General features: G+C 39.5%; 47 protein-coding genes and 2 tRNA genes (1 of these 49 cut by a window edge). 34 read left to right on the top strand and 15 right to left on the bottom strand.

Features of this window, described 5'->3' with window-relative positions:
* The first annotated feature begins 240 nt into the window (after positions 1–240).
* Entirely contained in the window at positions 241–1,398 is a 1,158-nt protein-coding gene (gene carA / locus AVFI_RS02450) for a glutamine-hydrolyzing carbamoyl-phosphate synthase small subunit (RefSeq protein WP_017018302.1), read from the top strand.
* Between the two features lie 17 nt (positions 1,399–1,415).
* Positions 1,416–4,646, top strand: coding sequence for a carbamoyl-phosphate synthase large subunit (gene carB, locus AVFI_RS02455; protein WP_012533127.1), 3,231 nt, complete (start codon positions 1,416–1,418; stop codon positions 4,644–4,646).
* Positions 4,647–4,795: 149 nt separating this feature from the next.
* On the opposite strand, the gene dacB is transcribed toward carB, so the two are convergent.
* Both dacB and ompU read right to left on the bottom strand, forming a co-directional pair.
* Complete coding sequence (gene dacB / locus AVFI_RS02460; RefSeq protein WP_054775645.1) at positions 4,796–6,202, bottom strand: serine-type D-Ala-D-Ala carboxypeptidase; 1,407 nt, start codon at positions 6,200–6,202, stop codon at positions 4,796–4,798.
* A 142-nt stretch (positions 6,203–6,344) separates the two neighbouring features.
* Positions 6,345–7,310, bottom strand: coding sequence for a porin OmpU (gene ompU, locus AVFI_RS02465; protein WP_026029223.1), 966 nt, complete (start codon positions 7,308–7,310; stop codon positions 6,345–6,347).
* Between the two features lie 588 nt (positions 7,311–7,898).
* Between ompU and greA the strand changes: the two genes are divergently transcribed.
* Positions 7,899–8,372, top strand: coding sequence for a transcription elongation factor GreA (gene greA / locus AVFI_RS02470; RefSeq protein ID WP_011261251.1), 474 nt, complete (start codon positions 7,899–7,901; stop codon positions 8,370–8,372).
* A 99-nt stretch (positions 8,373–8,471) separates the two neighbouring features.
* Here the strand turns inward: greA and yhbY are convergent, their stop codons facing one another.
* The gene (yhbY, locus tag AVFI_RS02475; protein WP_005417663.1) at positions 8,472–8,768 is read right to left on the bottom strand and encodes a ribosome assembly RNA-binding protein YhbY; all 297 of its coding nucleotides are present in this window, start codon (positions 8,766–8,768) and stop codon (positions 8,472–8,474) included.
* A gap of 118 nt (positions 8,769–8,886) precedes the next feature.
* Here yhbY and rlmE point away from each other — a divergent pair, with 118 nt between their 5' ends.
* The 16 genes from rlmE to AVFI_RS02555 all read left to right on the top strand — a co-directional run bounded on the left by rlmE (position 8,887) and on the right by AVFI_RS02555 (position 26,226).
* Positions 8,887–9,516, top strand: coding sequence for a 23S rRNA (uridine(2552)-2'-O)-methyltransferase RlmE (gene rlmE, locus AVFI_RS02480; RefSeq protein ID WP_011261252.1), 630 nt, complete (start codon positions 8,887–8,889; stop codon positions 9,514–9,516).
* Between the two features lie 85 nt (positions 9,517–9,601).
* Positions 9,602–11,575 carry an ATP-dependent zinc metalloprotease FtsH gene (gene ftsH, locus AVFI_RS02485; RefSeq protein WP_012532957.1) on the top strand — a complete coding sequence of 658 codons (1,974 nt, stop codon included), beginning with the start codon at positions 9,602–9,604 and terminating at the stop codon, positions 11,573–11,575.
* A 68-nt stretch (positions 11,576–11,643) separates the two neighbouring features.
* A complete protein-coding gene (folP, locus tag AVFI_RS02490; protein WP_155662252.1) occupies positions 11,644–12,480 on the top strand; it encodes a dihydropteroate synthase in 837 nt (278 codons plus the stop codon).
* A 48-nt stretch (positions 12,481–12,528) separates the two neighbouring features.
* On the top strand, positions 12,529–13,866 hold the full coding sequence (glmM, locus tag AVFI_RS02495; RefSeq protein WP_054775648.1) for a phosphoglucosamine mutase: 1,338 nt from the start codon (positions 12,529–12,531) through the stop codon (positions 13,864–13,866).
* 151 nt (positions 13,867–14,017) lie between these two features.
* Positions 14,018–14,350: a preprotein translocase subunit SecG gene (secG, locus tag AVFI_RS02500; protein WP_005417674.1), complete on the top strand. Its 333-nt coding sequence runs from the start codon at positions 14,018–14,020 to the stop codon at positions 14,348–14,350.
* Between the two features lie 9 nt (positions 14,351–14,359).
* Positions 14,360–14,444 (top strand) — tRNA-Leu (locus AVFI_RS02505).
* Positions 14,445–14,513: 69 nt separating this feature from the next.
* A tRNA-Met gene (locus AVFI_RS02510) sits at positions 14,514–14,590 on the top strand.
* A 164-nt stretch (positions 14,591–14,754) separates the two neighbouring features.
* The gene (gene rimP, locus AVFI_RS02515; RefSeq protein ID WP_005417676.1) at positions 14,755–15,210 is read left to right on the top strand and encodes a ribosome maturation factor RimP; all 456 of its coding nucleotides are present in this window, start codon (positions 14,755–14,757) and stop codon (positions 15,208–15,210) included.
* A 17-nt stretch (positions 15,211–15,227) separates the two neighbouring features.
* Complete coding sequence (gene nusA, locus AVFI_RS02520) at positions 15,228–16,715, top strand: transcription termination factor NusA (protein ID WP_005417678.1); 1,488 nt, start codon at positions 15,228–15,230, stop codon at positions 16,713–16,715.
* Positions 16,716–16,739: 24 nt separating this feature from the next.
* Positions 16,740–19,421 (top strand): translation initiation factor IF-2, encoded by a 2,682-nt coding sequence (infB, locus tag AVFI_RS02525; RefSeq protein ID WP_012532896.1) that lies wholly within the window; start codon positions 16,740–16,742, stop codon positions 19,419–19,421.
* A gap of 112 nt (positions 19,422–19,533) precedes the next feature.
* Complete coding sequence (gene rbfA, locus AVFI_RS02530) at positions 19,534–19,941, top strand: 30S ribosome-binding factor RbfA (protein ID WP_005417680.1); 408 nt, start codon at positions 19,534–19,536, stop codon at positions 19,939–19,941.
* On the top strand, positions 19,941–20,891 hold the full coding sequence (gene truB, locus AVFI_RS02535) for a tRNA pseudouridine(55) synthase TruB (RefSeq protein WP_005417681.1): 951 nt from the start codon (positions 19,941–19,943) through the stop codon (positions 20,889–20,891). Before rbfA ends, truB begins: the two co-directional genes overlap by 1 nt.
* A 162-nt stretch (positions 20,892–21,053) precedes the next feature.
* The gene (gene rpsO / locus AVFI_RS02540; protein WP_005417682.1) at positions 21,054–21,323 is read left to right on the top strand and encodes a 30S ribosomal protein S15; all 270 of its coding nucleotides are present in this window, start codon (positions 21,054–21,056) and stop codon (positions 21,321–21,323) included.
* A gap of 338 nt (positions 21,324–21,661) precedes the next feature.
* On the top strand, positions 21,662–23,791 hold the full coding sequence (gene pnp, locus AVFI_RS02545; RefSeq protein ID WP_012534174.1) for a polyribonucleotide nucleotidyltransferase: 2,130 nt from the start codon (positions 21,662–21,664) through the stop codon (positions 23,789–23,791).
* 120 nt (positions 23,792–23,911) lie between these two features.
* Positions 23,912–24,895: a lipoprotein NlpI gene (gene nlpI, locus AVFI_RS02550; RefSeq protein ID WP_054775650.1), complete on the top strand. Its 984-nt coding sequence runs from the start codon at positions 23,912–23,914 to the stop codon at positions 24,893–24,895.
* Between the two features lie 102 nt (positions 24,896–24,997).
* Positions 24,998–26,226 (top strand): IS3 family transposase gene (locus AVFI_RS02555; protein ID WP_408580437.1). Its coding sequence is split into 2 segments (ribosomal slippage): positions 24,998–25,361 and positions 25,361–26,226, totalling 1,230 coding nucleotides; the frame shifts between segments, so codons are not numbered across the junction.
* Between the two features lie 57 nt (positions 26,227–26,283).
* On the opposite strand, the gene AVFI_RS02560 is transcribed toward AVFI_RS02555, so the two are convergent.
* The 3 genes from AVFI_RS02560 to AVFI_RS02570 form a co-directional block, all read right to left on the bottom strand.
* Complete coding sequence (locus tag AVFI_RS02560) at positions 26,284–27,162, bottom strand: U32 family peptidase (protein WP_012534154.1); 879 nt, start codon at positions 27,160–27,162, stop codon at positions 26,284–26,286.
* A 9-nt stretch (positions 27,163–27,171) separates the two neighbouring features.
* Positions 27,172–28,173, bottom strand: a complete 1,002-nt coding sequence (gene ubiU, locus AVFI_RS02565) for a ubiquinone anaerobic biosynthesis protein UbiU (RefSeq protein ID WP_005417689.1) — start codon at positions 28,171–28,173, stop codon at positions 27,172–27,174.
* 217 nt (positions 28,174–28,390) lie between these two features.
* The gene (locus AVFI_RS02570; protein ID WP_012533463.1) at positions 28,391–30,418 is read right to left on the bottom strand and encodes a sensor domain-containing protein; all 2,028 of its coding nucleotides are present in this window, start codon (positions 30,416–30,418) and stop codon (positions 28,391–28,393) included.
* A gap of 207 nt (positions 30,419–30,625) precedes the next feature.
* Between AVFI_RS02570 and ubiT the strand changes: the two genes are divergently transcribed.
* Together ubiT and AVFI_RS02580 are read left to right on the top strand one after the other, a co-directional pair.
* Positions 30,626–31,144 carry a ubiquinone anaerobic biosynthesis accessory factor UbiT gene (gene ubiT / locus AVFI_RS02575; RefSeq protein WP_005417693.1) on the top strand — a complete coding sequence of 173 codons (519 nt, stop codon included), beginning with the start codon at positions 30,626–30,628 and terminating at the stop codon, positions 31,142–31,144.
* Positions 31,134–31,637, top strand: coding sequence for a GNAT family N-acetyltransferase (locus tag AVFI_RS02580; RefSeq protein ID WP_054776058.1), 504 nt, complete (start codon positions 31,134–31,136; stop codon positions 31,635–31,637). Before ubiT ends, AVFI_RS02580 begins: the two co-directional genes overlap by 11 nt.
* A 52-nt stretch (positions 31,638–31,689) precedes the next feature.
* On the opposite strand, the gene AVFI_RS02585 is transcribed toward AVFI_RS02580, so the two are convergent.
* Complete coding sequence (locus AVFI_RS02585) at positions 31,690–32,157, bottom strand: hypothetical protein (protein ID WP_155662250.1); 468 nt, start codon at positions 32,155–32,157, stop codon at positions 31,690–31,692.
* Between the two features lie 210 nt (positions 32,158–32,367).
* On the opposite strand from AVFI_RS02585, the gene AVFI_RS02590 reads away from it, so the two are divergent.
* The 10 genes from AVFI_RS02590 to deoD all read left to right on the top strand — a co-directional run bounded on the left by AVFI_RS02590 (position 32,368) and on the right by deoD (position 42,324).
* Positions 32,368–32,769, top strand: a complete 402-nt coding sequence (locus tag AVFI_RS02590) for a DNA polymerase III subunit psi (protein ID WP_005417701.1) — start codon at positions 32,368–32,370, stop codon at positions 32,767–32,769.
* Positions 32,759–33,205, top strand: a complete 447-nt coding sequence (gene rimI, locus AVFI_RS02595; RefSeq protein ID WP_155662248.1) for a ribosomal protein S18-alanine N-acetyltransferase — start codon at positions 32,759–32,761, stop codon at positions 33,203–33,205. The genes AVFI_RS02590 and rimI overlap by 11 nt, the downstream gene beginning before the upstream one ends.
* 96 nt (positions 33,206–33,301) lie before the next feature.
* Positions 33,302–34,882 carry a peptide chain release factor 3 gene (gene prfC, locus AVFI_RS02600; RefSeq protein WP_065596578.1) on the top strand — a complete coding sequence of 527 codons (1,581 nt, stop codon included), beginning with the start codon at positions 33,302–33,304 and terminating at the stop codon, positions 34,880–34,882.
* A gap of 257 nt (positions 34,883–35,139) precedes the next feature.
* Entirely contained in the window at positions 35,140–35,916 is a 777-nt protein-coding gene (locus tag AVFI_RS02610) for a TatD family hydrolase (protein WP_054776059.1), read from the top strand.
* A gap of 198 nt (positions 35,917–36,114) precedes the next feature.
* Positions 36,115–37,347 (top strand): NupC/NupG family nucleoside CNT transporter, encoded by a 1,233-nt coding sequence (locus tag AVFI_RS02615; protein WP_252653953.1) that lies wholly within the window; start codon positions 36,115–36,117, stop codon positions 37,345–37,347.
* Between the two features lie 287 nt (positions 37,348–37,634).
* Positions 37,635–37,805 carry a XapX domain-containing protein gene (locus tag AVFI_RS02620; RefSeq protein ID WP_005417708.1) on the top strand — a complete coding sequence of 57 codons (171 nt, stop codon included), beginning with the start codon at positions 37,635–37,637 and terminating at the stop codon, positions 37,803–37,805.
* Between the two features lie 276 nt (positions 37,806–38,081).
* Positions 38,082–38,858 (top strand): deoxyribose-phosphate aldolase, encoded by a 777-nt coding sequence (gene deoC / locus AVFI_RS02625; protein WP_005417709.1) that lies wholly within the window; start codon positions 38,082–38,084, stop codon positions 38,856–38,858.
* A 115-nt stretch (positions 38,859–38,973) separates the two neighbouring features.
* Positions 38,974–40,305 (top strand): thymidine phosphorylase, encoded by a 1,332-nt coding sequence (gene deoA / locus AVFI_RS02630; protein WP_188863831.1) that lies wholly within the window; start codon positions 38,974–38,976, stop codon positions 40,303–40,305.
* Positions 40,306–40,315: 10 nt separating this feature from the next.
* Entirely contained in the window at positions 40,316–41,536 is a 1,221-nt protein-coding gene (locus AVFI_RS02635; RefSeq protein WP_005417711.1) for a phosphopentomutase, read from the top strand.
* A gap of 71 nt (positions 41,537–41,607) precedes the next feature.
* Positions 41,608–42,324, top strand: a complete 717-nt coding sequence (gene deoD / locus AVFI_RS02640) for a purine-nucleoside phosphorylase (protein WP_005417712.1) — start codon at positions 41,608–41,610, stop codon at positions 42,322–42,324.
* Positions 42,325–42,387: 63 nt separating this feature from the next.
* Here the strand turns inward: deoD and AVFI_RS02645 are convergent, their stop codons facing one another.
* On the bottom strand, positions 42,388–42,984 hold the full coding sequence (locus tag AVFI_RS02645) for a YtjB family periplasmic protein (RefSeq protein WP_005417713.1): 597 nt from the start codon (positions 42,982–42,984) through the stop codon (positions 42,388–42,390).
* A 134-nt stretch (positions 42,985–43,118) separates the two neighbouring features.
* Between AVFI_RS02645 and serB the strand changes: the two genes are divergently transcribed.
* On the top strand, positions 43,119–44,087 hold the full coding sequence (gene serB / locus AVFI_RS02650) for a phosphoserine phosphatase (protein WP_065597943.1): 969 nt from the start codon (positions 43,119–43,121) through the stop codon (positions 44,085–44,087).
* Positions 44,088–44,160: 73 nt separating this feature from the next.
* Here serB and AVFI_RS02655 read toward each other — a convergent pair whose 3' ends face one another.
* Positions 44,161–46,506, bottom strand: coding sequence for a PilZ domain-containing protein (locus tag AVFI_RS02655; protein ID WP_188863832.1), 2,346 nt, complete (start codon positions 46,504–46,506; stop codon positions 44,161–44,163).
* 121 nt (positions 46,507–46,627) lie between these two features.
* Here AVFI_RS02655 and radA point away from each other — a divergent pair, with 121 nt between their 5' ends.
* Together radA and fusA are read left to right on the top strand one after the other, a co-directional pair.
* Positions 46,628–48,010, top strand: coding sequence for a DNA repair protein RadA (gene radA, locus AVFI_RS02660; protein WP_005417762.1), 1,383 nt, complete (start codon positions 46,628–46,630; stop codon positions 48,008–48,010).
* 195 nt (positions 48,011–48,205) lie between these two features.
* Positions 48,206–50,293, top strand: a complete 2,088-nt coding sequence (gene fusA / locus AVFI_RS02665) for an elongation factor G (protein WP_005417763.1) — start codon at positions 48,206–48,208, stop codon at positions 50,291–50,293.
* 66 nt (positions 50,294–50,359) lie between these two features.
* On the opposite strand, the gene AVFI_RS02670 is transcribed toward fusA, so the two are convergent.
* The 6 genes from AVFI_RS02670 to mutS form a co-directional block, all read right to left on the bottom strand.
* On the bottom strand, positions 50,360–50,590 hold the full coding sequence (locus AVFI_RS02670) for a VF530 family protein (RefSeq protein WP_005417766.1): 231 nt from the start codon (positions 50,588–50,590) through the stop codon (positions 50,360–50,362).
* Positions 50,591–50,695: 105 nt separating this feature from the next.
* Complete coding sequence (locus tag AVFI_RS02675; protein ID WP_017019735.1) at positions 50,696–51,973, bottom strand: cytosine deaminase; 1,278 nt, start codon at positions 51,971–51,973, stop codon at positions 50,696–50,698.
* Positions 51,974–51,984: 11 nt separating this feature from the next.
* A complete protein-coding gene (gene codB / locus AVFI_RS02680) occupies positions 51,985–53,226 on the bottom strand; it encodes a cytosine permease (RefSeq protein WP_065604960.1) in 1,242 nt (413 codons plus the stop codon).
* A 440-nt stretch (positions 53,227–53,666) separates the two neighbouring features.
* A complete protein-coding gene (locus tag AVFI_RS02685; protein WP_188863834.1) occupies positions 53,667–55,343 on the bottom strand; it encodes an AMP-binding protein in 1,677 nt (558 codons plus the stop codon).
* A gap of 178 nt (positions 55,344–55,521) precedes the next feature.
* Entirely contained in the window at positions 55,522–56,844 is a 1,323-nt protein-coding gene (locus AVFI_RS02690) for an IS4 family transposase (RefSeq protein ID WP_199414946.1), read from the bottom strand.
* A 137-nt stretch (positions 56,845–56,981) separates the two neighbouring features.
* Positions 56,982–57,671, bottom strand: the 3' portion of a protein-coding gene (gene mutS / locus AVFI_RS02695; RefSeq protein WP_188863938.1) for a DNA mismatch repair protein MutS. 1,875 nt of this gene lie beyond the right edge of the window; only the last 690 of its 2,565 coding nucleotides appear in the window; the start codon falls outside the window, past its right edge — the gene reads right to left on this strand; it ends in the stop codon at positions 56,982–56,984.

Genomic DNA, 57,671 nt, shown 5'->3' on the forward strand with positions numbered 1-57,671 from the left:
AAAAAAGCATCAATTTTAGCTTTAAAAGTATCATTTTTGACCTTGTATATTGATTTTTAGTTTGAGTTGGCCGAAAAAGTTATTTAATAATGTGTTTTTGGTTGACAGTTAATCTATACATCTCTAAAATTTCGCCAATTTGTCAAAAATCGAGCTTGTAGTTTGTTTTTTGGGTTTTAAAAAAATAGTTTTGCATATATATTGATGTGAAATGAATGATTATTATGTTTGGAGGTTGTCTTGAGTAAATCAGCGCTGTTAGTCCTAGAAGATGGGACAGTGTTCCACGGTCAATCGATTGGAGCAGATGGCTCGGCCGTTGGTGAAGTCGTTTTTAATACCTCGATGACGGGGTATCAAGAAATTCTCACTGATCCTTCCTATTCTCAACAAATCGTTACTCTCACTTATCCCCACATTGGCAATACCGGAATCAATTCCGAAGACGAAGAATCTTCTTCAATCCACGCTCAAGGCCTTGTAATTCGCGATCTCCCTCTCTTAGCTTCAAACTTCCGCAGTGAACAAACCCTTTCTGAATATCTTAAGTCTCAAAATATCGTCGGCATTGCTGATATTGATACTCGTAAACTAACTCGAATTCTTCGTGAAAAAGGTGCTCAAAACGGTTGTATCGTAGCGGGCACTAATTTAGATGAAGCATTTGCACTTGCTCAAGCAAAAGAGTTCCCAGGTCTTAAAGGCATGGATTTAGCAAAAGAAGTAACGACTTCTGAAGCTTATCAATGGAAGCAAGGTTCTTGGACATTGACTGGCGGTTTGCCAGAAGAAAAAGCAGACAGTGAATTACCATTCCACGTAGTGGCTTATGACTTTGGTGCTAAACGTAACATCTTACGTATGTTAGTTGACCGTGGTTGTCGTTTAACGGTTGTTCCTGCTCAAACTTCTGCAGAAGAAGTATTAGCAATGAATCCAGATGGCGTATTCCTATCAAATGGCCCCGGTGACCCTGCACCATGTACTTACGCTATTGAAGCAACAAAAGTGTTCTTAGAAAAAGGTTTACCAATCTTTGGTATCTGTCTTGGTCATCAAATTCTTGCTTTAGCATCTGGTGCTCAAACCGTAAAAATGAAGTTTGGTCATCATGGTGCAAACCACCCAGTTAAAGACTTGGATCGTGATGTAGTAATGATCACTGCACAGAACCACGGTTTTGCAGCAGATGAAGAAACGCTACCTGAGAATCTACGTGCGACGCACAAATCACTATTTGATGGCACGCTACAAGGTATCCACCGTACAGATAAACCAGCATTCAGCTTCCAAGGTCACCCTGAAGCAAGCCCAGGTCCACACGATGCAGCGCCATTGTTTGACCATTTCATTGAATTAATTCAGCAGTCTATTGCTGACAAGACAAACAAAGCTTAATTCGGAGTAGTAATAAGATGCCAAAACGTACTGATATTAAAAGCGTTCTAATTCTAGGTGCAGGTCCAATTGTAATCGGCCAAGCATGTGAATTTGACTACTCTGGTGCACAAGCGTGTAAAGCACTTCGTGAAGAAGGCTACCGCGTTATTCTTGTGAACTCTAACCCTGCAACAATCATGACTGACCCAGACATGGCTGATGCAACGTACATTGAACCAATTCATTGGGAAGTGGTTCGTAACATCATCGAAAAAGAGCGTCCAGATGCGGTATTACCAACAATGGGTGGTCAAACTGCATTAAACTGTGCGCTTGATTTAGAAAAACACGGTGTTCTTGCTGAATTCGGTGTTGAGATGATTGGTGCAACAGCTGATGCAATTGATAAGGCGGAAGACCGTTCTCGTTTTGATAAAGCAATGAAATCAATTGGTCTTGAATGTCCTCGTGCTGATACTGCAAAAACAATGGATGAAGCATATCAAGTTTTAGATATGGTTGGTTTCCCATGTATCATTCGTCCGTCATTTACAATGGGTGGTACTGGTGGTGGTATCGCTTATAACAAAGAAGAATTTGAAGAAATCTGTCGTCGTGGTTTGGATCTTTCTCCAACCAATGAACTTCTAATCGATGAATCCCTTATCGGTTGGAAAGAATACGAGATGGAAGTGGTTCGAGATAAGAACGACAACTGTATTATTGTATGTGCGATTGAAAACTTTGATGCGATGGGCATTCACACGGGAGACTCAATCACGGTAGCACCTGCGCAAACACTAACAGACAAAGAATACCAATTAATGCGTAATGCTTCTCTAGCTGTACTGCGTGAGATTGGTGTTGAAACGGGTGGTTCAAACGTTCAATTCGGTATTAACCCGAAAGATGGCCGTATGGTTATCATTGAAATGAACCCTCGTGTATCTCGTTCATCTGCTCTTGCTTCTAAAGCAACAGGTTTCCCAATTGCAAAAATTGCTGCAAAACTGGCAATCGGCTTTACGCTTGACGAGTTAATGAATGACATTACTGGTGGTGCAACGCCTGCGTCATTTGAACCAACAATCGACTACGTTGTTACTAAGATCCCTCGCTTTAACTTCGAAAAATTCGCAGGGGCTAACGATCGCTTAACAACACAGATGAAATCAGTTGGTGAAGTGATGGCTATCGGCCGTAATCAACAAGAATCTCTACAAAAAGCACTTCGTGGTCTAGAAGTAGGTGCGACTGGTTTTGATGAGATGGTTGATTTAGATGCTCCTGATGCATTAACAAAAATTCGTCATGAACTGAAAGATGCAGGTGCTGAGCGTATTTGGTATATCGCAGATGCGTTCCGTGCGGGTATGTCTGTTGATGGTGTGTTTAATCTAACGAATGTTGACCGTTGGTTCCTAGTTCAAATTGAAGATTTAGTAAAAGAAGAAGAAGCGGTTAAAGCGGGTGGTTTTGCTAACTTAACTGCAGATGCACTTCGTAAACTTAAGCGTAAAGGTTTTGCTGATGCGCGTCTTTCTAAACTATTAGGTGTGGGTGAGAGTGAAATTCGCCGTCTGCGTGACCAGCATGATATCCACCCAGTATACAAGCGTGTAGATACGTGTGCTGCTGAATTCTCATCAGATACGGCTTACATGTACTCATCTTATGATGAAGAGTGTGAAGCAAACCCAACAGATAAAGATAAGATCATGATCTTAGGTGGTGGTCCAAACCGTATCGGTCAAGGTATTGAATTTGATTACTGTTGTGTACACGCATCATTAGCATTACGTGAAGATGGCTACGAAACTATCATGGTTAACTGTAACCCTGAGACCGTTTCTACCGATTATGATACGTCTGACCGTCTATACTTCGAACCAGTAACTCTGGAAGATGTACTAGCAATTGCTCGTGTTGAAAAACCAAAAGGTGTTATCGTTCAATACGGTGGTCAAACACCACTTAAACTGGCTCGTGCTCTTGAAGCAGCAGGTGTTCCAATCATTGGTACAAGCCCTGATGCTATCGACCGTGCTGAAGACCGTGAACGCTTCCAAGTTGCAGTAGACCGTCTAGAGCTTCTTCAACCAGAAAATGCAACGGTTACTACAATGGAACAGGCGATTGATAAATCAAAAGAAATCGGCTTCCCACTAGTTGTTCGCCCTTCTTATGTTCTTGGTGGTCGTGCGATGGAAATCGTATATGATGAGCAAGACTTACGTCGTTACTTCAATGAAGCTGTAAGTGTTTCAAATGAATCTCCAGTACTTCTTGATAGCTTCCTTGATGATGCTATAGAAGTGGATGTAGATGCGATTTGTGACGGTGAGCAAGTGGTTATCGGCGGTATCATGGAGCACATCGAACAAGCGGGTGTTCACTCTGGTGACTCAGCATGTTCTCTTCCTGCTTATACGTTAAGCGAAGAAATTCAAGATGTCATGCGTGATCAAGTTCGTAAGCTGGCATTCGAGCTAGGTGTTCGTGGCTTAATGAATACACAGTTTGCTGTTAAAGATAACAAAGTATATCTAATCGAAGTTAACCCACGAGCTGCTCGTACGGTTCCATTTGTATCTAAAGCAACTGGTGCACCATTAGCTAAGATTGCAGCGCGTGTAATGGCGGGTCAATCTCTAGAGTCTCAAGGCTTTACGAAAGAGATTATCCCACCATACTACTCAGTTAAAGAAGTGGTATTACCGTTCAACAAGTTCCCTGGTGTTGACCCATTGTTAGGCCCAGAAATGCGCTCAACGGGTGAAGTTATGGGTGTTGGTGCAACGTTTGCTGAAGCATTTGCTAAAGCTGAACTTGGCTGTAGCAAAGAATACCCAGAAGGTGGTCGTGCATTACTTTCTGTTCGTGAAGGTGATAAGAAACGTGTTGTAGATTTAGCAAAACATCTTGTTAAATTGGGTTACCAACTGGATGCAACTCACGGTACAGCGGTTATTCTTGGCGAAGCGGGTATTAACCCACGTCTAGTAAACAAGGTACACGAAGGCCGTCCTCACATTCTTGACCGTATCAAGAATGGTGAATACACCTACATTGTTAATACTGCAGCAGGTCGTCAAGCGATTGAAGATTCTAAAGTATTACGTCGTGGTGCACTAGCTGAGAAAGTAAACTACACAACAACGCTAAATGCAGCATTTGCTAGTTGTTTAGCGCATGAAGCGGATGACCGTAAAACGGTTAACTCTGTTCAAGAGCTACACGCTAAAGTGGCAGCTAAATACGCTTAATCGCGAAACAGGCTAAGTAACAATATTAGTTAAGTAATAATAAAAATCCCGAAGAATGAGAGTTCTTCGGGATTTTTTGGTTTATATCAAGATAACTAAACAGATTAGATTATTAATGGAATTAGTATTACTACTATTATTAGAAAACGCTACTCTTCTGATAATTCAATTAATTCTTGATAAAAGCTTTTCTCAAAGGTATCTATTGGTCGTTCAACCGGAGTGGCTCCTTCTTTTGCTACAACAGGGTGATAATCTGCAACAAATTGAACGAACAACTGAGGCTCTTTATTTTCTAAACCAACAAATCCTGCCATATTATAGCTACCAAATAGTGAACCACTCTTGGATTTCATGCTGCCTTTAATTGGCTCTTTACGCATGCTATTACGATACTTTAGGGTGCCATCAATACCAGAGGTTGGTAATAGCTCAATTAAACCTAGCTCTTTATCGTATTTATGAATGAATTGAAGAATGCTTTTCATTTGATTAGCGGTCATGCGGTTATTACGTGATAAACCAGAACCATCAACTAATACGGCATTACTTAAATCAATATCCGCTTGTTTGAGTAAGATATCTTTAATTGCCGCGGTGCCATTGGTGAAGCTACCCGGTTGCTGATAGTTTAAATGACCTAACATCTTAGTTAAGTTATCAGCATAATGGTTATCAGACTTTTTGAGCATATGGCCTAACAATTCCATTAATGGTTTTGAGTTATGTTGTGCTAATACATTTAAGTTGGTTAATTCAGCCTTTGGTGCGCCAAAACGAATTTCACCATTAAGTTTAATATTATGTTCAGCAAGGATTTTAGATACGGTTCTTTTTGTGAAATCTCTTGTATCTTGCACCGCAAATTTCAACGGAAGAGGTTTATTGCGCTTAACTAAACAGCCGTTTAGTTCATAATGGTTACCTTGAGTGGTTAACTCTAAGTCGCAGAACGTCGATTTTTGTTCTTCTCTGCTCACACTTTTAGCATAGCTAGAAAAAGAAATAGGCTGATGAATAGGTACAAAGACTCGGGTACTGCCATCCTCATGAGTGGTGATCGAAGCTTGAACACAGTTTTCATCAATACTTAATGCGCTTGATGGTGCGCTATAACAGACGCCTAAAATATCCCAAGGCCAGCCGACAGCTCGCTCATACCCAGTAAAGATACTTCCATCGATCCATAAATCACCTTGGATAGTTTTTAGTTCACTATCATTAAATAATTCAGAAAGTTGTTTTCGTGACAGAGAAGGATCACCAGAGAAAGTCAAAACAACATCTTTATCATCTTTATATAATGTTGTTGTAAACGTGAATTCAGTTCCTAAAGCCAAACGAGCTGCCAATGCAGTGGCAATTTTTAAGGTACTTGCTGGTGGCAATAGTTCATCTTGCTTTTGTTGAAACTCTATCTTATTTGATTGTAGATTTTCGACAGTAATAGCGGCTCTGCTACCAGATGGGAGAGAAGAAAGTGTCTCTTTAATATCAGCAATACTTGAAAAAGAAATGAGACTGAGTGCGATAAGGGAGTAACGGAAAAAAAACATGATGAGCTCAATTTGAAAATAATGAGTTATCTTAACGTCTGTTGATAATGATGTGTAATGAATTAGAAAAAATTCAGAAGGAGTCACAAATAAAAAACGCCCACCGAGGTGAGCGCTTTATTTAAGTAAGAGTTAAGACTGATTAGAAGTCGTAACGCATACCTAGAGCAACTTCGTCTTCTGTCATCGCTTTAGTGATACCTTTTGATGCATCGTCATCAAGAAGGTTCAGGTTGTAAGAGATGTAAGTACGGAAGTTTGCGTTGAAGAAGTAAGTAGCATCAACAGCAAAGTTGTCAGCGTTTTCGTTGTTAGCAACAGTTAGAGCATTTGTATCGTGGTCAGCGTTGTTGTACGTCGCTGTGAATACAGTTTTGCCCATTGTGTAAGCACCAGCTACTTCGAAACCTGTGTAGTCTAGGTCAACAACTTCACCTGTAGTGAATGTACCAGCGAAGTAGAAGTCGCCCATAGTCATCGAACCAGCAACCATTGCTTCGTTGTCTGTACCTTGATCAGCGTAACCAGCACCTAGTTTGAAACCAGAGTCACCGAATGCGTAGATACCAGAAGTAGAGAAGCCGTCGTTGCTTTCTTGGTTAGCTGCTGCATCATCAAAACGGTAGTTTGCTTTGAATGCGAAATCGCCAAATTGACCTTTGTAAGCAATTGCGTTGTCTTCACGGTCAGCTACTGCTAGTTTGTATGCAGCTGAGTTACCGTGGTAAGCCATGATATCAGTGAAGTCAGTGATAACACCTAGAGCACCATCGTTTTTACCGTAAGTTACTTCACCGAAGTTACCGCCGATACCTGCGTATGTGTAACGGTTTTCAAGGTTGCCGTTTGGATTTACTGCATCGTTAGTTGTAAATTCACCTTCCCAGAAACCAACACCGTATAGGCCGTCAGAAATTTGAGTTGTACCTTTAAAGTTTAGACGGATACGAGTGTTATCTGCTGCGTCACCATCTTTCATAGCTAGACGTGCTTCAGCACGGCCACCCATTTCGATAGATTGTGCTTCGTCTTTATAAAGTTCTGCTGCGTTTACTGCACCAGCTGAAGTAATTGCTGCTACTGCTAGAGCTAATACTTTTTTGTTCATCATTATTCTAATTCCTATAAGGGTGGAGGAGATTAATTTCCATTTTAAATGAAACGAACTGTTTATAACTTCTTATGTCTAAGAATTACCATCAGTTACCTTCACTGTTTCAATAAGACTATTTTCATGTGTAAAGGCACAAAAAGGTTAGTAAAACAATCTAAAAAGTGCAATTGAACAGCGTTTTTTATTATTTTTGTGTGATGTTGATCGTTATTTTTCAGTTGGTTACGTAAATAGAAGAAAGTTTGTCTGATTTTTGCGGTAAATGTAAATTTATGTTTTTTTGATTTTTGTTTTGGATCTTTATGTGAGCTTCTTCTCATTTTATTTAAATTTATATGGTTTAAATTGTTGATATTCAATATTTGAGACGGACTTCTTAATTTGCGTACTCGTCATTTTTGAAAACAATTCGCAGAAAGAAACAATAGATAGGTGATAAAAAAACTTTCTTTGTTTAAACTAGAGGAAATTAATATTTAACAGAAACACTTAAGGTCTACGCTCAATAGTCTGTTTATTGAGAGCCTTTGGTGGGATTTTTATTTGCTGAATTTCTGATTTCAGCTCTAGAGGTATATAAATATGGATAAGGTACCAATGACGGTACGTGGCGAAAAGCTACTGCGTGATGAATTAGAAGTATTATTAAAGCGTCGTCCTTTGATTTCAAAAGCGATCGGTGAAGCTCGTGAGCTAGGTGATTTAAAAGAAAATGCTGAATATCACGCAGCACGTGAAGAGCAAGGTATTTGTGAAGCACAGATCCGTGATATTGAATATAAGCTATCTGTAGCTCAGGTTATTGATGTAACTAAAATGACCAACACTGGTAAAGTTATTTTTGGTACAACAGTGACTTTAATTGATGTGAATACAGACGAAGAAGTGAAATACCAAATCGTTGCTGATGATGAAGCGAACATTAAAGAAGGTCGAATTTCTGTAAATTCACCGATTGCTCGTGGCTTGATTGGTAAAATGGAAGGGGATGAAGTAAACATTCAAACTCCTGGCGGTACGAAAGAGTTCGAAATTGACGCTGTAGATTACATTTAATATTTATTACTTGTATGAAACACAAAGGCCGCATAGTTAACTCTACTATAAAGATAACTACTACGGCCTTTTTAATTTCTTTAGACTAAATGAAAGAAATTATTTTCTAGGAATTTCGATTTTACGATCTTCGCTAGGACGGTATAAAACAAGTGTTTTACCGATAACTTGAACTTTTTCAGCTTCTGTTTCACGGATAATTGCTTCAACAATCAGTTGTTTAGTATCACGGTCTTCAGAAGCGACTTTAACTTTAATTAACTCGTGATGATTAAGTGCAATTTCAATCTCAGCTACTACAGCTTCTGTTAGACCATTTGCACCCATCAATACAACGGGTTTTAGGTTGTGAGCAAGACCTTTAAGGTATTGCTTCTGTTTTGTGCTTAGGTTCATATATACCCGATTTTTTCTATATTAAGGGTTGAAAACAGCCTATTCTAACGCCATCTAAGCAGGAAGACTATTTTTTGTTGCAGTCTTCTAATTTTAATTAAGTATTTTTAGGTAATGCATGAGTAAGAATAAAGTTTCAGCGAGCTCTGGTCGCTGGTTAAAAGAACATTTTGATGATAAATACGTTCTTGAGGCTCAAAAAAGGGGTTATCGCTCTCGTGCTATTTTTAAAATTGAAGAAATTCAAAATAAAGACAAGCTTTTAAAACCAGGAATGACAGTCGTTGACCTTGGTGCTGCACCTGGTGGCTGGTCACAATATGCGGTTGAGCAAGTTGGTGATGAAGGGCAAGTAATCGCTTGTGATATTTTACCAATGGATTCCATTGCTGGTGTAAGTTTTTTACAGGGGGACTTTAGGGAAGAAGCAGTATTGGATGCACTATTAGAGAGAATTCAACCTGATATGGTTGATGTTGTAATGTCTGATATGGCACCAAACATGAGTGGTAACTTAGCGGTAGATCAGCCTCGTGCGATGTACTTAGTTGAGTTAGCTTTGGATATGTGTCGTCAAGTTCTTGCACCAAATGGTAGCTTTACTGTAAAAGTATTCCAAGGCGAAGGCTTTGATCAGTACTTGCAAGAAGTGCGTAATATGTTCAAAGTAGTAAAAATCAGAAAGCCTGATTCATCACGTGCTCGTTCACGTGAAGTCTATATTGTAGCGACTGGTTACAAAGGATAAGTTTTACGTAGTAGATACAGAATATAAACTGTAGTACTCTGTCTTTCATCTATTTAGTTAACGCGGGGTTAACACCTTGAGTGACATGGCAAAAAATCTAATATTATGGCTGGTTATCGCTGTTGTTTTAATGTCGGTATTCCAGAGTTTTGGACCAGGTGATAGCTCTGGTCGTTCAATTGACTATACGACTTTTGTTAAAGAAGTAGGTAATAGTCAAGTACAAGAAGCAACCTTTAATAATCGTGAGATTAAGGTAATGAAGCGTGACGGCACTCGTTACGTAACATATATGCCAGTATTCCAAGATCCTAAGTTGCTTGATGACCTAATTAACCAAAATGTAATTGTTAAGGGTACGCCACCAGAAGAGCAGAGCTTACTTGAGTCTATCTTCATATCGTGGTTCCCAATGATTCTTCTTATTGGTGTTTGGATTTTCTTCATGCGTCAAATGCAAGGCGGCGGTGGCAAAGGAGCTATGTCCTTTGGCAAGAGTAAAGCCAAGATGATGACTGAAGAGCAAATCAAAACAACGTTTGATGATGTTGCTGGCTGTGATGAAGCAAAAGAAGACGTAAAAGAGTTAGTTGATTACTTACGTGAGCCAAGCCGTTTCCAAAAACTGGGTGGCAAAATTCCAACAGGTGTTTTATTGGTTGGTCCTCCAGGTACAGGTAAAACGTTAATTGCAAAAGCGATTGCCGGTGAAGCAAAAGTACCTTTCTTCTCAATTTCTGGTTCTGATTTTGTTGAGATGTTTGTTGGTGTTGGTGCGTCACGTGTTCGTGATATGTTTGAACAAGCGAAAAAATCATCACCTTGTATTATCTTCATTGATGAAATCGATGCTGTAGGTCGCCAACGTGGTGCAGGTGTTGGTGGTGGTAATGATGAGCGTGAGCAAACATTAAACCAAATGCTAGTTGAAATGGATGGTTTTGAAGGTAACGAAGGCATCATTGTTATTGCTGCGACGAACCGTCCAGACGTACTTGATGCAGCATTACTACGTCCAGGTCGTTTTGACCGTCAAGTTGTTGTGGGTCTACCTGACATCCGTGGTCGTGAGCAGATCCTTCAAGTTCATATGCGTAAAGTACCATTAGGTGCAGGCGTAGAACCGTCGTTAATTGCTCGTGGTACTCCAGGCTTCTCTGGTGCGGATCTAGCTAACTTAGTAAACGAAGCTGCTTTGTTTGCGGCGCGTGGAAATAAGCGTGTTGTTTCAATGGTTGAGTTTGAATTAGCGAAAGATAAAATCATGATGGGCGCAGAGCGTAAATCAATGGTTATGTCAGAAGAGACCAAAGAATCAACAGCATATCATGAAGCAGGTCACGCCATTGTTGGTCGTTTAGTTCCTGAGCATGATCCAGTATACAAAGTATCTATCATTCCACGTGGACGAGCGTTGGGTGTAACTATGTATCTACCAGAACAAGATCGTATCAGTATGAACCGTCAACATTTAGAATCGATGATTTCGAGTCTGTATGGTGGTCGTTTAGCTGAGGAATTGATTTACGGTGTTGATAAAGTATCAACTGGTGCGTCGAACGATATTGAACGTGCAACAGATATTGCTCGTAAAATGGTAACGCAATGGGGCTTCTCTGATGCTCTAGGTCCTCTACTGTATGCAGAAGATCAAGGCGACCCGTTCTCTGGTCACGGTGGTTCTCATCAATCTAAGCATGTTTCTCCAGAAACGCTTCAACTGATTGATGCTGAAATCCGTACTATTATTGACCGCAACTATGCTCGTGCAAGACAGATCCTTGAAGATAACATGGATATCATGCATGCAATGAAAGATGCGTTAATGAAGTTTGAAACCATTGATGCTGGTCAAATTGATGATCTTATGGATCGTAAAACTGACATTCGTGAGCCACAAGGTTGGGGAGATAATAACCCGCAGCCTCAAGCGAAGACTGAAACGCCAGTAGAAAAAGAAGAAACAGAATCAAAAGCAGAAGAGAAAGTTGAAGAAACAAAAGAACAACCAACTCCAACTGATGAAACAAAAAACGATTCTGAATCATCTGAAAAATAAGATGAAGTAAGATAAATTAAACCCCGAGTTATGCTCGGGGTTTTTGTATTTATTAAAGGTGTAGAGTAATGAAACTAATAAGCAAAAATAAATCCCTTTTATTAGATCGCTCTCATGTCATGGGCATACTGAACGTAACACCTGACTCTTTTTCGGATGGTGGCCAATTTACTCATCTGGATGCAGCACTTAAACAAGCTGAAAAAATGGTTAATGCTGGAGTGAGCTTTATTGATATTGGCGGCGAGTCAACACGACCTGGCGCGCCAGAAGTGTCATTGCAACAAGAATTAGACCGTGTATTACCGATTATTGAAGCGGTTCATCAACGATTTGATACATGGATTTCAATCGATACCAGTAAAGCTATTGTGATGCAAGAGGCAGTAAAAGCAGGTGCTGATTTAATTAATGATGTTCGAGCACTACAAGAACCAAATGCACTACAAGTAGCAGCAGAAGCCAATGTTCCAATTTGTTTGATGCACATGCAAGGTCAACCTAGAACCATGCAATCTAATCCTTCTTACCAAGACTTGTTTTCTGATATATCTGACTTTTTAAGTGAAAGAATCGATGCATGCCAATCGGTTGGTATCGCAAAAGATAAGTTAATTCTCGATCCTGGATTTGGTTTTGGTAAAACCTTAGCGCATAATTACCTGCTTCTTGCTGAGTTAGAGCGTTTTCATCAATTTGGTTTACCGCTTCTTGCTGGGATGTCGAGAAAATCGATGGTTTTTAAGTTACTAGATGTAGAGCCGAAAATGGCAGTATCTGGTAGCTTGGCTTGTGCAACGATTGCAGCCATGAAAGGGGCGCAAATTATTCGTGTTCATGATTTTGAACAAACGATGGATATCGTAAAGGTTTGCCAAGCAACTTTAGAACAATCTCCTCATTAAAGAGTTGTTCAATTTAAATAAATTATTAAAAAAAACATGGAGTACAACATGGCTGAACGTAAATATTTCGGAACCGATGGCGTTCGAGGATTAGTAGGGCAAGCACCTATCACACCTGATTTTGTTATGAAGCTTGGCTGGGCTGCAGGACAAGTTTTAGCTAAGCAAGGCACAAAAAAAGTCATTATTGGTAAAGATACACGTATTTCTGGTTATATGCTTGAATCAGCATTAGAAGCAGGTTTAGCAGCTGCTGGATTACAAGCTAAATTTACGGGTCCGATGCCAACTCCAGCTGTGGCTTACCTTACTCAGACATTTCGTGCAGAAGCAGGTATTGTGATTTCAGCTTCTCATAATCCATACTACGATAATGGCATTAAATTCTTCTCATCAGAAGGGACAAAACTTCCAGATGACGTTGAAATGGCGATTGAAGCAGAGCTTGATAAGCCAATGACATGTGTTGAATCTGCTTTACTTGGTAAAGCCTCTCGTCTTAATGATGCTGCCGGTCGTTACATTGAATTCTGTAAAAGTACCTTTCCTAAAGAGTTAAGTCTTGCTGGTTTAAAAATCGTTATCGATTGTGCAAATGGTGCAACGTATCATATTGCTCCGAATGTATTTAAAGAGCTAGGTGCAGAGATCATCACAATCGGTTGTGAGCCAAACGGAACCAATATTAATCATGAAGTAGGTGCTACTGATGTTCGTGCTCTTCAAGCTAAAGTTGTTGAAGAAAAAGCGGATTTTGGTGTGGCATTTGATGGCGATGGTGACCGTATCATCATGGTTGATGAGTTTGGTGAAAAAGTAGATGGCGACCAGATTGCGTACATCATTGCTCGTGACGCGCTACGTCGTGGTGAGTTAAAAGGTGGTGTGGTTGGTACATTGATGACAAATATGGGCATGGAGGTTGCTTTACGTAATCTTGGCATTCCATTTGTTCGTTCAGATGTTGGTGATCGCTATGTGATGGAAAAGCTTTTGGAAAACAATTGGTTAATTGGTGCTGAGAATTCAGGTCACGTTATCCTTTTAGATAAAGTAACGACGGGTGATGCGATTGTTGCAGCGCTTCAAGTTATTGCATCTATTGTTGGTAGTAAAATGTCATTAAAAGAATTATGTGATGGCATGAGTATGTTCCCACAAATTTTAGTGAATGTTCGATTTGCAGGAGATAATGATCCTCTTGAATCGGAAGCAGTAAAAGCCGCTCAAGCTGATGTGGAAGCTAAATTAGGTGATAATGGCCGCGTATTATTACGTAAGTCAGGTACAGAGCCTTTAATTCGCGTTATGGTTGAAGGTGAAAATGCGGAATTGGTGACACAATATGCGCAGCAAATTGCGGATGCAGTGAAAGAAAGCTGCTAATTTGAGCAATTAAATGAAATTGAACGTTTTTTGTTAATTTTAACTTGTCATAGTAGCCTAGTTTGGTTAATATCCTTCGGCCTCTTAATTGAGAGGGCGCTGGTGTTGCCAATAGGCTACCGGTACATTAATTAGATACATGGGTGACGGAATGCATACGATTCTACTTGTGATTTATCTGATTGCCGCAGTCGGTGTAATTGGCCTAGTATTGGTACAACACGGTAAAGGCGCAGATATGGGAGCTTCATTTGGGGCTGGGGCATCAAATACTGTATTTGGCTCTAGTGGCTCTGGAAACTTTTTAACCCGAATGACTGCAATTTGTGCAACAGTATTTTTTGTTATCAGTTTAGCATTAGGCAACATGTCTACGCATAAATCTGAAGGTTTTGATCTTAAATTAGATCAACAAGCGACAGAGCAAGTAACTGACAACGCGAGCGATGTTCCTGCAACTGAAGACAGCGACGTTCCTCTTTAAAAGAATTTAGCCGAGATGGTGAAATTGGTAGACACGCTAGCATGAGGTGCTAGTGCCTTATGGTGTGAGGGTTCAAGTCCCTCTCTCGGCACCATATTCAGACGAGAATCTGATTCTTGTAATAAAAGCATAAAGAAACTATAATTTCTTTGTTCTTTTCGGACGCGGGATGGAGCAGCTTGGTAGCTCGTCGGGCTCATAATCCGAAGGTCGTCGGTTCAAATCCGGCTCCCGCAACCAATTACTTAAATAAGAGTTATTGCTATTATTTAAGTAAGTCACGCAAGTGGCATTCAGGGTCCAGCAGTATTAAACCCCGCAATTACGGGGTTTTTTGCTATCTGAAACAGACTGTTTTTTAAGAATTGGGCCTTGAGCCCTTTTTTTGTTTTCAGGGGATATCAATGACAGGATTAGAAAGACAACTAACAGAAATGCTTGAGGCTCCTGTTGGTGCTTTAGGTTATGAATTGGTTGGTTTAGAATTCGTACGTGCGGGTGAACACTCAACACTACGTGTATTCATCGACCATGAAAATGGCATCTTTGTGGAAGACTGTGCAGAAGCCAGTCGTCAAATCAGTGCAGTAATGGATGTAGAAGATCCAATTACAGTAGCATATAACCTAGAGGTTTCGTCTCCAGGTCTTGAACGTCCACTGTTTAAAGCAGCACATTATCAACAATTTGTTGGTCACGAGGTCAGCCTTGTATTAAAGATGCCGATGAATAACCGTCGTAAATGGAAAGGTGACATCCTTGAAGTTAACGGTGAAATTGTTACGGTTACAGTTGATGGTAACAATGAAGAATTTGCGTTAAGCAACATTTCAAAGGCGAACTTAGTTCCTAAATTTTAAGGCTTGAAGAGGCTAAAATGAACAAAGAAATCTTAGCTGTTGTAGAAGCAGTATCAAATGAAAAAGCTGTTCCTCGTGAGCGAATTTTTGAAGCATTAGAAATCGCGCTTGCAACAGCAACAAAGAAAAAATCTGAAATGGAAATTGAAGTACGTGTTGCGATCGATCGCAAAACTGGTGACTTCGAAACATTCCGTCGTTGGGTTGCAGTAGAAAACGTTGAAAATCCAACGCTTGAAATTTCTATTGAAGCAGCACAGTTTGAAGATGAAACTATCGAAGTTGGTGGTTACATTGAAGATGATATCGAGTCAGTAACATTTGACCGTATTACAACTCAAACAGCGAAACAAGTTATCGTACAAAAAGTACGTGAAGCTGAGCGTGCAATGATCGTTGAGCAGTTTATTGATAACGAAGGTGAGCTAATCACAGGTATCGTTAAAAAAGTAAACCGCGATGCAATCATCGTTGATCTTGGTAACAACGCTGAAGCGGTAATTTTACGTGAAGACCAACTTCCTCGTGAAAACTTCCGTCCAGGTGACCGTGTTCGTGGTCTGCTATATGCAGTTAAACCTGAAGCACGTGGTTTCCAATTATTCATGACACGTTCAAAAGGCGTAATGCTAACTGAATTGTTCCGCGTAGAAGTACCTGAAATTGGCGAAGAGCTAATTGAATTAAAAGGTGCAGCTCGTGATCCTGGTTCTCGTGCTAAGATCGCAGTTAAAACTAACGACAAACGTATTGATCCTGTTGGTGCGTGTGTTGGTATGCGTGGTGCACGTGTACAAGCTGTATCTGGTGAGCTTGGTGGTGAGCGTATTGATATCGTGCTTTGGGATGATAACCCTGCGCAATTTGTTATCAATGCAATGGCTCCAGCAGAAGTTGCTTCAATCATTGTTGATGAAGACAACAATACAATGGATATCGCTGTTGAAGCTGATAACCTAGCACAAGCAATTGGTCGTAGTGGTCAAAACGTACGTCTAGCATCTCAACTGACTGGTTGGGAACTAAACGTTATGACGGTTGCTGATCTTAACAAAAAGCACCAAGAAGAAGCGCAAGGTTCTATTGATGCATTCGTTAAGCATTTAGATATCGATGCAGACTTTGCTCAACTATTAGTTGAAGAAGGTTTCACTACTCTAGAAGAAATCGCTTACGTACCTGTAAATGAACTTCTAGAAATTGAAGAGTTAGATGAAGATACTGTTGATGCTCTACGTACTCGTGCGAAAGAAGCGTTAACAACATTAGCTCTAGCTCAAGAAGAATCATTAGATGGTGTTGAACCAGCTGAAGACCTACTTGCTCTTGAAGGCTTAGAGCGTGAGCTTGCTTTCAAACTTGCAGCTAAAGGTGTTATTACACTTGAAGACCTTGCAGACCAAGGTGTTGATGAACTGTCTGATATTGAAAATCTAACAGAAGAGCGTGCTGGTGAGTTAATCATGGCTGCTCGTAACATCTGTTGGTTTAGTGACGAAGAATAATAATAGCAAGCAAGGAGAAGCGGTATGACAAAGCTTACGGTAAAAGCACTTAGTGAAGAAATTGGAACTCCAGTTGACCGCTTACTTCAGCAATTTTCGGATGCTGGTATTAATAAAAAAGACGGAGACTCTGTTTCTGAAGGTGAAAAACAATCTTTGTTAGTACACTTAAAGAAAGAGCATGGTAGTGCTGATGATAGTGCATCGCCTACGCGTCTAACTCTTCAACGCAAAACTCGTAGCACATTAAGTGTTGCGGGAAGCGGCGGTAAAAGTAAAGATGTGCAAGTAGAAGTTCGTAAAAAACGTACTTATGTAAAAGCAAGCGCACTTGAAGAAGAGAAAAAAGCTGAGCAACTGAAAGCAGAAGCTGAAGAACAAGCCAAACGCGATGCAGAGGAAGCTGCAGTTCGCGAACTTGAACAAAAAGCACAACGTGAAGCGGAAGAGCAGGCGAAACGTGAAGCTGAGGCAGAAGCCAAAGCAAAACGTGAAGCTGAAGAAAAAGCGAAACGTGCTGAAGCTGATAAGGCTAAAAAAGAAATGACTAAGAAAAACGAACAAGCGAAAAAAGAAGCTGATGAGCTTAAAGCTCGTCAGGAACTAGAAGCGACTCGTAAAGCAGAAGCTGAAGCGGCAAAATTAGTAGAAGAAGCTCGTAAACTGGCTGAAGAAAATGAAGCTCGTTGGAAAGAAGAAGAGCAGAAGAAATCAGCAGCTGAAAAAGATGCAGATTACCATGTAACCACTTCTTCTCATGCGCGTGAAGCTGAAGATGCAGCTGATCGTAAAGAAGAGCAACAACCTCGCCGTCGTAAGAAAAAAGCAAAACCAGCAGAAGCTGCTGCTCCTCGTGGTGGTCGTAACCAACGCGGTGGTCGTAATAAGAAAGCACAAGTTAACAAACCTACTTCAATGCAGCATGGCTTTGATAAGTCAGCGACAGTTGCTAAGCAAGACGTTGCTATCGGTGAAACAATCGTTGTTTCTGAACTAGCAAGCAAAATGTCTGTTAAAGCAACAGAAGTAATCAAAGTTATGATGAAGATGGGCGCTATGGCGACTATCAACCAAGTGATTGACCAAGAAACTGCACAACTTGTAGCAGAAGAAATGGGTCACAAAGTTATTCTTCGTAAAGAAAATGAATTAGAAGAAGCAGTACTATCTGATCGTGACAACAGTGCTGAAGCTGAAGGTCGTGCTCCAGTAGTAACTATCATGGGTCACGTTGACCATGGTAAAACTTCTACACTTGACTACATTCGTCGTGCACACGTTGCTGACGCTGAAGCTGGTGGTATTACACAACACATCGGTGCATACCACGTTGAAACTGACAACGGTATGATCACTTTCCTTGATACTCCTGGACACGCAGCGTTTACCGCTATGCGTGCTCGTGGTGCTCAAGCGACAGATATCGTTGTTCTTGTTGTTGCTGCAGATGATGGTGTTATGCCACAAACAATCGAAGCTATCCAACACGCAAAAGCGGCTGGTGTACCTCTGATTGTTGCTGTAAACAAGATCGATAAAGAAGGTGCTAACCCAGATAACGTTAAAAATGAGCTTGCTCAATATGACGTTATTCCTGAAGAGTGGGGCGGAGAGAATATCTTTGTTCATATCTCAGCTAAGCAAGGTACCAACATTGACGGTCTTCTAGAAGCAATTCTTCTTCAGTCTGAAGTTCTAGAACTTACTGCTGTAAGAGAAGGCATGGCGTCAGGTGTTGTTGTTGAATCTCGCCTTGATAAAGGTCGCGGTCCTGTAGCAACAGTTCTTGTTCAATCAGGTACTCTTAACAAAGGCGATATCGTTCTTTGTGGTCAAGAATACGGCCGTGTTCGTGCTATGCGCGATGAAAACGGTAAAGATATTGAATCAGCTGGCCCATCTATCCCTGTTGAGATCCTTGGTCTTTCAGGTGTACCTGCATCAGGTGACGAAGCAACAGTAGTTCGTGATGAGCGTAAAGCACGTGAAGTTGCAAACTACCGTCAAGGTAAATTCCGTGATGTTAAACTAGCACGTCAACAAAAAGCTAAGCTTGAAAACATGTTTGCTAACATGGAAGCGGGTGAAGTTGCTGAGCTAAACGTAGTACTTAAAGCTGACGTTCAAGGTTCTGTTGAAGCGATTGCTGATTCACTACTTAAACTGTCTACTGACGAAGTTAAAGTTAACATCGTAGGTTCTGGTGTTGGTGGTATTACTGAAACTGATGCAACTCTTGCAGCAGCGTCTAATGCAATCATTCTTGGTTTCAACGTTCGTGCTGATGCAACGGCTCGTCGTACTGTTGAAAACGAAAACCTAGATCTTCGTTACTACTCAATCATCTACCAATTGATCGATGAAGTTAAAGCTGCAATGGGCGGTATGCTTGCTCCTGAGTTTAAACAAGAAATCATTGGTCTTGCTCAAGTTCGTGACGTATTTAAGTCGCCTAAACTTGGTGCAATCGCTGGTTGTATGGTTACTGAAGGTACGATTAAGCGTAGCAACCCAATTCGTGTTCTACGTGATAACGTAGTAATTTACGAAGGTGAGCTAGAGTCACTACGTCGCTTTAAAGATGACGTAGCTGAAGTTAAAAATGGTTACGAGTGTGGTATCGGCGTTAAGAACTACAACGACGTACGCGTTGGTGACCAAATCGAAGTATTCGAAATCGTTGAGATCAAACGTACTCTTGACTAATTGACTATAATTACTAACGTTATCTTTTAAAGGTAAGTAGTAATCGGTTGTTGAATACACCATGGGGGGCTGGTAATTACCAAGCCCCCCATCTTTCTAAGAGAGAAAAGATATGTCAAAAGAATTTAGCCGCACACAGCGTGTGTCGCAACAATTACAAAAAGAACTAGCAGTTATGCTACAACGTGAAGTTCGTGATTCACGTATCGGTATGGTGACTATTTCTGATGTAGAAGTATCACGTGATTTAGCTTATGCAAAAGTATTCGTGACTTTCTTCTGTGTTGGTGATCAAACTCCTGAATCAAGCTTAGCCGCTCTAAAAGAGCACGAGCCATCATTACGTATGATGCTTGGCAAGCGCATTCGTTTACGTCTAACTCCTGAAATTCGTTTTACTTACGACAACACACTTGTTGAAGGTATGCGTATGTCTAACTTAGTAACTGATGTTGTTAATACAGATAAACGTAAAATGGCAGAATCAGGCCGCACCGAATCAGATGAAGGTGAAGAGTAATGGCTCGCCGTCGTAAGGGTCGTCCGGTTAATGGTGTTATCTTAATTGATAAACCAACAGGTATTACTTCAAACGATACTCTGCAAAAAGTTAAACGCATTTACTTTGCTGAAAAAGCAGGCCATACAGGTGCACTTGATCCTCTAGCAACAGGTATGCTTCCTATTTGCTTAGGTGAAGCAACGAAGTTTTCCCAGTTTCTTTTAGACTCTGATAAACGCTACCGTGTTGTCGCTAAACTAGGTGAGCGTACGAATACATCAGACTCTGATGGTGAAGTGGTTCAAACTCGTGAAGTAAAAGTGGATCGCGGTCAGCTAGAGCGTTGTATTGCGAAATTCCGTGGTACAACGGATCAAATTCCATCAATGTTTTCAGCATTAAAATACCAAGGTCGTCCTTTGTATGAGTATGCACGTGAAGGCATTGAAGTACCTCGCGAGTCACGTAAGATCACTGTTTATTCTATTGAATTGCTCCGTTTTGAAGGACATGAAGTAGAAATGGAAGTACATTGTTCAAAAGGTACTTACATTCGTACGATCACTGATGATTTGGGTGAAATGCTGGGTTGCGGTGCGCACGTAACTTATTTACGTCGTACAGGCGTGTCGAACTACCCATATGAGAATATGGTAACGATCGAAGACCTAGAAGCATTACTTGAGCAAGCACATCGTGAAGAACGAGCTCCTCGTGAGTTGCTTGATCCATTATTAATGCCAATGGACTCAGCAGTACAAGATTTACCTGAAGTAAATATGATCCCTGAATTGGCAGATCATGTTTTACATGGTCAACCGGTACAAGTGTTTGGTGCTCCACAAGATGGCATCGTTCGTATGACATCGGGTGATGAACGTTTATTCATTGGTGTTGGTCACATTGATGACGATGGTCGTGTTGCTCCTAAGCGTTTAGTTGTTTTTCGAGATGAAGAAGAAAAATAATTAATCCTGAGCTTCAAAAGAATAGAAAGAGCAAAAGCTGTTGGTTTTTGCTCTTTTTTTATTGCTTTATTATTGTTCATCCGTATAATTCGCCCTTCGCGTAGTGGCTGAATCAGAGATTGGCTACTACAAATATTAAACTACTCTTATCAGGAGAGAATTATGTCTCTGAATGCAGAAACTAAAGCAGCAATCGTTGCTGAATACGCACAATCTGAAGGCGACACAGGTTCACCAGAAGTACAAGTAGCACTACTAACTGCTTCTATCAACCACCTTCAAGGTCACTTTGCTAATCACAAGCACGATCACCACAGCCGTCGTGGTCTACTACGTATGGTTTCTAGCCGTCGTAAGCTTCTTGATTACCTAAAAGGCAAAAACCTTGCTCGTTACCAAGATCTAATCAAACGTCTAGGCCTACGTCGCTAATTTGCGATGTCTGTAAAGACAGTTTGACGAAAAGGAGCGTTTATCGCTCCTTTTTTTATGCTCTAAAATCTCCTTTTTCATTCCTGAAACTCGCATCTTCCCCTAATTGAGGTATACTGTGCCTCGTTGAAATTGCTCAGTAGTAATTTTGATAAAACTATCCAATTCATCATATTACAGTCACCGAAGTCGGCCACTAGGTCGCGGCTATTACAAATTGTCTTTAGTGAAGTCAATTTGTACTAGTCGCGATTAGTAGTATGTTGAATTATCAACTACAAATTTCTTATTTTTGATAGCACAAAGTGCCATTTAACAATAAGAATAAAGGAAAAAAAATGTTCGCGAATCCAGTCGTAAAATCATTTCAGTACGGTAACCATACCGTTACTCTAGAAACGGGTGTAATTGCTCGTCAAGCTACAGCTGCTGTAATGGCAAGCATGGACGATACATCTGTATTCGTTTCTGTTGTTGCTAAGAAAGAAGCTGTTCCTGGTCAAGATTTCTTCCCACTAACAGTTAACTACCAAGAGCGTACGTACGCTGCAGGTAAAATCCCTGGTGGTTTCTTTAAGCGTGAAGGCCGTCCTTCTGAAGCTGAAACACTAACGGCACGTCTAATTGACCGTCCAATCCGTCCTCTTTTCCCTGATGCATTCAAAAACGAAGTACAGGTAATTGCAACGGTTGTTTCTATCAATCCTGAAGTTAACCCAGACATGATCACTATGATCGGTACGTCTGCGGCATTAGCTATTGCTGGTATTCCATTTAACGGTCCTATCGGTGCTGCACGTGTTGGTCACATCAACGGTGAGCTTGTTCTTAACCCATCAAATACTGAGCTTGAAAACTCTAAACTAGACCTAGTAGTGTCTGGTACAGAAGGCGCAGTATTAATGGTTGAATCAGAAGCTGATAACCTAACTGAAGAAGAAATGCTATCTGCTGTTGTGTTCGGTCACGATCAACAACAAGTTGTTATCAAAGCAATCAATGAGTTTGCTGCTGAAGTTGCTACTCCTGCATGGGATTGGGTTGCTCCAGAAGAGAACACAGTTCTTAACTCACGTATTGCAGAACTAGCAGAAGCTAAATTAGTTGAAGCTTACCAAATTACTGAAAAAATGACTCGTTACGATCGCATTCATGAAATCGCGGCTGAAGTTAACGAAGTTCTAGTATCTGAAAATGAAGATGTGAACCTAAAAGAAGTTCACACTATTTTCCACGATCTAGAGAAAACTGTTGTACGTCGCAGCATCATCGCTGGTAATCCACGTATCGATGGTCGTGAAAAAGACATGGTTCGTGCGCTAGACGTACGTACTGGTGTTCTTCCTCGTACACACGGTTCTTCTCTATTCACTCGTGGTGAAACTCAAGCTCTTGTTACTGCAACGCTTGGTACACAACGTGATGCTCAAATCATCGATAGCCTAATGGGTGAGAAGAAAGATCACTTCCTTCTACACTACAACTTCCCTCCATACTGTGTAGGTGAAACTGGTTTTGTTGGTTCTCCTAAGCGTCGTGAAATTGGTCACGGTAAACTGGCTAAACGTGGTATCCAAGCGGTTATGCCTTCTATTGAAGAATTCCCATACACAGTACGTGTAGTTTCGGAAATCACTGAATCTAACGGTTCATCTTCAATGGCTTCTGTATGTGGTACATCTCTAGCTCTTATGGATGCTGGTGTTCCAATTAAAGCATCTGTTGCTGGTATCGCAATGGGTCTTGTGAAAGAAGGCGACGATTTCGTTGTTCTTTCTGATATCCTTGGTGACGAAGACCACCTAGGTGATATGGACTTTAAAGTAGCGGGTACTAATGAAGGTATCACAGCACTTCAAATGGACATCAAAATCGAAGGTATCACTAAAGAGATCATGCAGATCGCTCTAAACCAAGCTCAAGGTGCGCGTAAGCACATCCTTAAAGTTATGGATGAAGCAATCTCTGGTGCTCGTGAAGATATCTCTGAATTTGCTCCACGTATCCACACAATGAAAATCAGCTCTGATAAGATCAAAGATGTTATCGGTAAAGGTGGTGCAGTTATCCGTGCTCTTTGTGAAGAGACTGGTACAACTATCGAAATCGAAGACGACGGTACTATCAAAATCGCTGCAACTGAAGGTGCTGCTGCTAAAGAAGCGATTCGTCGCATCGAAGAGATCACTGCTGAAGTTGAAGTGGGTAAGATCTACACAGGTAAAGTTATGCGTATCGTAGATTTCGGTGCGTTCGTAACGGTTCTTGGTCCTAAAGAAGGTCTAGTTCACATTTCTCAAATCGCAGAAGAGCGTATCGAGAAAGTAGCTGATCACCTACAAGTTGGTCAAGAAGTGAAAACTAAAGTACTTGAAATCGACCGTCAAGGCCGTATTCGTCTAAGTATTAAAGAAGCAAATGCTGAACTAAATCCAGCACCTGCTGCTGAAGCAAAAGACGCAGAATAATCTTATTGATTACAGTCTTTTGATTTAAAGCATGTTATAAAGGGAGCAGAAATGCTCCCTTTTCTTTTAATATAGAGTCGCTTTTATTAAAAGAATTAGGTTTATCATAGGAGAAAATGAGTGAATTGGATTCGAGTAGCCTTAGTTGGCGCAGTATTAGTGTTGTCTGGGTGTGCATCTAAAGGGGATACATCAGGATGGGGATACCCTCCAATGGCAGTTCCTTTACAACCAAGTATCCAACAAGAGATCCAATTATCTCGTTTGGACCAATTGCTACAGCGCCCTGATGTGGATGATGTAACTCGTGCAAAAATGTATTATGAAAGAGGGTTAATTAAAGACAGTTTAGGTTTACGTGACTTGGCTCGTGTCGACTTTACTCAATCTTTAACGTTAAAACCAGATCAGAGTGATGTGTTTAATATCCTTGGTGTTTACTACACACAAAATACAGATTTTGATGGAGCTTATGAAGCGCTAGATTCAGCGTTAGAGTTAGATCCAAACAACCAATTTGCTGAACGTAATTTAGCTATCGCTCTATATTATGGTGAGCGCTACGATCAAGCGTATGAGATTGCTCAAAAGCATTATAATGATGCACCTCGCGATCCATATCGTGCTATTTGGTTGTATTGGATTGGCTTAGAAGTGGATGCAAAAGCCGCAACAGAAACCTTCCAAAAACAATATCAACAAAGAACAGATGAAGATTTTGGATGGGATCTTGCAGGACTTATTCTAAAAGAAACTTCTGAAGATGAGTTTTTGAAAAAAATCTTAACTACAACTCGTAATAATGTCGCATTGGCAGAAAAACTAACAGAAGGTTATTTTTACTTAGCTAAGCGTTATCAATACGAAGGTGATTATCCAAACGCAATTGCTTTGTATAAGTTAAGTATGTCGAACAACGTTTATGAGTATGTAGAACATCGATATTCGTTTGTGGAACTAGGTAATATCTATAAAGCTTTACGTGATTTGCAAGAGCAAAAAATAAAAGAGCAGCAAGCACAAGAAGCGAAAGAAACACCGGTTGCACCACAGGAAACAAGTACTGAAAAAGAGATGCTAAAAGAAGAAGCAACAGCAGAATAATTAGCTACATTAGTATAATAAAAAAGCCTTATTCATATGGATAAGGCTTTTTTGTATTCAATGTCTCGTCCTGAAATGTGTTTACACATTTAGGACTTTTATATGACAAATCAAGAAAAAACAAAGAATAAGCGAACTCAACGCGATTATTCATTAGGCTTTAAATTGCAGCTTGTTGCCGCTATAGAAAAAGGCGATATGACCTATAAGCAAGCTCAAAACATTTATGGCATTCAAGGTCGATCTACCGTACTTACTTGGTTAAGAAAACACGGTAAGATGGACTGGTCTCAATCACCTAAGATTATTATGCCTAAATCCCCGAAAGCGAAAGAATCGCCTGCACAAAAAATTAAACGTTTAGAGCGAGAGCTTGATGATGAAAGAATGCGTAATTTATTACTTAATGAAGTAGTGAATATCATGGACGCAGAACATGGTGCAGGCCTTAGAAAAAAGTATATTGCCAAGGAGCAAGAAGTCTTCAAAAGCAGAAAATGATCAGCTTAGAGCGAGCTAGTCAGCTACTTGGCATTACAAGACAATGTATATACCAACAAGAACGTAGAGCTCTGAAACGTGCCGTTGAACTTTCACCGGTTAAAAATATGGTGCAAGAAATTCGTCGATATATGCCTCGTATTGGAGGTAAAAAATTATATTTTTTACTTAAGCCCAAATTCATCACTCATGGCATAAAGTTAGGCAGAGATAACTTTTTTTCCTATTTAAGAAATGAGTGCTTATTAGTAAAACCTAAACGAAGTTATACAAAAACTACCTATAGTAAGCATTGGATGAAAAAACATCCTAATTTACTTAAAGAAGTAACACCTCAAGCATCTGAAGAGGTTTTTGTTAGTGATATCACTTACGTTCAATCACAAAAAGGTATTCATTATTTATCTTTAGTAACAGATGCTTATAGTCGAAAGATAATGGGATATGAATTAAGTGATGAAATGAAAGCTACTGATGTAGTCAAAGCTCTTGATATGGCGATAGATAGCCGTCAATATCAAAGGAGTACGATTCATCATTCAGACCGAGGATTACAGTATTGTTCAAAGGTTTATCAGGAAAAATTGAATAAAAATGATATTAAGCCATCAATGACGGATGGTTATGATTGCTATCAAAATGCATTAGCAGAGCGAATAAATGGGATACTTAAACAAGAGTTTCTTTTGTATGACTGTAAAGATTTAGAGGAGTTAAGGCATTTAGTTGAAGAATCTATTTTTATTTATAATGAAATGCGGCCACATTTAAGCTTGGGAATGAGTACACCAAATCAAGTACACAAAAAAGCCAAGTGCGTACGCACTTAGCTTTCAATTAAAAATCGTCAACGTATTTTAGGACGAGACACAAAAGAAAATTCAAAATTACATTTGAATGTCTAATCCAGCAATGTTGTGCCAGTAACCATTACAATGACGAGCATCTTTTAAAGCAAACTTTGCAGAACCTGTTTCATTTGCTTTGAATTTGCTTACTTCATCAAATGTTTCAACACTTAATGGACTTAAGCGTACCACGTCAACTAGGCTACTCATGCTTGGTAAGTCATTAATCAAGTTGTAGCAATAGCCAGATTGAGTTTGAATACCATTTAAGGTAAATACTTCCTGACCTTCTTGGCTATTAACTGTAATACCAGTTGGGTATTTAATACAGCACGTTTCGCATTCATCTTTTGGTTTATTCTCAGCACGAGCAGTAAAGCAGCGAGCAGAATACGCAAGAGGAAGATAACCGTAACTGAATACTTCGGTTTCAAATTTATTGCGGATACCAAGTTCATCACATTGAGTTAATACATTCTGTAGCCATTCACGAGAAAGCTCTACAGGCATACACCAACGGGTCATCCCTTGCTTTAAAAAGATGTTTAAGGTTTGAGCGTTATAGCAGTTAACTGCTGGACCAACAACAAATGGGACTTTGCTCTCTGATGCAAGTTGAATCGCAGACACATCATTAGCTTCGATAATAAAATCACCATTATCAATGTACTTTTTCATTACATTAACTTCACTTGGTGCTTCTAATAAAGCCATGGTAGATAAAACAACTTGTTTACCTGAATCTGAAATATCCTTAGCAATAGCAAACCAATCTTTAGGTTTCATTTCTCGGCGTTTTGAACAAACACTTTCACCTAAATAAATAATATCAGCTTCACTATTGGTTGCTTGTTGATAAAACGACTCAACGTTTTCTTTAGACCAAAAGTATAGGAGTGGACCTAATGCGTATTTCATGATGTTCTCCTATTGCCACTTCTTATGATAAGCACCAAGAGTGGTTTGTGTCCCCTCTGATACATTCGCTAATGTTGCATCCCATTTAGGTTCTACCGCATAGCCTTCAGGATTTGCTTTGTAGCTGTCGATAGCTGCACGCCATGTACGAGTCACTTGCTCAACATAAGCAGGGCTGCGTTGACGGCCTTCAATTTTCACTGATGCAACATTGGCTGCAAATAATTCAGGAACTAAAGATAAGGTATTTAAACTGGTCGGTTCCTCAAGGGCATGGAAGGTTTTACCTTCTACATCAAAGCGTCCTTTACATAGGGTTGGATAGCCGGCATTTTCACCTTCACCATAACGATCGATTAAAATATTATTTAAACGAGACTCCAGCCCATTATCGGTTTCTTGCCAACGAACGTATTTTGCAGGAGAGCAAGCACCTACAGTATTTGGAGATTCGCCTGTCATGTATGATGATAAGTAACAACGACCTTCAGACATGATACATAGACTACCAAAAGCGAAGACTTCTAAATCAACATCTGAGGTTAAATTGCGAGAAAGTTGTTTAACTTGATGAATAGATAACACTCGTGGCAAAACAACACGTTTAATATTGAAATTCTTTTTATAGAAATCAATAGCGGCAACATTGGTTGCAGATGCTTGTACCGAGAGGTGTAGCTCTAAATCAGGGTAGGTCGTTGCAGCGTATTCTAGTACAGCAATATCAGAAATAATAAGCGCATCAATTCCCATTGCTGCTGCGTTATCTACGGCCTTTGTCCAACGGCTAAATCCATCTGGGTGAGCAAATGTATTTAAGGCAACATGAATATGTTTATTTTTGTCGTGAACATATTGCACAGCTTTCTCAAGCTTTTTACCTGTAAAGTTTAAGCCTGCAAAATGGCGAGCATTCGTGTCGTCTTTAAAACCGATATAAACAGCATCGGCACCGCAATCAATTGCGGTTTTTAGTGCGGGCAAATTACCGGCTGGGCAGAGGAGTTCCATAAGAATACCTAATTACAAAAATCTGATGCTCTATGATAATAGTAACAAAATTTTGAAACTTGATATAAGGCAGGTTTTTAGTTGTTTTGTGTTTTAAATAAAGACTTGAGATAGATTGAGGTTCAACCTGAGTTTTTGCTCTTTTTAAATTTATAATCGACTGTAATACCTAGAAAGTGGTGGGTTTTATCTAGGTATTAAGTTCGATTATTTCTATTTATCTAGCGCGTTTGTTTTGTACTAATAACGCTTCAATCTCATGTTTTGGTTGAGGTTTGTAGAAATGGAATCCTTGAATGGAATCACAATTTAAGCTTGATAATAGCATCGCTTGTTGTCTTGTTTCGACCCCTTCAGCAACGATATCCATGTTTAAATTTTTACCTAAATTAATTACGTTTTCTATGATCGTAATTTGCTTGGGTAATGTGTCTATTTCATTAATAAACCCGCGATCGATTTTTAACTCATCTAATGGGAAGCGTGCTAGATAAGCTAAAGAAGAGTATCCGGTACCAAAGTCATCAATCGATAAAGTAAAGCCAAGCTTTTTTATTGCATCCAACATTTGAATAGCATGTTCGCCATCACTCATTACTGCACTTTCCGTTAATTCTAACGTGATGCAGTTAGGATCAACCTGTGTGGTCTTAAGAAGTCGCTCCATATATTCAATTAATTGAGGATTACCAAATTGCTCTGGTGACAAGTTAATTGCAATACGACCAGGTAAGATCCCTTGATTCTTCCATTCTTTAACGGTTTGGAAAACCTCGCGCATCACGACTTTGCCTAAGGTTTCAATTAAACCAGATCGCTCAGCAACAGGGATGAAGCGAGCTGGACTGATGTAACCTTCAACAGGGTGCTTCCATCGAACTAAGGCTTCTGCTCCATTAATTCTAAAATCACGAGCACTTACTTTTGGTTGGTACCACACTTCAAGTCCATTATTTTGAAGTGCTTTTTGTAATTCGATCTCTAACCAAAGACGCATGCGTGCTTCTTTGTTCATTTGATCATGAAATTTAATTAAACGGTTTCTACCTCGATCTTTTGCTTCATACATGGCGGTGTCAGCATTTTGCAATAAACTGCGAGCATCACTGCCGTCAGCTGGATATTGAACACTACCAATGGAGCAAGCAAGGCGTTTTGAGAAGTGAACAAGATCGAATGGTTGATTGATTAAATTGATGATCTTTTCAGATAATTGCTCAAGAACTTGGTTATGCTCAGGCTTTGGAAACAGTATTCCAAATTCATCCCCACCTAAATGACCGACGACGGCGTGTTTTGGTAATAGTTTCTGTAAGCGATTGGAGATCTCTTTTAAGACGCGATCCCCAATATGATGCCCAAGTGAATCATTAATATTTTTAAAGTTATCGATGTCTAAATAGAGCATGAAAAAAGGAATATCTTCTTTAATCATTTTCTCTATAACATGGGTAAAGCCGTGGCGGTTGTAAATCCCAGTTAATAGATCCACTTGAGAAGCGGCAATATGGTTGCTCATTGCAATTTGCTTCTTGTTTTCTTTTAAAATAACAAGGTGAGCTGGACTTCCTAATATGTGAGTTTCTTCAACCGTTAATATTAATTCGGCACGCAGAGAGCAATTAGCGGTAGTTCTTACTGTTAATTGTTGTTCAGAAGGTAAGTTTGAAATTAACTCTGATAAGCATTGAGTGCGAGAAGGGGAGTGTAAAAGTTGCTCAATACTTTCGCCAATAAACTCAGTTGGGTTGTTGAACCCAAGCATTTTAGCTGACGCTCCGTTAGCAGAGACAATGATATCTCCTTCAATTAAAAAGACGGAGTCACTTAATAGCTCTGTGAGTTTGTGATACTTAGATTCGCTTTCTTTTAGAGAGTTGAGAAGTTGTTGGCGTTCTGAGGTGTCGACAGCGTGAAATACAATATAAGTGGTATCTTCTTCATGAATAGGGAAGAGACTAAAATGTAGGCTGGTATCAAAACGATGGTCATCTAGCGTAATTTCAGCTTCAATTTTTTCACCGTTTAAGGCTCGGTCGTAATAGGCTTTTAATGATGAGTAAAAATGTTTACCTAAAATTTCAGAATCGCTTCGGCCACAAAGAGATTCACGGTTTAACCCACTAAGTTCACAGTAACGGTTGTTTACTGTTATGTATTTATGGTCTTTGTCCAAAATAGCAAACAGAAATGGACTGTTATCTGTAAGCAAAGGAAGCCAATGTTGTATTTGAGAGAGAGACATAGTGTTACCGCTTTAGTAAAGAAGACCAATAACTTCCAGAAATATAATGTTTATTTATAAGACGAACAGTAAAATATACATTGAAAGAATCCCTATTTTCTACCTTTAATCGTAATAAGTGCTTTTTTTGATAATAAACAGGTTAGATATCACTCTATCAATTTATACTTGCCCCTAGTTATCGACCAAATGTTATGGAAATTAAGTGTGATTAATCAAATTCGTTCGAAATTAGTAGAAAATGCGGCCTCTGTTTTAAAAACTCCTGCAAAGTTAGTTCCTGTTTCAATCCAACAGAAGATGTTACTCGAAGGATTAAAACAAGTTTTTCATGAAGCACTTGAAGATGGTGATTTTGAGTTTTTAGAAGATAAATGGCTTAAAGTTTCGATTCTTGATCTCGAATTAGAATGGTTTATCAGCTATCAAGATGAAAAACTGGTAGTCTCAAATAAAACAGAGAATGATGATGTGAGTTTCAGTGGGCAGTTAAATGATTTGATTTTAATTGCAGGCCGAAAAGAAGATCCTGATACTTTGTTTTTTCAACGTCGCCTAAAAATTGAAGGCGATACAGAGCTTGGTTTGGAAGTGAAAAACTTAATGGATAGCGTTGATCTTGATTCGTTACCAAAACCATTAAATCAAGCATTAATGACGTTGGCGAACTTTGTACAGCAAGGTTTGCAGAAACCAGAAGTTAAAGAGACCATGAATGCTTATTAGAACTGAAGCTCCAGCTGATATTCTGACGGTTGACCGTTTAGTTCGCACTGCATTTGATACTGAAGCAGAAGCGAAATTAGTGATGTCTTTGCGTGAAAACAGTCATTTAACACTTGCATTAGTTGCATGTAGTGATGATGGTGAAGTGATTGGTCATTGCTTATTTAGTCCAGTTACCCTTAATGGTGACGATTTAAACTGGCAAGGATTAGCTCCTTTATGTGTGAAAAAGGAGCATCAAAAACAAGGTATTGCTGAGGAATTAGTAAAAGAAGGCCTAGAGATGCTGACTGAACTGGGGTATCCCGTTGCTGTCGTATTAGGTGATCCTAATTACTATCAACGTTTTGGTTTTGAATCAGCGACGAATTACGATATGCACTCTAAATGGGAAGTTCCTGAAGGTGCTTTTATGATTAAAGCCTGTTCTTCTGAGTTTATTGAAGGGAAATCAGGGTTAATCGAGTACTGTCCTGAATTTGATTTATTATAAATAGACGAAAAGAATGCTCGTCTTGCTATGAGCATTCTATTTTTATTGGCAGTTAGCGCTTTAATCCCCATACTTCCACCTTGGCTTTTTTCACCACTCCCGCAGCATTTAATGTCAGGTTTCCCCAACTTTTATATTGTAATTCCAGAAAATCAAATTTGGATTTATCCGTTCCTGGTAATTTATAAGTTCGAGAACTCATTCCCTTTGTTAATGTACCCATGGTTTTTAATTGTTTAGTTGAGCCATCAGTCATGGTTACTTTCATATTTTTTATGCTGACAGTACCTTGCACACATTTGATTTTTATCTTGGAAAATTTACGCTCACTAAGAAAAGGCAGGGGCTCTACTTTATCTTCCTCTTGCTCAAAGTTAACCGTTTTATCGCCAATCAGTATCCAATCATCTTTATCTTTCGCATAAACAGTATTTATTGATACAGCATTAATAAGTAAAACAAGAGCAATCATTGAAAGAAAAGAGGAGAAAGCGGTAGTAGTAATTAATTGTTTTTTCATTAGCCATAGTCTTAATACAAAAATGAGGGGCTAAAGTATTGAATCAAAATACATGCAAAGTCAGGAGTAGGTTAAAATGTCACTGTGTATAACATTTGAGACAAAGTGGCGTTGCTCAGTAATGATGAGTGTGTGTTCCTAGTGTGTATAAGTAGCATCAAATCTAGAATATTGATAAGATTCTCCACCTTAGATAAGCAGGTGAATGATATGCCCCAACAAGCACTACAGTTTTTAAATGAGATGGATATTTCAGTTTGGCAGGTTCGTCAGACAAGCTATTTTCCAGCATTAGAAAACACAACATTATCGTTACCTGAAACTTGTCAGTTATTATTTGTAGCTCCTGCTATACCGACAGAACGTGATGCTTTTCTATTTGGAAAAGTGCTTGCGAGTATGAAGCTGTCGCCTGAGCAGGCGTTATTTCTTTCCTCTGAGTCATTAGAATATATTGGTGAGCATCATTTAGATTGGTGCTGGTTCTCTGGGGTATCAACCACAGAGCTAGAAGGCGTTAAAATATTAACCTCTCCTTTATTGTCAGAGATGCATTCTAATACTCAATCACGACGTGATTTATGGCGACAAATTTGTTCTTATGACAATTAAAATTCAAACAATTTCTGAATCTCATTTAGATGATATTTGGCGAATAGAAAGAGCTGCTCATTCACATCCTTGGGCTGAATCTATGATCAGAGAGCTTGATAGTCGCTGTGCTCAGCATCGAGTCATGTTAGTTGATGAGCAAGTCGTGGGTTACTTTTATGCTCAAAATGTTGTCGGCGAAGTGACTTTATTGAATATTGCGATAGATCCTGCTCATCAAGGTAAAGGGTTCGGACGTAAGTTAACTGAATTTTTTATTGATATGTGTATGGAGCAAAAAGCTGAATCAGCATGGCTCGAAGTGCGTGAAAGTAATACTAAAGCTATCTCACTATATGAGTCTGAAGGGTTTAATGAAGTGACTCGCCGTCATGATTATTACCCAACAAATAATGGCAAAGAAGACGCTATTATTATGAGCTTTATATTTTTCTAAATTCCTTACTTTAGATAAGAGGCGAGTTTGCGTATAATCTCGCCTAATTATTACATGTTCTATCCTTTCTGAAATCTTACAGGATTATCAACGCTTATGTCTTTTTTACAAGAAGTGGGTAAACGCAGAACGTTTGCCATCATTTCTCACCCGGATGCGGGTAAAACAACCATTACTGAAAAAGTATTATTATTCGGAAACGCGATTCAAAAAGCGGGTACCGTAAAAGGTCGTGGTTCAAACCAGCACGCAAAATCAGACTGGATGGAAATGGAAAAAGAACGTGGTATCTCTGTTACTACGTCAGTAATGCAATTTCCATTCAACGATTGTTTGGTTAACTTACTTGATACTCCTGGACACGAAGATTTCTCGGAAGATACTTATCGTACACTAACTGCTGTTGACTCATGCTTAATGGTTATTGATGCAGCAAAAGGTGTCGAAGATCGTACTCGTAAATTAATGGAAGTTACGCGTTTACGTGATACGCCAATCGTAACCTTCATGAACAAATTAGACCGTGAAGTACGTGACCCAATGGAAGTGCTTGATGAAGTAGAAAGCGAGCTAGGTATGGCTTGTGCTCCTATTTCATGGCCTATTGGTTGTGGTAAAGAATTTAAAGGTGTTTACCATATTCACCGTGACGAAACGATTTTATATGAATCAGGTCATGGTCATGAGATCCAAGAAGTACGTACGATCAAAGGTCTTGATAACCCTGAACTGGATGCTGCAGTTGGTTCTGATTTGGCTGAAAGTGTTCGTGAAGAACTAGAACTTGTTATGGGTGCATGTCCTGAGTTTGATCATGAGCTTTTCCTTGCTGGTGAATTGACACCTGTGTACTTCGGTACTGCTCTTGGTAACTTCGGTGTTGACCATATGCTAGAAGGTCTTACTGACTGGGCTCCTGCGCCACAAACACGTCAAGCAAATGAGCGTGATGTTGTAGCTACAGAAGATAAGTTCTCTGGTTTTGTCTTTAAGATCCAAGCAAACATGGATCCTAAACACCGTGACCGTATTGCCTTTATGCGTATTGTATCTGGTACATACACACAAGGCATGAAGATGAACCATGTTCGTACAGGTAAAAACGTCAGTATTTCTGATGCAGTAACCTTTATGGCTGGTGACCGTTCACGTGCTGAAACGGCTTATGCTGGTGATATTATCGGTTTACATAACCATGGTACCATTCAAATTGGTGATACCTTTACTCAAGGTGAAAGCTTGAAGTTCTCAGGTATTCCTAACTTTGCACCAGAATTGTTCCGTCGTATTCGTCTGAAAGATCCTCTGAAGCAAAAACAACTACTTAAAGGTCTAGTTCAATTATCTGAAGAAGGTGCGGTACAAGTATTCCGTCCACTTCAAAACAATGACCTTATTGTTGGTGCCGTTGGTGTGCTTCAGTTTGACGTGGTTGTAGCTCGTCTTAAAGCAGAATATAACGTTGAAGCGATTTATGAAGGCGTGAGCGTTGCAACAGCTCGTTGGGTTGATTGTGCTGATGGTAAGAAAATGGATGAGTTCCAACGTAAGAACCAAGCTAACTTGGCGCTTGATGGTGGTGACAACCTAACTTACATCGCACCGACAATGGTGAATCTAAATCTTGCTTCTGAGCGTTTCCCAGATGTTCAATTTAGAGCGACGCGTGAGCACTAATTAATCAGTTGCTTATCAAATAAATAAAAACGGGGTCTTAACGGACTCCGTTTTTGTATCTATAGTAATACCAATGCACTTATATCCATCTACTCATTCAGGTTCGTATTATTCATTGATACGTTAGATAAAAAGGAAGCATGAATGTTAAAGTTAATTAAATTATGGATACGAAAGTATGATGCATGGTGTGAGTCATTAGGCTTAACACCAGAAAACAAGCGCAGTTGTGTTCCTTATAAAAAAGAAGAAGAGTAATGACTTTTACGTTCATTGATTCACATTGTCATTTTGATTTTGCTCCTTTTAAAAATAATGAAGTGTCCTACTTACAAATGGCAAAGGATAAAGGCGTTACAACGCTCGTTGTACCCAGTGTGAATCAATCAAACTGGAATCAAGTTAGTGCGTTGGCACATCAATTTGATGAGATTTACTACGCATTAGGTATTCATCCACTATTTATTACTCCAAGCTATGAAAGGGAGTTAGAAAACTTAGGGAAGTTACTTGATGGAAAAAATAAAAAATGTGTAGCGATTGGCGAGTGTGGATTGGATTTCTGGCATCAAGAAAGTGATAAGGAAACACAGCTCTCTGTTTTTCGTCAACAGTGTTTATTGGCAAAAAAGCATCAACTTCCTTTGATCATTCACAGTCGTAAAAGCCACGATATGGTATTAAAGCTGTTGAGAGAAATTCGGCCAGAGAGAGGTGGTGTGATTCATGGTTTCAGTGGTAGCTTGCAGCAGGCTAATCAATTTATTGAATTAGGTTTCTATATTGGTGTTGGTGGCGTGATCAGTTACGAAAGAGCTAAGAAGACCAAAATGGTCATTTCACAGCTGCCTTTAGATAAAATTTTATTAGAAACCGATGCGCCAGACATGGCAGTATTTGGCTTTCAAGGCGAAAAAAATACTCCGGATAAAGTACAAAATATATTCGAATATTTGTCTTTGATTAGAAAAGAATCAATGCAAACGATTTCGGAAACTGTTTATAAAAATACCACCTCTTTGTTTGGGATTTGAGTTACCAGTCATTTCTTTAGTTGTAATTGATGATTATTTAGAAACACCTTAGTGATAATGATCACAATTATGAATGAGTAAAGCATGTATCAGCCACGATTATGTGACAACAGCATTACTTTCTTTGTGGTTCAATGAGTATAATCGCCCCCGCTAATTTGAAACACGCCAACAATAAATTTAGGGAAAACTTTAACTATGAGCCTGCTAATGAGTTTGGTTGGGATCGTGGTACTGCTAGGTATAGCTGTACTTCTTTCTGATAACCGTAAAGCAATCAATCTACGCACTGTCGGTGGCGCTTTTGCTATCCAATTCTTCTTAGGCGCATTTGTACTTTATGTACCTGTGGGTCGTGATGTACTTTATGGTGCATCGGAAGCTGTTGCTAACGTAATTAACTACGGTAACCAAGGTATCGAATTCTTATTCGGTGGTTTATTTGGTGGCGGCGGTTTCGTATTCGCACTACGTGTACTTCCTGTAATCGTATTCTTTGCTTCTTTAACTGCTGTTCTTTATTACCTAGGCATCATGCAAATCGTGATTAACTTCCTAGGTGGTGCATTGCAGAAAGCACTTGGCACATCTCGTGCAGAATCACTATCTGCTACAGCTAACATCTTTGTTGGTCAAACAGAAGCGCCTCTAGTTGTGCGTCCGTTTGTTCCTAAAATGACTCAATCTGAGCTATTTGCAGTAATGTGTGGTGGTCTAGCATCTGTTGCTGGTGGTGTACTAGCTGGTTATGCTTCTATGGGCGTGCCTCTAGAGTACCTAATCGCAGCATCATTCATGGCTGCACCTGGTGGTCTTCTATTTGCTAAAATCATCAAGCCAGAAACAGAACAACCAATTGAACAACTAGATGCTCTAGATAACGAAGGCGATGACAAACCAGCTAACGTAATCGATGCTGCTGCTGCAGGTGCTGCAACGGGTATGCAACTTGCGTTAAACGTAGGTGCAATGCTTCTTGCGTTCATCGGTTTAATCGCTCTAATCAATGGTATCTTAGGTGGTATCGGTGGTTGGTTCGATATGCCTCATATCACTCTAGAACTGATTCTTGGTTACATCTGTGCTCCTTTAGCATTCTTAATCGGTGTTCCATGGGAAGAAGCAACAATCGCAGGTTCATTCCTTGGTCAAAAACTGGTAGTTAACGAATTCGTTGCATACCTAAACTTTGCACCTTACCTAGCTGATGGCGCAGAAGTGGTTCTTTCTGAGAAAACAGAAGCAATCATCTCATTCGCACTATGTGGTTTCGCAAACCTTTCTTCTGTAGCGATTCTACTTGGTGGTCTAGGTAGCCTTGCACCAGCACGTCGTCACGACATCGCTCGCATGGGTATGAAAGCGGTTGCTGCTGGTACATTATCAAACTTAATGTCAGCAACAATTGCAGGTCTATTCCTATCTCTATAATCGTATAGAGCAGAACAGATAATCATTATAAAACCCGCATTATGTGCGGGTTTTTTTATGTCTATTGCTCATAAAAAAGTGTGATGAATAAATGCGTTAAACTCACATTTTTTTATGCAAAAAGTTTGAGATGCAAACCGATTGCGTTATCACACAAAAACAATCAAGCAAAATTATATTGATATAATGAATCCATAATAAAAGAGAGAAGAACAGCTAGGTTAAAAAAACGAGCTATGGTCTACACTATAGTTAAAGCACACATAACCTAAAAATGAGAGTCAATTATGAATGAAGTTTTACTATCTATGTTCGCAGGTTTGATTGTTGGAGTTGTTTTCTCTGCAATTAAACTGCCTATTCCTGCACCTCCAGTTCTTTCTGGTGTGATGGGAATTGTCGGCGTTTACGCTGGTGCAGTAGGTTATCAATGGATTGTTGAACGTTTCTTTTCATAATCTCAGTGTCTTTCTCTGGAAACATTGTTTCTCTAGTGCCTCAAAAGAAGTATTGATAAGATGAAGCAATGTTTCAACGGTGTCTCATGATGAGACGTTAACAAAATCAGTATTTTATTTATTAGAAAATGGAATAAATACTGGCGGCAAAATGGATATTGATTGGGCTTAATATATTGCCCAATTCTTCAAGGAATCAAGTCCGCTCATTTGCTGTTGAACGTACTTAACCTGAACAGCAAAACTATCAAAGAATTCTATCTATCGGAGATAACAATGAGCGATTTAAAAGCAGCTGCACTACGTGCATTAAAGTTGATGGATTTAACAACACTAAACGATAACGATACAGACGAAGCGGTAATTGCACTTTGTAAAAATGCAAAAACAGCAGTAGGTAATACAGCGGCTGTATGTATCTACCCTCGTTTTATCCCTATCGCTAAGAAAACGCTGCGCGAACAAGGCACACCAGAAGTACGCATTGCAACAGTAACTAACTTCCCTCACGGTAATGATGATATTGAGATTGCTGTTGCTGAAACAAAAGCAGCGGTTGCTTATGGCGCAGATGAAGTTGATGTGGTTTTCCCATACCGCGCTCTTATTGCTGGTGATGAAACAACAGGTTTTGAACTGGTTAAGCAATGTAAAGAAGCATGTGGTGATGTTCTTCTTAAAGTAATCATCGAAACTGGTGAATTAAAAGAAGAAGCATTAATCAAAAAAGCATCTCAAATCTGTATTGAAGCAGGTGCTAACTTTATTAAAACCTCAACAGGTAAAGTGCCAGTAAATGCTACACCTGAATATGCTCGTATGATGCTTGAAGTTATCCGTGATATGGATGTAGCGAAAACAGTTGGTTTTAAACCTGCTGGCGGCGTTCGTACTGCTGAAGATGCACAAGCATACCTAGCGATGGCTGATGATATTCTTGGTGGCGATTGGGCTGATAACATGCACTACCGTTTTGGTGCATCAAGCCTACTGACTAACCTATTAAATACATTAGAAGTAACAGAAGAAACGGCTGATCCATCAGCTTACTAGTTTCTCGTTACTTGATTTATAGCTAAGAAATAAATCGACTTAGGTGAGATATACTCGTCTCACCTACCTCAACCCTACCTATTTTAATTACCCAACCAAGATTGGGGAGGCACTAATGTATCTACCACAAGAGATTATTCGCAAAAAACGTGACAATAAAGAGTTAACAGCAGAAGAAATTAACTTCTTTATTCAAGGCGTAGCAAAAGAAACCGTTTCAGAAGGGCAAATTGCAGCGTTTGCAATGGCGGTATATTTTAATGAAATGACGATGCCTGAACGTATCGCATTGACTTGTGCTATGCGTGATTCTGGTATGGTTATCGATTGGAGCCACATGAACTTTGATGGCCCAATTGTTGATAAACATTCAACAGGTGGTGTTGGTGATGTAACTTCATTAATGCTTGGCCCTATGGTTGCCGCATGTGGTGGTTATGTACCAATGATTTCTGGTCGTGGTCTAGGTCATACAGGTGGCACGTTAGACAAACTAGAATCTATTGCGGGTTACAACATTACTCCGAGTAACGATGTATTTGGAAAAGTAACCAAAGAAGCGGGTGTTGCTATTATTGGTCAGACTGGAGACCTAGCACCGGCGGATAAGCGTGTTTATGCTACTCGTGATGTGACGGCTACAGTGGATAATATTTCATTAATCACGGCGTCTATTTTATCTAAGAAATTAGCGGCTGGTTTAGATTCTCTTGTTATGGACGTAAAAGTAGGTTCTGGCGCATTTATGCCAACTTACGAAGCATCAGAAGAGTTAGCTAAATCAATCGTAGCGGTAGCAAATGGTGCTGGTACTAAGACGACAGCATTGCTTACTGATATGAACCAAGTACTAGCTTCAACAGCAGGTAACGCATTAGAAGTTCGTGAAGCGATTCGTTTCTTAACTGGTGAATACCGTAACCCTCGTTTATATGAAGTAACAATGGCACTGTGTGCTGAAATGCTAGTGATTGCTAACTTAGCAAAAGATGACCAAGACGCTCGTGTTAAATTACAAACAGTATTAGATAACGGTAAAGCTGCAGAGTGTTTTGGTAAAATGGTCTTTGGTCTTGGTGGCCCTAGCGATATTATTGAAAACTACGATAATCATTTAGAAAGCGCGCAAATTATTAAACCTGTTTTTGCTGATACAACGGGTTTTGTTCATGCAATGGATACACGTGATTTAGGCATGGCTGTTGTAGGAATGGGCGGTGGTCGCCGTGTTGCTAGCGATACGATTGATTATGCTGTAGGGTTAAGCGATATGATTCGTTTAGGTCAAACTGCGGATAATCAACAACCACTTGCAATGATTCATGCTCGTAATGAAGAGCAATGGCAACAAGCTGCTAATGCAGTAAAAGCAGCGATTGTGATTAGTGAGAAACAACCAGAAGCGACTCCTGAAGTTTACCGTAAAATTCGCCCTGAAGATGTGTAAGGAATAAAACATGAAACGTGCAATAATTTTAGTACTCGATTCATTTGGAATTGGTGCAGCAGGCGATGCTGATAAATTCGGTGATGTAGGCTCAGATACGATGGGCCACATTGCAGAGCAGTGTGATAAAGGATTAGCAGATAATGGTAACCGTAAAGGACCGCTAACGCTTCCGAATTTATCTAAACTTGGTTTAGCGATGGCAGGTAAAGAATCGACTGGCAAATTTTCTGCTGGTTTAGATGCAAACGCTGAAATTATCGGTGCTTATGGTCATGCTGCTGAGTTGTCTTCAGGTAAAGATACACCATCTGGCCACTGGGAAATTGCAGGTGTACCTGTTTTATTTGATTGGGGCTATTTTACGGATAAAGAAAATAGCTTCCCGAAAGAACTAACCGATCGCATTTTAGAGCGAGCGAATCTTCCTGGCTACTTAGGAAATTGCCATGCATCGGGCACACAAGTGCTAGATGATTTAGGTGAAGAGCACATGAAAACAGGCATGCCTATTTTCTATACTTCTGCTGATTCTGTATTCCAAATTGCATGTCACGAAGAAACGTTTGGTTTAGATAACCTATTAACGCTTTGCCAAATCGCACGTGAAGAGCTTGAAGATTACAATATTGGTCGAGTGATCGCTCGTCCATTTATTGGTCCGGGTAAAGGTCAGTTTGAACGTACAGGTAACCGTCGCGATCTTTCTGTTGAGCCACCAGCGGCAACGATTTTACAAAAATTAGTCGATGAAAAGGGTGGTCAAGTTCATTCGATTGGTAAAATCTCTGATATCTATGCGGGTTGCGGTATTACGAAGAAAACCAAAGCAACGGGTATCCCTGCATTATTTGATGCAACTAAAGAAGCGATTGAACAAGCGGGTGACAACACTATCGTATTCACTAACTTCGTAGATTTTGATTCAGCATACGGTCACCGCCGTGATGTAGCAGGTTATGCTGCGGCATTAGAATACTTTGATGGGCGTCTTCCTGAAATCATGGATATGCTACAAGAAGATGATATTTTGATCCTGACTGCCGATCACGGTTGTGATCCTACATGGCCAGGTACAGATCATACACGTGAGCACATTCCTGTTCTTGTTTACGGTCATAAGGTACCAGCAGGCTCATTAGGTCGTCGTGATACCTTTGCCGATATCGGTCAAACTCTAGCAGAGTATTTTGAAACCTCTGATATGGAATATGGAAAATCTTTCCTATAAAAATAAATAAGCAGTAGAGCCTTTCTCTACTGCTTTTTTTCTATTTTAAGTAAACACAAAGGATATAAATTATGGCAACTCCACATATTAATGCTGAAATGGGTGATTTTGCAGACGTAGTACTTATGCCGGGTGACCCAATCCGAGCTAAATACATTGCTGAGACATTTCTTGATGATGTAGTTCAAGTATGTGATGTTCGTAATATGTACGGTTTCACTGGTACGTATAAAGGTCGTAAGATTTCTGTTATGGGCCACGGTATGGGGATCCCTTCATGTTCAATTTACATGACAGAACTGATTAAAGACTTTGGCGTTAAAAAAGTTATCCGTGTAGGTAGTTGTGGTGCGGTAAACGAAGGCATTAAAGTTCGTGACGTCGTTATTGGTATGGGCGCATGTACAGATTCAAAAGTGAACCGTATTCGCTTTAAAGACCATGACTTTGCGGCTATTGCTGATTATGAAATGGTTCGTAATGCAGAGCTAGCAGCGCAAGCTCGTGGTATTGATGTAAAAGTGGGTAATCTTTTCTCTGCTGAACTTTTCTATACGCCAGATCCAAGCATGTTTGATTTAATGGATAAATACGGCATTGTTGGTGTTGAGATGGAAGCTGCGGGTATGTACGGTGTTGCTGCTGAATACGGTGCAAAAGCATTAGCAATTTGTACTGTATCTGATCACATTAAAACAGGTGAGCAAACGACATCTGACGAGCGTGCAACGACATTTGATGAAATGATGCTGATTGCATTAGATTCAGTATTACTTGGCGACAAATAACACGTATAACGAAAACCGTTAGAAATGAAAAAGGCGATGAGGTTAATTTCATCGCCTTTCTTTTTATGCTTTACCACCAAACAATGTGGTGATTGGTTTGGAAGCATCTTTTCTTTTTCTTAGTAACCCCATAATCAGCATCCCTGAAACCAAACTGATTGCGAGCATACCAAACATTAAACGGTCACTTTTACGATAGTGGTGATTTGCAAAGCCGGTCAATGTTGATTTTTCAAATGTCACACGTAAAAAGCCAAGTAGATGGTCATCTTTAATGATAGGTTCAATCAACTGCTGACGACCAATACCATCAATAGACAATGGCGTATTTAACCCAGTAATTTGAGAAGCCGTTAGTGCATTATCACTTTTTCCTAAGATTCTACCTTCAGCGTCATATATTGTGGCATCAAAAACTAAACGCTCTTTAGCAAGGTTATTCGTTAACTGGAATAATGCTTCATGGTTATCTTCTTTAATACTATCAACGGCAAATAAGGCCGCTTGTCGAGTCATTGTTCGGCTAAGATCTTGTAATTGTTTGTTTTGAATAACTTGGTTACTGTCACTGATGATCGTACTGTTGATCAAAATAAAGTAACTGAATGCCATTAGAGAAAGCAGCATCAATCCTTTAATGACAAAGTTTTGAGAAAGCATTACAACCACCTAATAAGATATGAATGCAGTAATTATACTGAATTTATCGAAAAAAAGCAGTTTATGTCATTTGCCTCTTGCTCTACTCCTCTTCAATCGGTATTTTTTAGACAGGACAAGAAAGGATGCAAATCATGGATAGGATAATCCCATTTTCAATAAAGAAACACATACCATTATTAAATCGTTTTAGTTCAACCTTAACAACGACGCAATTCGACGTTAAAAAAACAGGTTGGATTATTTACGGTCCTCAATTATCACCTCGTCATTTTGATGATATTGATTTTTTTGTCGGTTATAAAACGCAACTAATTAAAACTTGGAAAGTTGGTTATTACGAAGTTGCAGCTATAGCTGGTGCGCTTACAGAAGAGCATAAAATTATCGTTGATGCGCTCGGTTTAGATTACGCAGAGATGAAAGATATTCCTGATCTATCAAAACCAGGGATCATTTTATTTGATATGGATTCAACGGCGATTGAAATCGAATGTATTGATGAAATAGCGAAATTAGCGGGTGTTGGTGAGCAAGTTGCAGAAGTAACAGAAAGAGCAATGCAAGGTGAATTAGATTTTAAAGAGAGTCTGATTCAACGTGTAGGTACTCTAGCCGGAGCTGATGAAGCTATTTTAGCTAAAGTAAAATCAGAGTTACCTTTTATGTCTGAAATCAGAGAGTTGGTTGCTACCATGCATAAATACGGTTGGAAACCGGCTATTGCCTCTGGTGGCTTCACTTATTTTTCTGATTATTTAAAACAAGAACTCAATCTTGTGCATGCACAATCGAATCAGCTGGAGATTGTTGATGGCAAACTTACCGGTAAGGTTCTTGGTGAGATTGTCAGTGCAGAGACTAAGGCACATATTTTAGTTGAGCTTGCTGATAAATATGACATAGAGATCAGTAATACGGTTGCTGTTGGTGATGGTGCTAATGATCTGGTGATGATGGAAGCTGCTGGTCTTGGTATTGCCTATCACGCAAAACCTAAAGTGCAAGAGCAAGCACAAACCGCAATCAGATATGCTGATTTAGGTGGTGTTGTTTGTATCTTATCTGCTTCGTTATTGTTCAGTAATAAACTGAGTTGGTAGCGACTTATATTGTTTTTACCAAAATGGACTTCTTATATGAAGTCCATTTTTTCGTTAGAATAGACTGAAAGAACTACCCTAACTCAAGTCGAATTAAGACTTCATCCGTTATGTCAGCGATTTCACCACAACCCACAATGCTTGATAATTCATCTTCTAATGCTCTTGCGTAATGGATAGCGTATTGAGCTAACTGGCTTAATTCCACTTCAGAGGTGGTGGAAAGTGCATTTTTTACTGCTGTCGTGGTTACGCGTATTGCTAAAAACTCGCCGTGTTCTTTTGCTTTTTTGATAAAAGTTAAACGATCATTGTATGATGAAAACTCTTGCAGCATGCGAGTGAACACTGATTTTATTTTTCCATCTTTAATAACAACAGCAATATAGATTTCATGGTGGTGAGATCGTTGATTAGCCGGTGTTTTCAATGGATTCACTAACAATTGTTGTACTCTCGATTTAAAAATAGGCTCTAAATTTAAATGTTGCTCATTACCTAATTGTAGCCAGATTTTATTTAATCGATTTAAAGGGAAGTTAACCCCAATACAACGCGTTTTAATTTTATGGTTATCCTTTTCAATAAAGAAAGGCGTTGTTGTTAGTTTATTTAGTAATAATTGATGCATTATTTTCAGCATATCAATCGATGGAAGCTGTTCATAATCAACAGGAAGTCTTTCTATGTTGTGCTGTATTAAACGACTTAAGAAGGCTTTGCTTTTTTGAGTTTGTAAACTGTCTTCAATTTGTAGCTGAAGATTCAATCCATTTGAATTTACTTTTAATACTCGATAAGTAATACGGCTTAATGGTGTATTTTTATCAAGACTTTGCAGTTCATTAAACGTTATTTTTACGTCAGATTTTTTGGTTAGTAAAGCGGGTTTATCGAGCAGTATCGACAAACCATTGATTGAAATATCTTGAGTTCTTCCTTTGATTTCACCAATTGTAGGATGAGTAAGAGTAATTAAGGTTTCGTAATTAAATCTTGGTTCAGTTCTACGAGGAGTGGAATCGTAATATAACGCAGGATCTTGAGCCATTGGCACTAAAGAATGGCGGTATGGATTTAGCACCTTTGCTTCAAGGCTTGGCTTTTCTGTTAATAAGTAATCTTTCTGAGTATCAGGTAAACTGAGTTCAGTTAAGATCCCCATATGCGTTAAAGTAGCCAGTACTTTTTCCATTTCAGGAGCGACGGTTAATAAGCGTTCTTTGTCACCTTTTTCTAATTCGAAAAGAGAAAGACGAATGACTTTCCAGCTTTTTCTTTTGGCTCCCACATGCCAAAAGAGTTGGCGTTCTTGTTGAGTGGCTTCTGATGACATCATGGAGTAGAAGAGTTCTTTATCTTCATGATCGTGTTTAAAGCTATAAAAATGAGTACGACTGGCTCTTAACCCTGGCTTGGTTAAAAACTGCATACGCTCTGATTTAAATAAATGATGAATTACAGGCTGATTTTTTTCATCGTGCCAGTGCTTCCAAAGTGATTCATTGTGATCCGTAATAACGGCATACTTCAAGGTATCCCCAGAAAAGAAAAGAGGGATATTAGTAGTATGTTTTAAAAAACAGTGCTCATAGCCCTGTGTACGAGCTCGAACTATTTGATCTTTTTGATCATGTACAGTGCGTCGTTTATTTTTATTTAGTTTTTCTTCAATAGCTTGAGCAATAACATCGTGGTTTGATTCCATTTTTAATCGTAACCATCGATAACTATCACTTTCTTCACTGTCATGAATACCAAGAATACGGTAAGGGAAGTCGCCGTTGAGTTCTTTTATACCCGTATCTTTTGCAAGGTTAGGGAAGCTAACTTGTATGATTTGTCCTAAACCATATTCAAAAGCAGTAGGCACTTTAATTCGAGCACCAGAAGAAGAAAGATCGCTACTTGTACCATGGATTAAATTTCCATTAGGTAGCAGTACTGTGACTTGTGTTGACATGCGCAGACGGTTTTCACTACGGGTTAGATAGTGCCCAAATCGAATTAATTTGGCTTTGAATAGATTGCTTTCGTCTTTATCATCAGTCGCTGTTAATTGTTCTTTATTTTTATGAAGAACACGGAAGTTATTACGTGTATTGGTTAATGCTTCCCATACACCAACAGTATAGCTACCGAAGCGCTCAATACTTTTGTGATAGGTATTAATTGCAACATCATCAAGCCAATGAGTGTATCCATCCAGTTCATATTGGTGACACTGGCCTTTTACTCGACCTCGTAAATCAATATGTTTGGTGCAAGGTGCCATGATGCGTTTTAATTCAATTTTTACAATTAAATGCACAGATGGATGTTCATGAGACATAACTTGTTCGCAAACCAGATTAAAATCAGGTTCACCAAATACGGGAATAAGTTGTTCTACGTAGCTTTGATATTCTTCTTGCTGCATGATTTCTGGTACAGTAATAACAATCTAGTGGGTTTATCGGCAGAATTGCTCGTTTATTTAACAATGATACGTTAAATAGTTATAACCCATCACTTTTATTTGATTTATATGTCGGTGATATATGGCAAAAGCAAAACGCGCCTACGTTTGTAATGATTGTGGGGCAGACTTCCCTCGTTGGCAAGGACAGTGTAATGCTTGTGGGGCATGGAACACGATTACAGAGGTTCGTTTGGCTGCTTCTCCACAAGTTGCTCGTAATGAACGTTTATCTGGTGGTTATGCAGGTTCCACTACAGACTCTGAAGTTCAAACTCTATCGAGTATTGATTTACAAGAAGTTCCTCGATTCAGTAGTTCGTTTAAAGAGTTTGACCGTGTTCTCGGTGGTGGCATTGTTCCTGGGGCTGCAATTTTGATTGGTGGTAATCCAGGCGCTGGTAAATCTACTTTACTTTTGCAAACCATGTGTCGTTTGGCTGCTGAAATGCCAACATTATATGTTACTGGTGAAGAATCGTTACAGCAGGTAGCAATGCGAGCTTCTCGTCTTGGTTTGCCAAAAGATAATTTGAAAATGTTATCTGAAACCAATATAGACAAGATTTGTCAGGTTGCAGAGAAAGAACAGCCAAAAATAATGGTTATTGACTCTATTCAAGTAATGCATGTTGCAGACGTGCAATCATCACCGGGCAGCGTTGCGCAGGTTCGTGAGTCAGCAACCGCTTTAACTCGATATGCTAAGCAAAATAATGTAGCTATTTTCTTAGTGGGTCACGTAACCAAAGATGGTACTTTAGCTGGTCCTAAAGTATTGGAACATATTATTGACTGTTCTGTGTTACTTGACGGTAGTGCAGATAGTCGCTTTAGAACGCTTCGTAGTCATAAAAACCGTTTTGGAGCTGTTAATGAGCTTGGGGTTTTTGCTATGACAGGCCAAGGCTTAAAAGAAGTAAATAACCCATCAGCCATTTTCTTATCTCGTGGAGAAGAGGAAACCTCTGGTAGCTCAGTGATGGTTGTGTGGGAAGGAACACGACCGTTACTTGTAGAGATACAAGCTTTAGTCGATTACTCTCAACTTTCAAATCCTCGTCGAGTCTCTGTTGGCTTAGATCAAAACCGTTTATCTATGCTATTAGCGGTTTTACATAAACATGGTGGTTTGCAAATGGCTGATCAAGATGTGTTTGTTAACGTGGTTGGGGGCGTTAAGGTAGCCGAAACCAGTGCGGATTTGGCACTTATTATGGCGCTACTATCTAGTTTTAAAGACCGCCCATTAGCTAAGGATGTAGTGGTCTTTGGTGAAGTTGGTCTTGCTGGTGAGATTCGCCCAGTTCCAAGTGGGCAAGAGCGTTTAATGGAAGCATATAAGCATGGCTTCAAAAAAGCGATTGTACCTGCTGCAAACATGCCAAAAGGTGGCATAGAAGGAATGCAAATTCATGGCGTTAAGAAGCTATCTGAAGCAATTGATGCTTTTGATGAACTTTAACTGAGGCTTTGAATTCGGATTTCTGCATTATTTTATTTGAAAATGCAGAAATTCATCTATAATTTTCAGGGGCAGAGGCCACATTAGAACCATTTTGGTAGAAAATTCTATGCAAAAATAGAACAAAGCATATACCAATTGACAGTTTGTGTTATACTCTGCGCGCATTTTATATCCTATTAATAGAGTAAAACGATGACTGATTTATCTAAATACAGAAACATTGGTATTTTCGCGCACGTTGATGCGGGTAAAACCACAACTACTGAACGTATCCTTAAGCTTACTGGTAAAATCCATAAGATTGGTGACACTCACGATGGTTCAACTACTACTGACTTCATGGAGCAAGAAGCTGAACGTGGTATCACAATCCAGTCAGCAGCAGTAAGCTGTTTCTGGAATGATCACCGTCTAAACGTTATCGATACTCCTGGACACGTTGACTTCACAGTTGAAGTGTACCGTTCTCTAAAAGTACTTGATGGTGGTATCGGTGTATTCTGTGGTTCTGGTGGTGTTGAACCTCAATCAGAAACTAACTGGCGTTACGCGAACGAATCAGAAGTATCTCGTCTAATCTTCGTTAACAAACTAGACCGTATGGGTGCTGATTTCTTCAGCGTTGTTGACCAAGTTAAGAAAGTACTAGGCGCAACTCCTCTAGTTATGACTCTACCAATCGGCCGCGAAGAAGACTTCGTTGGTGTTGTAGATGTTTTAAACCGTCAAGCATTTGTATGGGATGACACAGGTCTTCCTGAAAACTACGAAATCCAAGATATCCCTGCTGATATGGTTGATGACGTAGAAGCTTACCGTGAAGAGCTTGTTGAAACAGCTGTAGAACAAGACGACGACCTAATGGAAGCGTACATGGAAGGTCAAGAACCTTCTATCGAAGAGCTTAAGCGTTGTATCCGTAAAGGTACTCGTGACCTAGCGTTCTTCCCAACTTTCTGTGGTTCTGCGTACAAAAACAAAGGTATCCAACTAATCCTAGATGCTGTTGTTGATTACCTACCAGCTCCAAACGAAGTTGAGCCTCAACCTCTAACTGATAAAGATACTGGTGAAGAGACTGGCGAAGTTGCTATCGTTTCTGCAGACGAACCATTCCGTGCTCTAGCATTTAAGATCATGGATGACCGTTTCGGTGCTCTAACTTTCGTACGTATCTACTCTGGTAAACTGAATAAGGGCGATACAGTTCTTAACTCAGCAACTGGTAAAACTGAGCGTATCGGCCGTATGGTTGAGATGCAAGCTGATGAGCGTAACGAATTAACTTCAGCTCAAGCTGGTGACATCATCGCTATCGTTGGTATGAAAAACGTACAAACTGGTCACACTCTATGTGATGTTAAACACGAATGTACTCTTGAACCAATGATCTTCCCTGTTCCAGTAATCTCTATCGCTGTTGCTCCAAAAGACAAAGGCGGTTCTGAGAAAATGGGTATCGCGATCGGTAAAATGGTTGCAGAAGATCCATCTTTCCAAGTTGAGACTGATGAAGAAACAGGTGAAACAATCCTTAAAGGTATGGGTGAACTTCACCTAGACATTAAGGTTGATATCCTTAAGCGTACTTACGGTGTAGACCTAGTAGTTGGTCAACCACAAGTTGCTTACCGTGAAACTATCACTCAAGCAATTGAAGATAGCTACACGCATAAGAAACAATCTGGTGGTTCTGGTCAATTCGGTAAGATCGATTACCGTATCAAACCAGGTGAAGCTGGTACAGGCTTTACGTTCTCATCTTCAGTTGTTGGTGGTAACGTACCTAAAGAATTCTGGCCTGCAGTTGAGAAAGGTTTCGCATCTATGATGGAAACTGGTCCTCTAGCTGGCTTCCCAGTACTAGACGTTGAAGTTGAACTATTCGACGGTGGCTTCCACGCAGTGGATTCATCTGCAATCGCATTTGAAATCGCAGCTAAAGGCGCATTCCGTCAATCTATGCCTAAAGCAGGTGCTCAACTTCTAGAACCAATCATGAAAGTTGACGTATTCACTCCTGAAGATCACGTTGGTGATGTTATCGGTGACCTTAACCGTCGTCGTGGTATGATCAAAGATCAACAAGCTGGTCTAACTGGCGTACGTATCAAGGGTGATGTACCTCTTTCTGAAATGTTCGGTTACATCGGTACTCTACGTACAATGACTTCTGGTCGTGGTCAGTTCTCTATGGAGTTCTCTCACTACGCACCATGTCCAAACAGCGTTGCTGAAGAAGTAATCGCTAAAGCTAAAGAAGAAAAAGCGGCTAAGTAATTAGCACTTAAATCTTCATAGTTATTAAAAAGCCCCGTAAGTGCAAACTTACGGGGCTTTTTTTTGTTATTGATTTCTTTCTTTATGGCGCTGTAGTTTCAGATAAATATTTTCAACACGTTCACGAGCCCAATCGGTTTTACGTAAAAATTTAAGGCTTGATTTAATGCTTGGGTCTTTCTTAAAGCAGTTAATGTTTACCATATAACTTAGCTCTTCCCAGCCATAGTGTTCTACCAATTCAGTAAGTAACTTCTGTAATGTAATACCGTGTAGCGGGTTATTTTGTTGGGTCATAATTAATGCCATTGAATAAGAATATAAAGTAAGTATATCACTATGAAGATAGTAACAATAAAAAAGGGAGCGATAGCTCCCTTTTTTGCTGAAGGTGATAATGACTTAGCGTTTAAATGAAACGGTCTCAGCTTTATCTAATGTAATTGTAGTCGTTGCTGGTTGAGTTTCTGATATTACTTTACCGCGACGAATAGAGAAACGAACCGGAACCTGACGGCGTAGAGCATCAAATCCATTTTCAGCAGGCAAGATAATTAGATTACCCGGTTTGCCTTCTTCGATACCGTAGTTATCTTGAATATTTAGGGTTCGAGCCGATTTATAGCTGATTAGATCAAGACCTTGGTTAATTTGATCGTATCCCATGATTTGACATACATGTAGCCCCATATGAAGAACTTGTAGCATGTTAGCTGTGCCTAACGGATACCATGGGTCAAATACATCGTCATGGCCAAAACAAACGTTAATATTGTTTGCTAGCATCTCTTTTACACGTGTAATACCGCGGCGCTTAGGGTAATCGTCAAAACGACCTTGTAGGTGGATATTAACTAGTGGATTCGCAACAAAGTTGATACCAGACATACGAAGTAAGCGGAACAAGCGAGAGGCATAAGCACCATTATATGAATGCATTGCTGTTGTATGACTTGCTGTTACTTTTTCACCCATATTGAATTTATGAGCAAGAGCGGCAACAGTTTCAACAAAGCGTGATTGTTCATCATCGATTTCATCACAGTGAACATCAATTAGACGGTCATATTTTTTCGCTAATTCAAAAATATAGTGAAGAGATTCGACACCGTATTCACGAGTAAACTCAAAATGAGGAATAGCGCCAATAACATCTGCGCCTAGCTGTACTGCCTCTTCAAGTAATTCTTTACCATTAGGGTAAGAAAGAATGCCTTCTTGAGGAAAAGCAACGATTTGGATATCAACCCATTCTTTCATTTCTTCTTTTACTTCAAGCATTGCTTTTAATGCAATCAGTGTCGGATCTGACACATCGACGTGAGTACGAACGTGTTGAATACCGTTAGCAATTTGCCATTTTAATGTTTGTTTAGCGCGTGTTTTTACATCTTCAATAGATAATAGTTCTTTACGCTCAGCCCAACGTTCAATTCCCTCAAATAAGGTACCTGAAATATTCCAGCTTGGTTCACCTGCCGTTTGAGTCGTATCTAAATGAATATGAGGTTCGCAAAATGGAGCGTTGGCTAAACCCCCTTCAGCATCAAGAATATCACCAGAATAGGAGAGTGCTTGCTCATTGTTAGTAATGGTTTTGAATTGACCATCTTCAATCAAGATCTGAAATAAACCTTCTTGATCACGTAGAGCTACGTTTTTTATTAATAAATTAGTCATTGCTGTATCTTCTATACTGTTTCTGTTTCAGAAATCGATTTTTTGTTAATCATTGGGTTTAGTAATAGGTAGCTAATCGCTCCGCCTAATACAGCGTTTACAGGAACAACGCCCGGTAAGAATTTACCAGCGGCAACACCAATGGCTACTGCGATAATACCTGCCCAGTTAATGGTTTGGAATGCTGCGTTATTAAAATTTAGGTAGCGTTTACGGTTACTAAAGAAGTCCGCAATGATAACACCACCAATAGGTGGAATCGCTAAAGATAAGAACGTTAACCAACCTACAAAGTTATTGTATAACCAAAGTGCGCAAACAGTACCAATTAGACCATTTAGCATAGAAACATATTTACTCGGTAAACCCGTAATATTTGAAAAACCAAGTCCAGAAGCGTATAGCGCATTGTCATTTGTCGTCCAAATATTTAGGCCTAATACGATAATTGCAGGGATTAATAACCCTTGTGCAATCATTACTTCTGAAATATCAGACTGACCAGTAACAGAAGCGCCAGCAGCACCAAAGATGAACATTAAAGAATTACCGATAAAGAAAGCTATCATTGTGATAGCAACGGCCCCCATTGGTTTTTTACCAAAACGAACGAAGTCAGCCGTTAAGGTTCCGGCACTTACAAAAGAACCAACAACCATGGCAAGAGCAACCGAAAAATCCATAGGTTCTGCTGGTTGAATTTTTTGAAGCTCAGCAATGCCACCAATACTATCAACAGCACTAAATACCGAGTATCCACCTAAAATGGCAATTGCAGGCACTGCAACCATAGATAAAATCATTAGAGCAGATATACCGAAGTAAACAGTGACGGTCATTAATAGACCAGAGATAACAATGAGAGCGTTGGTATCTATGCCTGTGGCTTTTTGTACTGGGATAGCGAACATTGCAACACCAACACCAAACCAACCAACTTGAGTACCACCGAGAAGTAGAGAGGGAAGCCAAGAGCCTTTAGAGCCGAAAGAAAAACGAGCGAGGAGATGAGTAGAGAGACCAGTTGAAGCGCCGATGTAACCAAGAAAAGAAGTGTAAATGCCGAGGATTAAATTACCAATAAGAACAGCGAGGAAGAAATCATTAAAAGAAAGTCCGGTCCCAAGTGAACCGCCTGTCCACATACTTGCCGAGAAAAAAGTGAGTCCTAACATAACTAAAGTTAAGGAAACGACGCCTTTTCTGGCTGTCTTAGGTACAGGCCCTAAGCTGTAATCATTGTCGTGAGACATATGCAATCCTCGTCTGTATTGAATGTATTTTGGTCAAGTTTTTGACAAACGGACGAGAGTCTAAAGAAAATTATATTATTGTCAATAATGTAATCTTGGTTTTTGTTTTGTTTTAGAGTGTTTTTTATTTATCTATTTGTATTATAAGTGTTTATTAGTTTTGATTTATTGCTTATGTTTTTTGTTAAACGGTTGCTTTATCTTTTATTTTGTAGGAAATAGATTGTTGGTTCTAATTTTTGATTTTTATAAATAAAAGATGGTGTGATGTTTTTTATCTTGGTTGGATTTGAGTTTTTAGTGTGTAAAAAGCAATAGTAATCATAAAAATTATATCTTTTAGATAAAACAAAAGCCTTAAAGTGTTACTTTTAAGGCTTTTGTCGTTTTTACTTGGTTATTGTCTATTTTTTGCTTGTTAAGTGTAAGGTTTTATCCGGTTATTCCCAGATTATTTTTTTATCTTGAGGCCAGTTAGATGCAAATTCATGGTAATTTTTCTCTAGTACGTGGCGTTTTATCTTTAAAGTCGGTGTTAAAATGCCATTTTCAATGCTCCAAGGCTCTTTTATCATTAAGATGCCTTTTAGCTTTTCATGTGACTCTAAACCATCATTAATTGTCTCAAGGTTTTTAAGAGCGGTTCTTTCATAACGAGCTTGATCAAAATTAGGATAAGCATGAGGTACTGCTAATAAAATAGGACCAGGTAGACCTGAGCCTATTAAACACATCATTTCAAGATTACTTAAATCAAAGATGCGTTTTTCAATTGGTACAGGAGCAACGAATTTTCCTTTGGCTGTTTTGAATGTGTCTTTTTTCCTACCTTGGATAGTTAAAAAGCCCTCAGAATCAATAGATCCAATATCACCTGTATGGAGCCATCCATCTTTATTAAAGGTTTCAGCGGTTGCTTCATCATTTTTATAATAACCAGCAAACAGGCTGTCACCTCTAACTAAAATTTCTTCATCGTCTGCAATTTTTAATTCAACACCAGGTCCTGCTGCACCGACACTACCGACTTTATCTGAACGGTATGGATGATTCAGTGTGCTATAGGCAAACGTTTCTGTCATTCCCCATGCTTCGGTAATGTTTAGGCCTATACTCTCATACCATTTTAATAAACTTGCAGATACAGGAGCTGAACCACAACCCAGTACACGTGCTTTATCAAGCCCTAAGCCATCTGCTAACTTACGTTTTATTAATCCACTGACGAATGGGATTTTTAATAAAATAGCTAATTTCTTTTGTGGCAACTTATCTTGAATGCGTTGTTGGAAAACCGTCCATAATCGTGGGACTGAAATAAATAAAGTTGGGCGATGCATTTTTACATCATCAATAAAAGTATCTAAAGATTCAGGAAAGGCGGTTTGGATCCCTCCAAAGAAAGCTGAACCTAAAATATATACTCGCTCAGTGATGTGAGCTAAAGGAAGATAAGAGAAGAGCCTGTCATCTTGCTGCATACCAATGTGATTAATTAAATGTTTTGAAGCGTGACTGAATCCGCCAAAGGTCAGCATTGCTCCTTTTGGTAAACCAGAAGTACCAGAGGTGTACACAATAGACATTAATGTATTGTCATTATGCTCAGCTTTGAAATTAGAAGGGTTATGAGTAGCTAACAAAATTTCAAATTGATATTGGCATTTGGCTGCCGAATCATAATCAAAGGCGATGGTTAATATATTGGGTAAGTTAGTGATTGCTTGCTGTGTTGCTTCACTATTATCAAGTTTACCTACGATAAGTACCTTACTTTCACTGTGTGTTAAACAATGCTCTATGGTATCGAGTCCGGCTGTTGGAAAAATAGGAACGCTCACAAAATCCCCTAACATTAAGGCCAGATCAGTGATAAACCATTCGGCACAGTTTTTAGATATTAGTGCGACTTTGTCTTTTGGTTTAATACCCATTTCTTGCAGTGCACTCACAAGGCGCAATGCTTTATCAACAACATCAGCAAAAGAATAGTCTGTAAATTCTCTGTTTTTTATTTGACGAAGAAATAGGTCATGTGGCTTTTTCTCTGCCCATTCGAGCATCGCTTCATGAGGGAGTTGAGGGTTGGTTTTGTGGTCAAAAAATGGCTGATTCATGGCTGCATCCTGCGATTATTATTATTTGTTGTTAATATAATGTTAAGTAAATATCGTTTTATTAGATCAGTCAAATTTTAATCAAAATAATGAGAACTTTATAAGTGAGTATTTACCCTAAAGTTGGATGATTGATAGATATAAAAAAAGCCTGCACATAAAAGCTAATGCCGCTCGCTTAACAGCTAGTGGCTCTTTTTTTATAAGGGTAGCGCGGTGCTTTATAAAGCACTTGTCGCGGAAATGGTTTTCGCTTTCTTTTCTTTGGCAGGATTAGACGCTTTCCGCTTTCTCGTAGATTTTTCAGCTTCTTGGGCACTGTTCCTGGTGTTCGCCCTGAACACCACAGGAACTCATCTTGGATTAGCCTTAACGCATTAATAAAGCTTATTCTTAATGGTTCCATTTTATGAAAATCGGCCATTCTTTTCATTTCTAGACGAACGAGGTTATAAGAAATCAAAATCCCCCATAACTCTTGATATATTCCTTCTATTTTCAAGCTTCTAAGCACTGCTTGATTGTTAAGTTGACCTTGTTTTAATTCACCATAACCTTGTTCTATTTCCCATCGTTCCCAGTAAATTTCAACAATATCTTTCAATGGATAAGTCACAGGACACTCTAATGAAGTAATAAACCCTTTGATCTCTCCTTTCGGCTCAGGTATTAAAACTAAACGAGCTTGCCAGCTATCTCCGAGGTGAGGATATTTCTGTTTTGCATCAGGCGAAACTGGCATTTTAATCAGTTTATCGTAGTCTGAAAACTCTTCTAAAACGTCGTACCTAAATTTACTTTTTATTGGAGTTAACCAATGAGTATTTTTTCCTGCATTACGCCATGATTCAAAAAGTTCAGCGGACATAAAACCACGGTCAAAAAGAGTTAATGAATTATTTGGAGCGGAGCCAACTAATTGTTGTGCATAAGATATTTCACTATTGGTTATTGGTCCAAAAGCAGCATCTGAAATAAGGTGGGTGCGTGTAGACATGAGGGTAACAGCAAGAACTGAAGGAAATGTAGCCTTACCTGTCGCGTAGCCTAGCTTTTGGTTATCCTTAGTTTCAGGGGTTTTAAATTGAGTCCCGTCAACGCTCATGAGTTTAAGTCCACAAACTAAATCAGGCGATTCTTCTGTCTCCCATTTACTCGCAGTGGTATGAAATAGGTAACGTAATGGTTCATAACCAATACGCTGTCTAGCTTTTACGATACTACTTGTGGCCAAGGGAGGGAGCTCCCCTTTAGCATCAGGGAAGGCTAATTCTAATTTATCACAAACATCGCTAATGGAGCGGTTACGCATTAAGCCAATTCCAAGCACTAACCAAACAGCTTGTTCAGCAGGAAATCTGCGCTTTCTGATAGCGGCGCGACCAGTTTGGTTAACGGCTTCTGAAATCCACTCAATAGGAATATTTTTCCGAAATGAATCCATAGATTCAGGAAGGTGAAATTCTGCAGTTAATTGTAATTCACGAGAAAACTCAGACATAAAAAATCGGCCTTAAAATAAATTTAAGACCGATTATGAAGGCTGCAAAGGATCGTTCAAGTCCCTTAAACGATCGGCATTAGCACATAAAAGCAAGCTTATTTGGATAGAGTGGTTGTTCTTGGGTTGAACTAAGTTTATAAAAGCGCTTTTAAACGATATAACTCTTCAAGTGCTTGGCGAGGTGTTAGATCGTCAGGGTTTACGTTAGCTAATGCCTCTTCTACTTCGCTAATCTCAGGAATAAGAGAGAGTTGATGTTCTTCTTTTACCGTGGTGCTTGTTGCAGGAACTGATACTTGTCCACTTTCTAAATGTTGTAATTTTTGTTTCGCTTTTTTAATTACACTTTTAGGTACGCCAGCTAAAGAAGCAACAGCAAGGCCATAAGATTTATTGGCAGCACCTTCTTGAACCGCGTGCATAAAGGCAATTTCATCTCCATGTTCAACAGCATCAAGATGTACGTTAGCTAAACCTGTAAATAGATTTGGCAGCTCTGTTAGTTCGAAGTAATGAGTTGCAAATAACGTCATGGCATTGATTTTTGTTGCTAACCATTCGGCACTTGCCCAAGCTAAAGATAAGCCATCATAAGTACTTGTACCTCGCCCAATTTCGTCCATTAAGACAAGGCTGTGTTTGGTCGCATTGTGAAGAATATTTGCCGTTTCAGTCATCTCAACCATGAAGGTTGAACGACCTGATGCCAAATCATCTGATGCACCAATACGAGTAAAAATACGGTCTAACGTTCCAATTTTTGCAGAGTCTGCAGGAACATAACAACCAACATGAGCCATTAATGCAATAAGTGCCGTTTGACG

Source organism: Aliivibrio fischeri ATCC 7744 = JCM 18803 = DSM 507, assembly GCF_023983475.1.
Classification (GTDB): domain Bacteria; phylum Pseudomonadota; class Gammaproteobacteria; order Enterobacterales; family Vibrionaceae; genus Aliivibrio; species Aliivibrio fischeri.

What these genes read in the sequence shown, in the direction of transcription:
- yhbY (WP_005417663.1), bottom strand. Translation starts at nt 8,768, where the DNA reads ATGAACCTAAGCACAAAACAGAAGCAATACCTTAAAGGTCTTGCTCAC.
- rpsO (WP_005417682.1), top strand. Translation starts at nt 21,054, where the DNA reads ATGTCTCTGAATGCAGAAACTAAAGCAGCAATCGTTGCTGAATACGCA.
- nusA (WP_005417678.1), top strand. Translation starts at nt 15,228, where the DNA reads ATGAACAAAGAAATCTTAGCTGTTGTAGAAGCAGTATCAAATGAAAAA.
- AVFI_RS02690 (WP_199414946.1), bottom strand. Translation starts at nt 56,844, where the DNA reads ATGTCTGAGTTTTCTCGTGAATTACAATTAACTGCAGAATTTCACCTT.
- folP (WP_155662252.1), top strand. Translation starts at nt 11,644, where the DNA reads ATGAAACTAATAAGCAAAAATAAATCCCTTTTATTAGATCGCTCTCAT.
- AVFI_RS02670 (WP_005417766.1), bottom strand. Translation starts at nt 50,590, where the DNA reads ATGACCCAACAAAATAACCCGCTACACGGTATTACATTACAGAAGTTA.
- ftsH (WP_012532957.1), top strand. Translation starts at nt 9,602, where the DNA reads ATGGCAAAAAATCTAATATTATGGCTGGTTATCGCTGTTGTTTTAATG.
- glmM (WP_054775648.1), top strand. Translation starts at nt 12,529, where the DNA reads ATGGCTGAACGTAAATATTTCGGAACCGATGGCGTTCGAGGATTAGTA.
- AVFI_RS02570 (WP_012533463.1), bottom strand. Translation starts at nt 30,418, where the DNA reads ATGTCTCTCTCTCAAATACAACATTGGCTTCCTTTGCTTACAGATAAC.
- rbfA (WP_005417680.1), top strand. Translation starts at nt 19,534, where the DNA reads ATGTCAAAAGAATTTAGCCGCACACAGCGTGTGTCGCAACAATTACAA.
- pnp (WP_012534174.1), top strand. Translation starts at nt 21,662, where the DNA reads ATGTTCGCGAATCCAGTCGTAAAATCATTTCAGTACGGTAACCATACC.
- radA (WP_005417762.1), top strand. Translation starts at nt 46,628, where the DNA reads ATGGCAAAAGCAAAACGCGCCTACGTTTGTAATGATTGTGGGGCAGAC.
- rimI (WP_155662248.1), top strand. Translation starts at nt 32,759, where the DNA reads ATGACAATTAAAATTCAAACAATTTCTGAATCTCATTTAGATGATATT.
- AVFI_RS02675 (WP_017019735.1), bottom strand. Translation starts at nt 51,973, where the DNA reads ATGACTAATTTATTAATAAAAAACGTAGCTCTACGTGATCAAGAAGGT.
- infB (WP_012532896.1), top strand. Translation starts at nt 16,740, where the DNA reads ATGACAAAGCTTACGGTAAAAGCACTTAGTGAAGAAATTGGAACTCCA.
- ompU (WP_026029223.1), bottom strand. Translation starts at nt 7,310, where the DNA reads ATGAACAAAAAAGTATTAGCTCTAGCAGTAGCAGCAATTACTTCAGCT.
- AVFI_RS02620 (WP_005417708.1), top strand. Translation starts at nt 37,635, where the DNA reads ATGAATGAAGTTTTACTATCTATGTTCGCAGGTTTGATTGTTGGAGTT.
- ubiU (WP_005417689.1), bottom strand. Translation starts at nt 28,173, where the DNA reads ATGGAACTCCTCTGCCCAGCCGGTAATTTGCCCGCACTAAAAACCGCA.
- AVFI_RS02610 (WP_054776059.1), top strand. Translation starts at nt 35,140, where the DNA reads ATGACTTTTACGTTCATTGATTCACATTGTCATTTTGATTTTGCTCCT.
- rlmE (WP_011261252.1), top strand. Translation starts at nt 8,887, where the DNA reads ATGAGTAAGAATAAAGTTTCAGCGAGCTCTGGTCGCTGGTTAAAAGAA.
- deoD (WP_005417712.1), top strand. Translation starts at nt 41,608, where the DNA reads ATGGCAACTCCACATATTAATGCTGAAATGGGTGATTTTGCAGACGTA.
- AVFI_RS02580 (WP_054776058.1), top strand. Translation starts at nt 31,134, where the DNA reads ATGCTTATTAGAACTGAAGCTCCAGCTGATATTCTGACGGTTGACCGT.
- truB (WP_005417681.1), top strand. Translation starts at nt 19,941, where the DNA reads ATGGCTCGCCGTCGTAAGGGTCGTCCGGTTAATGGTGTTATCTTAATT.
- AVFI_RS02655 (WP_188863832.1), bottom strand. Translation starts at nt 46,506, where the DNA reads ATGCAGCAAGAAGAATATCAAAGCTACGTAGAACAACTTATTCCCGTA.
- deoC (WP_005417709.1), top strand. Translation starts at nt 38,082, where the DNA reads ATGAGCGATTTAAAAGCAGCTGCACTACGTGCATTAAAGTTGATGGAT.
- AVFI_RS02635 (WP_005417711.1), top strand. Translation starts at nt 40,316, where the DNA reads ATGAAACGTGCAATAATTTTAGTACTCGATTCATTTGGAATTGGTGCA.
- secG (WP_005417674.1), top strand. Translation starts at nt 14,018, where the DNA reads ATGCATACGATTCTACTTGTGATTTATCTGATTGCCGCAGTCGGTGTA.
- serB (WP_065597943.1), top strand. Translation starts at nt 43,119, where the DNA reads ATGGATAGGATAATCCCATTTTCAATAAAGAAACACATACCATTATTA.
- fusA (WP_005417763.1), top strand. Translation starts at nt 48,206, where the DNA reads ATGACTGATTTATCTAAATACAGAAACATTGGTATTTTCGCGCACGTT.
- greA (WP_011261251.1), top strand. Translation starts at nt 7,899, where the DNA reads ATGGATAAGGTACCAATGACGGTACGTGGCGAAAAGCTACTGCGTGAT.
- rimP (WP_005417676.1), top strand. Translation starts at nt 14,755, where the DNA reads ATGACAGGATTAGAAAGACAACTAACAGAAATGCTTGAGGCTCCTGTT.
- dacB (WP_054775645.1), bottom strand. Translation starts at nt 6,202, where the DNA reads ATGTTTTTTTTCCGTTACTCCCTTATCGCACTCAGTCTCATTTCTTTT.
- AVFI_RS02560 (WP_012534154.1), bottom strand. Translation starts at nt 27,162, where the DNA reads ATGAAATACGCATTAGGTCCACTCCTATACTTTTGGTCTAAAGAAAAC.
- prfC (WP_065596578.1), top strand. Translation starts at nt 33,302, where the DNA reads ATGTCTTTTTTACAAGAAGTGGGTAAACGCAGAACGTTTGCCATCATT.
- codB (WP_065604960.1), bottom strand. Translation starts at nt 53,226, where the DNA reads ATGTCTCACGACAATGATTACAGCTTAGGGCCTGTACCTAAGACAGCC.
- AVFI_RS02615 (WP_252653953.1), top strand. Translation starts at nt 36,115, where the DNA reads ATGAGCCTGCTAATGAGTTTGGTTGGGATCGTGGTACTGCTAGGTATA.
- AVFI_RS02590 (WP_005417701.1), top strand. Translation starts at nt 32,368, where the DNA reads ATGCCCCAACAAGCACTACAGTTTTTAAATGAGATGGATATTTCAGTT.
- AVFI_RS02645 (WP_005417713.1), bottom strand. Translation starts at nt 42,984, where the DNA reads ATGCTTTCTCAAAACTTTGTCATTAAAGGATTGATGCTGCTTTCTCTA.
- AVFI_RS02585 (WP_155662250.1), bottom strand. Translation starts at nt 32,157, where the DNA reads ATGAAAAAACAATTAATTACTACTACCGCTTTCTCCTCTTTTCTTTCA.
- carB (WP_012533127.1), top strand. Translation starts at nt 1,416, where the DNA reads ATGCCAAAACGTACTGATATTAAAAGCGTTCTAATTCTAGGTGCAGGT.
- AVFI_RS02685 (WP_188863834.1), bottom strand. Translation starts at nt 55,343, where the DNA reads ATGAATCAGCCATTTTTTGACCACAAAACCAACCCTCAACTCCCTCAT.
- deoA (WP_188863831.1), top strand. Translation starts at nt 38,974, where the DNA reads ATGTATCTACCACAAGAGATTATTCGCAAAAAACGTGACAATAAAGAG.